Source organism: Klebsiella africana, from assembly GCF_020526085.1.
Lineage (GTDB): Bacteria > Pseudomonadota > Gammaproteobacteria > Enterobacterales > Enterobacteriaceae > Klebsiella > Klebsiella africana.
On record NZ_CP084874.1, the window covers coordinates 3,412,373 to 3,470,043 of the forward strand.

Annotated in this window: 45 protein-coding genes (1 of these 45 cut by a window edge); 21 read left to right on the forward strand and 24 right to left on the reverse strand. The window is 56.6% G+C overall.

Annotated elements, in window-relative coordinates; genetic code table 11:
• The 7 genes from LGL98_RS16575 to LGL98_RS16605 form a co-directional block, all read right to left on the reverse strand.
• Positions 1–520, reverse strand: the start of a protein-coding gene (locus LGL98_RS16575) for a ComEC family protein (protein WP_136032034.1). Its footprint begins 1,745 nt before the window's first position; 520 of the gene's 2,265 nt are visible here — the first part of the coding sequence; its start codon is at positions 518–520; its stop codon lies off the left edge, out of view.
• Between the two features lie 204 nt (positions 521–724).
• The gene (gene ihfB, locus LGL98_RS16580) at positions 725–1,012 is read right to left on the reverse strand and encodes an integration host factor subunit beta (RefSeq protein WP_002898165.1); all 288 of its coding nucleotides are present in this window, start codon (positions 1,010–1,012) and stop codon (positions 725–727) included.
• Between the two features lie 151 nt (positions 1,013–1,163).
• Positions 1,164–2,837, reverse strand: coding sequence for a 30S ribosomal protein S1 (gene rpsA / locus LGL98_RS16585; protein WP_002898162.1), 1,674 nt, complete (start codon positions 2,835–2,837; stop codon positions 1,164–1,166).
• Between the two features lie 133 nt (positions 2,838–2,970).
• A complete protein-coding gene (gene cmk, locus LGL98_RS16590) occupies positions 2,971–3,654 on the reverse strand; it encodes a (d)CMP kinase (protein WP_080897559.1) in 684 nt (227 codons plus the stop codon).
• 174 nt (positions 3,655–3,828) lie between these two features.
• A complete protein-coding gene (gene aroA, locus LGL98_RS16595) occupies positions 3,829–5,112 on the reverse strand; it encodes a 3-phosphoshikimate 1-carboxyvinyltransferase (RefSeq protein ID WP_087805786.1) in 1,284 nt (427 codons plus the stop codon).
• Between the two features lie 73 nt (positions 5,113–5,185).
• The gene (gene serC / locus LGL98_RS16600) at positions 5,186–6,274 is read right to left on the reverse strand and encodes a 3-phosphoserine/phosphohydroxythreonine transaminase (RefSeq protein ID WP_136032032.1); all 1,089 of its coding nucleotides are present in this window, start codon (positions 6,272–6,274) and stop codon (positions 5,186–5,188) included.
• 188 nt (positions 6,275–6,462) lie between these two features.
• Positions 6,463–7,155, reverse strand: a complete 693-nt coding sequence (locus LGL98_RS16605; protein ID WP_025712963.1) for a DUF421 domain-containing protein — start codon at positions 7,153–7,155, stop codon at positions 6,463–6,465.
• 116 nt (positions 7,156–7,271) lie between these two features.
• Here LGL98_RS16605 and ycaO point away from each other — a divergent pair, with 116 nt between their 5' ends.
• The 4 genes from ycaO (at position 7,272) to pflA (ending at position 13,541) form a co-directional block, all read left to right on the forward strand.
• Entirely contained in the window at positions 7,272–9,032 is a 1,761-nt protein-coding gene (gene ycaO / locus LGL98_RS16610) for a 30S ribosomal protein S12 methylthiotransferase accessory factor YcaO (RefSeq protein ID WP_136032029.1), read from the forward strand.
• Positions 9,033–9,417: 385 nt separating this feature from the next.
• Positions 9,418–10,275 (forward strand): formate transporter FocA, encoded by an 858-nt coding sequence (gene focA / locus LGL98_RS16615; protein WP_136029440.1) that lies wholly within the window; start codon positions 9,418–9,420, stop codon positions 10,273–10,275.
• Positions 10,276–10,326: 51 nt separating this feature from the next.
• On the forward strand, positions 10,327–12,609 hold the full coding sequence (gene pflB / locus LGL98_RS16620; protein ID WP_136029442.1) for a formate C-acetyltransferase: 2,283 nt from the start codon (positions 10,327–10,329) through the stop codon (positions 12,607–12,609).
• Positions 12,610–12,800: 191 nt separating this feature from the next.
• Positions 12,801–13,541 carry a pyruvate formate lyase 1-activating protein gene (gene pflA / locus LGL98_RS16625; RefSeq protein ID WP_002898145.1) on the forward strand — a complete coding sequence of 247 codons (741 nt, stop codon included), beginning with the start codon at positions 12,801–12,803 and terminating at the stop codon, positions 13,539–13,541.
• A gap of 165 nt (positions 13,542–13,706) precedes the next feature.
• Here pflA and LGL98_RS16630 read toward each other — a convergent pair whose 3' ends face one another.
• The 9 genes from LGL98_RS16630 to lrp form a co-directional block, all read right to left on the reverse strand.
• Positions 13,707–14,855 carry an MFS transporter gene (locus LGL98_RS16630; RefSeq protein ID WP_025712967.1) on the reverse strand — a complete coding sequence of 383 codons (1,149 nt, stop codon included), beginning with the start codon at positions 14,853–14,855 and terminating at the stop codon, positions 13,707–13,709.
• A gap of 275 nt (positions 14,856–15,130) precedes the next feature.
• Complete coding sequence (locus LGL98_RS16635) at positions 15,131–15,994, reverse strand: dimethyl sulfoxide reductase anchor subunit family protein (protein ID WP_136029445.1); 864 nt, start codon at positions 15,992–15,994, stop codon at positions 15,131–15,133.
• A 1-nt stretch (position 15,995) separates the two neighbouring features.
• Positions 15,996–16,613 carry a DMSO/selenate family reductase complex B subunit gene (locus LGL98_RS16640; RefSeq protein WP_025712969.1) on the reverse strand — a complete coding sequence of 206 codons (618 nt, stop codon included), beginning with the start codon at positions 16,611–16,613 and terminating at the stop codon, positions 15,996–15,998.
• A gap of 10 nt (positions 16,614–16,623) precedes the next feature.
• A complete protein-coding gene (dmsA, locus tag LGL98_RS16645; RefSeq protein WP_136029447.1) occupies positions 16,624–19,062 on the reverse strand; it encodes a dimethylsulfoxide reductase subunit A in 2,439 nt (812 codons plus the stop codon).
• 193 nt (positions 19,063–19,255) lie between these two features.
• Entirely contained in the window at positions 19,256–20,548 is a 1,293-nt protein-coding gene (gene serS, locus LGL98_RS16650) for a serine--tRNA ligase (RefSeq protein WP_136029449.1), read from the reverse strand.
• A gap of 91 nt (positions 20,549–20,639) precedes the next feature.
• Entirely contained in the window at positions 20,640–21,983 is a 1,344-nt protein-coding gene (gene rarA, locus LGL98_RS16655; RefSeq protein WP_136029451.1) for a replication-associated recombination protein RarA, read from the reverse strand.
• An 8-nt stretch (positions 21,984–21,991) separates the two neighbouring features.
• Complete coding sequence (gene lolA, locus LGL98_RS16660) at positions 21,992–22,603, reverse strand: outer membrane lipoprotein periplasmic chaperone LolA (protein WP_002898132.1); 612 nt, start codon at positions 22,601–22,603, stop codon at positions 21,992–21,994.
• 122 nt (positions 22,604–22,725) lie between these two features.
• Positions 22,726–27,033, reverse strand: a complete 4,308-nt coding sequence (gene ftsK, locus LGL98_RS16665; protein WP_226651761.1) for a DNA translocase FtsK — start codon at positions 27,031–27,033, stop codon at positions 22,726–22,728.
• A gap of 135 nt (positions 27,034–27,168) precedes the next feature.
• The gene (gene lrp / locus LGL98_RS16670; RefSeq protein ID WP_000228469.1) at positions 27,169–27,663 is read right to left on the reverse strand and encodes a leucine-responsive transcriptional regulator Lrp; all 495 of its coding nucleotides are present in this window, start codon (positions 27,661–27,663) and stop codon (positions 27,169–27,171) included.
• Positions 27,664–28,197: 534 nt separating this feature from the next.
• Here lrp and trxB point away from each other — a divergent pair.
• The 5 genes from trxB to infA all read left to right on the forward strand — a co-directional run bounded on the left by trxB (position 28,198) and on the right by infA (position 34,082).
• Positions 28,198–29,166, forward strand: a complete 969-nt coding sequence (gene trxB / locus LGL98_RS16675) for a thioredoxin-disulfide reductase (RefSeq protein ID WP_043522138.1) — start codon at positions 28,198–28,200, stop codon at positions 29,164–29,166.
• A 114-nt stretch (positions 29,167–29,280) separates the two neighbouring features.
• Positions 29,281–31,047 (forward strand): heme ABC transporter permease/ATP-binding protein CydD, encoded by a 1,767-nt coding sequence (gene cydD, locus LGL98_RS16680; protein ID WP_136029455.1) that lies wholly within the window; start codon positions 29,281–29,283, stop codon positions 31,045–31,047.
• Positions 31,048–32,769: a heme ABC transporter ATP-binding protein/permease CydC gene (gene cydC, locus LGL98_RS16685; RefSeq protein WP_136029457.1), complete on the forward strand. Its 1,722-nt coding sequence runs from the start codon at positions 31,048–31,050 to the stop codon at positions 32,767–32,769. It abuts the gene before it with no gap.
• A 39-nt stretch (positions 32,770–32,808) separates the two neighbouring features.
• The gene (aat, locus tag LGL98_RS16690) at positions 32,809–33,513 is read left to right on the forward strand and encodes a leucyl/phenylalanyl-tRNA--protein transferase (RefSeq protein WP_136029459.1); all 705 of its coding nucleotides are present in this window, start codon (positions 32,809–32,811) and stop codon (positions 33,511–33,513) included.
• 350 nt (positions 33,514–33,863) lie between these two features.
• Positions 33,864–34,082, forward strand: a complete 219-nt coding sequence (infA, locus tag LGL98_RS16695) for a translation initiation factor IF-1 (RefSeq protein WP_001040187.1) — start codon at positions 33,864–33,866, stop codon at positions 34,080–34,082.
• 116 nt (positions 34,083–34,198) lie between these two features.
• Here the strand turns inward: infA and clpA are convergent, their stop codons facing one another.
• Positions 34,199–36,478, reverse strand: a complete 2,280-nt coding sequence (gene clpA / locus LGL98_RS16700; RefSeq protein WP_136029461.1) for an ATP-dependent Clp protease ATP-binding subunit ClpA — start codon at positions 36,476–36,478, stop codon at positions 34,199–34,201.
• 30 nt (positions 36,479–36,508) lie between these two features.
• Positions 36,509–36,826: an ATP-dependent Clp protease adapter ClpS gene (gene clpS / locus LGL98_RS16705; RefSeq protein WP_025712978.1), complete on the reverse strand. Its 318-nt coding sequence runs from the start codon at positions 36,824–36,826 to the stop codon at positions 36,509–36,511.
• 325 nt (positions 36,827–37,151) lie between these two features.
• On the opposite strand from clpS, the gene cspD reads away from it, so the two are divergent.
• Positions 37,152–37,373, forward strand: a complete 222-nt coding sequence (cspD, locus tag LGL98_RS16710; protein WP_002896516.1) for a cold shock-like protein CspD — start codon at positions 37,152–37,154, stop codon at positions 37,371–37,373.
• A gap of 66 nt (positions 37,374–37,439) precedes the next feature.
• Here cspD and macB read toward each other — a convergent pair whose 3' ends face one another.
• From macB to LGL98_RS16725, 3 genes are all read right to left on the reverse strand, one after another.
• The gene (macB, locus tag LGL98_RS16715) at positions 37,440–39,380 is read right to left on the reverse strand and encodes a macrolide ABC transporter ATP-binding protein/permease MacB (RefSeq protein WP_136029463.1); all 1,941 of its coding nucleotides are present in this window, start codon (positions 39,378–39,380) and stop codon (positions 37,440–37,442) included.
• Complete coding sequence (gene macA / locus LGL98_RS16720; protein ID WP_136029465.1) at positions 39,377–40,492, reverse strand: macrolide transporter subunit MacA; 1,116 nt, start codon at positions 40,490–40,492, stop codon at positions 39,377–39,379. Before macA ends, macB begins: the two co-directional genes overlap by 4 nt.
• A 147-nt stretch (positions 40,493–40,639) precedes the next feature.
• Positions 40,640–42,298, reverse strand: coding sequence for an ATP-dependent endonuclease (locus LGL98_RS16725; protein WP_080897570.1), 1,659 nt, complete (start codon positions 42,296–42,298; stop codon positions 40,640–40,642).
• 419 nt (positions 42,299–42,717) lie between these two features.
• On the opposite strand from LGL98_RS16725, the gene aqpZ reads away from it, so the two are divergent.
• The 4 genes from aqpZ (at position 42,718) to hcr (ending at position 47,202) form a co-directional block, all read left to right on the forward strand.
• A complete protein-coding gene (gene aqpZ / locus LGL98_RS16730) occupies positions 42,718–43,413 on the forward strand; it encodes an aquaporin Z (protein WP_025712982.1) in 696 nt (231 codons plus the stop codon).
• A 114-nt stretch (positions 43,414–43,527) separates the two neighbouring features.
• Positions 43,528–44,427: a LysO family transporter gene (locus LGL98_RS16735; RefSeq protein ID WP_136029467.1), complete on the forward strand. Its 900-nt coding sequence runs from the start codon at positions 43,528–43,530 to the stop codon at positions 44,425–44,427.
• Positions 44,428–44,570: 143 nt separating this feature from the next.
• On the forward strand, positions 44,571–46,223 hold the full coding sequence (gene hcp, locus LGL98_RS16740; protein WP_136029469.1) for a hydroxylamine reductase: 1,653 nt from the start codon (positions 44,571–44,573) through the stop codon (positions 46,221–46,223).
• 10 nt (positions 46,224–46,233) lie between these two features.
• Entirely contained in the window at positions 46,234–47,202 is a 969-nt protein-coding gene (hcr, locus tag LGL98_RS16745; RefSeq protein ID WP_136029471.1) for an NADH oxidoreductase, read from the forward strand.
• Between the two features lie 206 nt (positions 47,203–47,408).
• On the opposite strand, the gene LGL98_RS16750 is transcribed toward hcr, so the two are convergent.
• Positions 47,409–47,843 carry a DoxX family protein gene (locus LGL98_RS16750; protein WP_136029473.1) on the reverse strand — a complete coding sequence of 145 codons (435 nt, stop codon included), beginning with the start codon at positions 47,841–47,843 and terminating at the stop codon, positions 47,409–47,411.
• Between the two features lie 151 nt (positions 47,844–47,994).
• On the opposite strand from LGL98_RS16750, the gene poxB reads away from it, so the two are divergent.
• From poxB to LGL98_RS16770, 4 genes are all read left to right on the forward strand, one after another.
• Positions 47,995–49,713, forward strand: coding sequence for a ubiquinone-dependent pyruvate dehydrogenase (gene poxB, locus LGL98_RS16755; protein ID WP_136029475.1), 1,719 nt, complete (start codon positions 47,995–47,997; stop codon positions 49,711–49,713).
• A gap of 38 nt (positions 49,714–49,751) precedes the next feature.
• Positions 49,752–50,753 (forward strand): low-specificity L-threonine aldolase, encoded by a 1,002-nt coding sequence (gene ltaE, locus LGL98_RS16760; protein WP_136029477.1) that lies wholly within the window; start codon positions 49,752–49,754, stop codon positions 50,751–50,753.
• A gap of 10 nt (positions 50,754–50,763) precedes the next feature.
• Positions 50,764–52,206, forward strand: coding sequence for an SDR family oxidoreductase (locus LGL98_RS16765; protein WP_136029479.1), 1,443 nt, complete (start codon positions 50,764–50,766; stop codon positions 52,204–52,206).
• Between the two features lie 87 nt (positions 52,207–52,293).
• Entirely contained in the window at positions 52,294–53,307 is a 1,014-nt protein-coding gene (locus LGL98_RS16770; RefSeq protein ID WP_023302132.1) for a 3-beta-hydroxysteroid dehydrogenase, read from the forward strand.
• Here LGL98_RS16770 and LGL98_RS16775 read toward each other — a convergent pair.
• Together LGL98_RS16775 and LGL98_RS16780 are read right to left on the reverse strand one after the other, a co-directional pair.
• Positions 53,304–54,134 carry an N-acetylmuramoyl-L-alanine amidase gene (locus LGL98_RS16775; RefSeq protein WP_136029481.1) on the reverse strand — a complete coding sequence of 277 codons (831 nt, stop codon included), beginning with the start codon at positions 54,132–54,134 and terminating at the stop codon, positions 53,304–53,306. The genes LGL98_RS16770 and LGL98_RS16775 overlap by 4 nt on opposite strands.
• Before the next feature lie 31 nt (positions 54,135–54,165).
• Positions 54,166–55,305, reverse strand: a complete 1,140-nt coding sequence (locus LGL98_RS16780) for a GGDEF domain-containing protein (protein WP_136029483.1) — start codon at positions 55,303–55,305, stop codon at positions 54,166–54,168.
• A 362-nt stretch (positions 55,306–55,667) separates the two neighbouring features.
• Between LGL98_RS16780 and yahO the strand changes: the two genes are divergently transcribed.
• The 3 genes from yahO (at position 55,668) to artP (ending at position 57,662) form a co-directional block, all read left to right on the forward strand.
• On the forward strand, positions 55,668–55,940 hold the full coding sequence (gene yahO / locus LGL98_RS16785; RefSeq protein WP_032420379.1) for a DUF1471 family periplasmic protein YahO: 273 nt from the start codon (positions 55,668–55,670) through the stop codon (positions 55,938–55,940).
• Positions 55,941–56,191: 251 nt separating this feature from the next.
• A complete protein-coding gene (locus tag LGL98_RS16790) occupies positions 56,192–56,707 on the forward strand; it encodes a lipoprotein (RefSeq protein WP_136029485.1) in 516 nt (171 codons plus the stop codon).
• 226 nt (positions 56,708–56,933) lie between these two features.
• Positions 56,934–57,662, forward strand: a complete 729-nt coding sequence (artP, locus tag LGL98_RS16795; protein ID WP_136029487.1) for an arginine ABC transporter ATP-binding protein ArtP — start codon at positions 56,934–56,936, stop codon at positions 57,660–57,662.
• The last annotated feature ends 9 nt before the right edge of the window (positions 57,663–57,671 follow it).

The following is a 57,671-nucleotide window of genomic DNA, read 5'->3' on the forward strand; positions in this document are numbered from 1 at the left end:
AGCGGGTATCCAGCGCGGAAGCGGCGACGATCCCTCCGCTCAGCGGCCGGTGCTGGGCCAGCGCATAGCGCTGGCTGTCAAAACCGCCGTCATTGAGCTGACCGTGCACCGGGCGCAGGCGCAGCGTCATCAGCCAGTGTTGTCCCGCGCAGGCTGGGCCGGGAGTGAGATCTCCGTACAGCGTCACGCCAACCGGAGGAAACAGATAGCGACCCGCCAGGCGCACAATCTGGCCTCGATGCAGGGTCTGACCATCCGTCTCGCTGAGGATCACTTCCGCCTGCCGGGTAGCACCGGTGAGGTGCTGGGTTGGCCACAGCGCCTGATGTGCGCTCAATACTCCCCAGATCATCAGCAGGAGCGTCATCGTCACCCAGGGGATAGCCGACCTACGCCAGCGGATCAACAGCAGCGCCAGAACACCCGCGCCTACCAGAATGCCCGGGCCCGGCAACGTAGGTAGCCAGAGCAGCGGCAGCATTGCGATGATGGCGCATCCGGCAAGCCATGGTAGACGCATAAACACCTCCCTGTGAGCGGGCAGTGTGACGTAAGGCGACGCTGACGTCCTGCCACACTATTCCGGTGTGCGTAGCGCTTTCCAGACAATCTTATCGGTTGCAGTCAGGCTCGCTTTTTTTTGCGAAGCAGGGCGTAAATGACGGGCACAAAAAAAGCACCCGAAGGTGCTTTTTGTCGTCAGACAGGTTGCACGTTGTGCAACTTATCCTTCATAAATATTGGCGCGGTCACGTAATTCTTTCCCGGGCTTAAAGTGCGGAACGTACTTACCTTCCAGTTCGACTTTATCACCAGTTTTCGGGTTACGTCCGGTGCGAGGTGCTCGATAGTGCAGAGAGAAGCTGCCGAAACCGCGGATTTCAATGCGCTCACCTTGAGCAAGCGTTGAGGCCATATGTTCCAGCATTTCTTTAACAGCATCTTCCACCGCTTTCGCCGGAATGTGAGATTGCTGGCTGGCAAGTCTTTCAATCAATTCTGACTTGGTCATTATTCCTCCGGTTTCCTTCAAGGCAAAAATTAGCTAACAGCTTAAACAAGGGCGGCCGTAGCCGCCCTTTGTGCTTGATTACAGGACGAATCCTGCAATCTGTCAAGTAAACTCGTCACTATTCAGGTTGTTATTACCTGAATGACAAAGATTACTCGCCTTTCGCTGCTTTGAACGCTTCAGCCATGGCGTTGTTGGAGAAGTTCGCGTCTTCCTGCTTGTTCACGGTAGCGATAGCGTCTTTTTCTTCCGCTTCGTCTTTCGCACGTACAGACAGGCTCACTACGCGGTTCTTACGATCCACGCCGGTGAATTTCGCTTCAACTTCGTCGCCAACGCTCAGAACCAGAGTTGCGTCTTCAACGCGGTCACGGGATGCTTCAGAAGCACGCAGGTAACCTTCTACGCCGTCAGCCAGTTCTACGGTTGCGCCTTTAGCGTCAACTGCAGTCACTTTACCAACAACGATAGCGCCTTTCTTGTTCAGAGCAACGTAGTTGTTGAACGGATCTTCCGCGAGCTGTTTAACGCCCAGGGAGATACGCTCACGCTCTGCGTCAACCTGCAGAACAACTGCTGCGATTTCGTCGCCTTTTTTGTATTCACGAACTGCTTCTTCGCCTGCAACGTTCCAGGAGATGTCAGACAGGTGAACCAGGCCGTCGATGCCGCCGTCCAGGCCGATGAAGATACCGAAGTCAGTGATAGACTTGATTTTACCTTCAACACGGTCGCCCTTGTTGTGGGTTTCCGCGAACTGCTGCCATGGGTTAGATTTGCACTGCTTCAGACCCAGGGAGATACGACGACGCTCTTCGTCGATATCCAGAACCATCACTTCCACTACATCGCCAACGTTAACAACTTTGGACGGGTGGATGTTTTTGTTGGTCCAATCCATTTCGGAAACGTGCACCAGGCCTTCAACGCCTTCTTCGATTTCAACGAAGCAGCCGTAGTCGGTCAGGTTGGTCACGCGACCGGTCAGTTTGGTACCTTCCGGATAACGTTTAGCGATAGCTACCCACGGATCTTCGCCCAGCTGTTTCAGGCCCAGGGATACACGGGTACGCTCGCGGTCGAACTTCAGCACTTTAACAGTGATTTCGTCGCCAACGTTTACGATTTCGCTCGGATGCTTAACGCGTTTCCAGGCCATATCGGTGATGTGCAGCAGGCCGTCAACGCCGCCCAGATCAACGAATGCACCGTAGTCAGTGAGGTTCTTAACGATACCTTTGACTTCCATGCCTTCCTGCAGGTTTTCCAGCAGCTGATCGCGCTCTGCGCTGTTTTCGGATTCGATAACGGCACGACGAGAAACAACAACGTTGTTACGCTTCTGGTCCAGCTTGATGACTTTGAACTCAAGCTCTTTGCCTTCCAGGTGCAGCGTGTCGCGCACCGGACGAACGTCTACCAGGGAACCCGGCAGGAACGCACGAATACCGTTCAGCTCAACAGTGAAGCCACCTTTAACTTTGCCGTTGATAACACCGGTAACAGTTTCAGCGTCTTCGTAAGCTTTTTCCAGCGTGATCCAAGCTTCGTGACGTTTAGCTTTCTCACGGGACAGCAGAGTTTCACCGAAGCCGTCTTCTACTGCATCCAGAGCAACGTCAACTTCGTCACCAACCTGGATTTCCAGCTCGCCCTGGGCGTTTTTGAACTGCTCAGCCGGAATGGCGGACTCAGATTTCAGACCGGCGTCAACCAGTACTACGTCTTTGTCGATAGCAACAACAACACCACGAACGATGGAACCCGGGCGGGTTTCGATTTCTTTTAAGGATTCTTCAAACAGTTGAGCAAAAGATTCAGTCATGTTTAATCTTCAGGTTAATATTAACGTCCACCTGGCTCCGTGCCGGATGGGGTTGTTTCACATACCCGCTGACCATCCATTGCCGCGGGGTACTGCTATAATTCGGAGGCTTTGGCGCGTTACCGGTTAAGGCTTACGCAACACCCAATTTTTCGCGCGCATATTGTAGCGCTTTTTCAATCACTTGCTCAATGTTTAGTTCGGTTGAATCGAGAACTAATGCATCGGCAGCCGGGACAAGCGGCGCCACGGCGCGATTTCGGTCGCGATCGTCACGCTCTTTTATCTCGGACAAAAGACGTTCAAAGTTAACATCAAAGCCCTTTTCCTGCAACTGCCGCATGCGGCGATGCGCCCGCTCATCGGCCGAGGCATCAAGGAAAATTTTCACCGGCGCGTCCGGGAAAACCACCGTTCCCATATCGCGACCGTCAGCGATGAGTCCCGGCAGTTCGCGGAAGGCGCGCTGGCGGCGCAGCAGCGCTTCGCGAACGCGCGGGAAAGCGGCCACTTTCGAGGCGGTATTGGCGACCTCCTGAGTGCGGATTTCACCGCTGACATCTTCCCCTTCCAGCACCACTTCCAGGGTACCGTCAGTAGAAATAAAGCGCACATCAAGATGGGCAGCCAGAGGCACCAGCGCCTCTTCAGACTCTACGTCAACATGATGATGCAGCGCCGCCAGCGCCAGAACGCGATAGATCGCGCCTGAATCTAACAGATGCCAGCCCAGCGCCTCCGCCATTGCCTTGCACAACGTACCTTTACCCGCACCGCCAGGCCCATCAATGGTGATTACCGGAATATTCGCCGTCATCTTTTTCTCCTTCAGCAAGGCGCATGGAATATAAACGCCGCGCATTATACGCATCAATACGCCGGAAAGTGAGCATTGCTTGTAAATTACGGACTACAGGAAATGAAAAGCAGAAGTTTTGCGCAATTATAGCGGGCTGACAGGACATCAGCCCGCGGGATGACAAAGTTTTACTCAGGCGAGGGTACTGATCCGCGCCAGCTGCTCAAAATAGTCAGGGAACGTTTTGGCCGTACATTTAGGATCAAGGATGGTCACCGGCGTATCAGACAGTGCCACCAGCGAGAAGCACATCGCCATCCGGTGGTCGTTATAGGTGCCAATTTCCGCATATTTCAGCGCCGCTGGCGGGGTGATGCGAATATAATCTTCGCCCTCTTCCACCTCGGCGCCTACTTTACGCAGCTCGGTCGCCATGGCGAACAGACGGTCCGTCTCCTTGACCCGCCAGTTGTAGATATTGCGCAGGGTAGTGGTCCCTTGCGCGAACAGCGCGGCGGTGGCGATGGTCATCGCCGCGTCCGGGATATGGTTCATATCCATATCGACAGCCTTGAGCTCGCCGTGGGTACAGGCGATGAAATCGTCGCCCCAGGTGACAGTAGCGCCCATTTTCTCCAGTACGTCGGCGAAACGAATGTCGCCCTGTACGCTGTTGCGGCCAATACCGGTAACTTTCACCGTACCGCCCTTAATAGCGCCAGCGGCGAGGAAATACGAGGCCGATGAGGCATCACCTTCCACCAGGTAATCTCCCGGCGACTGATACTGTTGATTGCCGCGCACCACAAAGCGCTGATAAGACTGATTGTCCACCTCAACGCCAAAGGTTTTCATCAGATGCAGCGTAATATCGATGTAGGGTTTCGATACCAGATCGCCCTTAATGGCGATGAGAGTATCCTGCGGCGCCAGCGGCGCGGTCATCAGCAGCGCGGTCAGGAACTGGCTGGAGACGCTGCCGTCAACCTCGACGTTGCCGCCCTGAAAACCGCCGCGCAGGCGCAGCGGTGGATAATTTTCCTGCTCCAGATAGTCGATCTGAGCGCCGCCCTGACGCAGGGCGTCCACCAGATGACCGATCGGGCGCTCTTTCATCCGCGGTTCGCCGGTCAGCACAATATCATTGCTGCCAAGGCACAGGGCCGCCGCCAGCGGGCGCATCGCGGTACCGGCGTTGCCGAGGAATAGTTCCAGCGCCGCAGCAGCGCGCAGCGGGCCGCCGTTGCCGGTCACTTCGCAACGGGTGCGGTCGGCAGACAGGGTGTATTGAACCCCCAGCGCACTCAGGGCATTCAGCATATGGCGCACATCGTCGCTGTCCAGCAGGTTGGTCAGCACCGTCGTGCCGCGGGCCAGAGCAGCCAGCAGCAGCGCGCGGTTGGAGACGCTTTTCGAACCTGGCAGGTTCACGGTGCCCTCTACGCGTGCGATGGGTTGTAACGTCAGGGATTCCATCAAACTTCACTCTCAAACAAACAGAATAAAAACCCCGCAGACAGGCCGCGGGGAGGAAGAAATAAACAGGCGATTAACCGTGGCGGCGTTCGAAGTCCAGCATAAAGTCAGTTAACGCCTTCACGCCGTCCAGCGGCATGGCGTTGTAGATGGAAGCACGCATGCCGCCCACCACGCGGTGGCCCTTCAGCGCGTGCAGCCCGGCGGCAAACGACTCTTCGAGGAACAGTTTGTCCAGCGCGCTGTCCGCCAGCTGGAACGGCACGTTCATGCGTGAGCGGTTGGCTTGCGCCACATCGTTACGGTAGAAGCCGCTGTTATCGATCACGCCATACAGCAGTTCGGCTTTCTGCTGGTTGATTTTATCCATCGCGGCAACGCCGCCCTGCTGTTTCAGCCACTTAAAGACCAGACCAGCCAGATACCAGGCGAAGGTCGGCGGCGTGTTAAACATCGAGTCATTCTCGCTTAACACGGTGTAGTCAAGAATTGACGGGCAGGCCACACTGGCTTTGCCCAGCAGATCTTCACGCACGATGACCAGCGTCAGCCCCGCCGGGCCGATATTCTTCTGTGCGCCGGCGTAGATAACGCCGAAACGGTTAACGTCAATTTCGCGGGACAGAATGGTGGAGGAGAAATCGGCGGTTACGATGACGTCGTCGCCGAAGTTCGGCGTCTCATCAATCGCGATACCGTCAATGGTTTCGTTCGGGCAGTAATGCAGATAGGCTGCCCCCGGGGTCAGCTGCCACTCGCTCATCGGCGTCACAGCGCGCTTGCCGTCGACGGTGATTTTCGCGTCGATAACGTTCGGCGTGCAGTATTTCTTCGCCTCTTTGACCGCGCTGGCCGCCCAGTAGCCGGCGTCCACATAGTCAGCGACCTTTTTATCGCCGAGGATGTTCAGCGGGATCCCGGCGAACTGGCCGCGGCCGCCGCCGTGGCAGAATAAAACTTTATAGTTGGAAGGGATGTTCAGCAGAGCGCGGAAGTCCTGTTCTGCCTCTTCTGCCACCTGGATAAACTCCTTACCACGGTGACTGATCTCCATGACCGACGTCCCCAGACCGTGCCAGTCGCACAGTTCCTGCTGCGCCAGTTTGAGTACTTCCGCCGGCAGCATTGCCGGGCCCGAACTGAAGTTATAGACCTGAGCCATTTCCCCTCACCACGTTGCTATGTTGTTTTGCCCGCGAACCGCCGCGGGCATAAGTTATTCCTGTGGCTATCGGTTTTATCATTCAGTGACACGGTCCGCAATGGCTAAAACTCGCCGACGGCAAAACGCGGCCGCCGTCACACAACAGAATCTATCGGCTTGACGTAATAAAACCGACATATTTGCTGTCAGGTAAGCCGTTTCGCCCGACTGGCCTTCGACCATTCTGCATTTGCACAGCGTGCACATATTCGCTTTTCACCCGCCTGCATCGCCATCACCATGCTGCAGCGTACGCAGGCATAGATCCCCTCTTGCGGAATGGTGGTATAGCGTGTGGTACAGTGCGCCGGAAGGATCGATAACCCAGCCCTCACCTCTTCATCGGGATAATAAAAGACGCTGATCTGGCCGTTGGTTTCGAGGATCGCCAGCCGCACCTGGCCAAGCTGCTCGACGCTATTGACCCGCAGCTCCATAAAAAACTCAAATTCGGTCATATTTTCCGCATGCAGCTTCTCCCAGGCCAGTTGCCCCTCTTCCACCACCACAATAGGTTTACCCTCCAGCAGGTCCTCGAGCTTTTCGCTGTGCCCCATCAGCCACATGATGCCGCGATACAGCAGCGCCAGCGTGATAAAGACCACCAGCACCGGCAGCAGCGGCACATCGTCATAAAACGCCACGTCCCCTGCCGCCGAGCCGAGAGTCAGAATAATCAGCACCTCAAACAGCGACATCTGCCGCACGCCGCGTCGTCCGGTAATTTTGAGGAATATAAAAACCAGAACGAAGGTATAGAGGCTGCGTAACGCCACCTCGGCGAGGAATTCCACCGGCACTTTATCGAGCGCCATCCGCTGCCAGTCAAAGGCTTTCATCAATCATCTCCCTGTGGGTCATAAGATGCCTCTAAGCATAGCCAGATGATGGAGATAGCACCTGTCAGATAAAAGCCGTATCATTGCGCGCTTTCCGTACGACAAAAGTGATCGCCATGACCCAAACGTTTATTCCCGGCAAAGATGCCGCCCTGGAAGATTCCATCGCTCGCTTCCAGCAGAAATTGCTCGACCTCGGATTTGATATCGAAGAGGCCTCGTGGCTGAACCCGGTGCCGCACGTGTGGTCCGTTCACATTCGCGATAAAGCGTGCGCGCTGTGCTTTACCAATGGTAAAGGCGCCACCAAAAAGGCAGCCCTGGCCTCCGCGCTGGGCGAATATTTCGAACGTCTGTCCACTAACTATTTTTTCGCTGACTTCTGGTTAGGCGACACCATCGCTAACGGCCCGTTTGTTCACTACCCGAACGAAAAGTGGTTCCCGCTGACTGAAGATGATGAAGTCCCGGAGGGTCTGCTGGATGCCCGCCTGCGCGCCTTCTACGATCCAGACGATCAACTGACAGCCAGCATGCTGGTGGATCTGCAGTCCGGGAACGATGAGCGCGGCGTGTGCGGCCTGCCCTTTACCCGTCAGTCCGACGGTGAAACGGTTTATATTCCGATGAATATTGTCGGTAACCTCTACGTCTCCAACGGCATGTCCGCAGGAAACACCCGTAACGAAGCGCGGGTACAGGGCCTGTCTGAGGTCTTTGAGCGTCACATTAAAAACCGCATCATCGCCGAAAGCATCAGCCTGCCGGAGATCCCGGCGGAAGTGATGGCGCGCTATCCAGGCGTCGTAGAGTCGATCGCTAAACTGGAAGCCGAAGGTTTCCCAATTTTTGCCTACGATGGCTCACTGGGTGGTAAATATCCGGTTATCTGCGTCGTGCTGTTTAACCCAGCTAACGGCACCTGCTTCGCCTCTTTTGGCGCCCACCCGGACTTCGGCGTGGCGCTGGAGCGTACGGTCACCGAACTGCTGCAGGGCCGCAGCCTGAAAGATCTCGACGTCTTTACGCCGCCGACCTTCGACGACGAAGAAGTCGCTGAACACGCTAACCTCGAAACCCACTTCATCGACTCCAGCGGCCTGATCTCCTGGGATATGTTCAAGCAGGATGCCGACTATCCGTTCGTTGACTGGAGCTTCTCCGGCACCACCGAAGAAGAGTTCGCCACCCTGATGGCCATCTTCAAGGCCGAAGATAAAGAAGTGTATATCGCCGACTACGAGCACCTGGGCGTTTACGCCTGCCGTATCATCGTCCCGGGGATGTCGGATATTTATCCTGCGGAAGATCTTTGGCTGGCGAACAACAGCATGGGCGCTCATCTGCGCGAGACCATTCTGTCCCTGCCGGGCAGCGAGTGGGAAAAAGAAGATTACCTGGCGCTGATCGAGCAGATGGATGATGAGGGTCTGGATGATTTCACCCGCGTTCGCGAACTGCTGGGTCTCGCTACCGGGAAAGACAACGGCTGGTACACCCTGCGCGTTGGCGAGCTGAAAGCGATGCTGGCGCTGGCCGGCGGCGATCTGGAACAGGCGCTGATCTGGACCGAGTGGACCATGGAATTCAACGCATCGGTCTTCAGTGCGGAACGAGCCAACTACTATCGCTGCCTGCAAACCCTGCTGCTGCTGAGCCAGGAAGAGGAGCGTCAGCCGCTGCAATACCTGAACGCGTTCATCCGTATGTACGGTGCCGACGCGGTCGAAGCCGCCAGCGCGGCGCTGAGCGGCGAAGCGCCATTCTATGGCCTTCAGGCTGTCGATAACGATCTGCAGGCCTTCCCGGCCCATCAGTCGCTGTTAAAGGCTTATGAAAAACTGCAGCGGGCTAAAGCGGCTTTCTGGGCAAAATAAGTCCACACAACATCATTGTTGTGGCCAAAAACGGAGCCCTTCGCGGCTCCGTTATTTTTTCCAGGCAAAGCAGCCCCGAAATTTTGTAGTTGCAAAGTTAATTAATGGTAAATATTGACTTTCTTTTATTTACCATTTGTTAATTTTAATTAAAATACTCCATTTTAATTAACTCAGAAATCCGGGCGAAAATGAAAATATTCAACATAACTTATAAATTTTAAAATTTATTTTTCCCTTTTAATTCATATCGTTAGTTCATATAAAAGCAAAAACCACACACTAAAAAGGCATATAGTTCCGGTGTGATATGATCTATATCAATTTCCCTTCTATAATGCTTTGTTAGTATCTCACCGCCAACTTATATAAAGAGAGAGTTAGTGTGAAAGCTGACAACCCTTTTGATCTTTTGCTCCCTGCCGCGATGGCGAAAGTCGCCGAAGAAGCAGGTGTCTATAAAGCAACGAAGCATCCGATGAAAACCTTTTATCTGGCGATCACCGCTGGCGTTTTCATCTCCATCGCTTTCGTATTCTATATCACCGCGACCACCGGCACTGCCGCGATGCCTTATGGGATTGCCAAGCTTATTGGTGGGGTCTGTTTTTCCCTGGGTCTGATTCTGTGTGTTATCTGCGGCGCTGACCTCTTTACCTCTACAGTGTTGATCGTGGTAGCGAAAGCCAGCGGTCGAATTACCTGGGGGCAACTGGCAAAAAACTGGCTCAACGTCTATTTTGGTAACCTGGTAGGCGCGCTGCTGTTTGTGCTGCTGATGTGGTTATCCGGCGAATATATGACCGCCAACGGCGGTTGGGGTCTAAACGTCCTGCAAACCGCTGACCACAAAATGCACCATACTTTTGTGGAAGCTGTGTGCCTCGGTATCCTCGCTAACCTGATGGTTTGTCTCGCCGTATGGATGAGCTATTCCGGTCGTAGTCTGATGGATAAAGCGATGATCATGGTCCTGCCGGTAGCAATGTTCGTTGCCAGCGGCTTTGAGCACAGCATCGCCAACATGTTTATGATCCCGATGGGTATCGTAATCCGCAATTTTGCGAGCCCGGAATTCTGGACCGCGGTCGGTTCAACTCCGGAAAGTTTCTCTCACCTGACCGTCATGAACTTCATCACTGATAACCTGATTCCGGTAACCATCGGGAACATTATCGGCGGGGGTCTGCTGGTCGGGTTGACATACTGGGTCATTTACCTGCGTGGCAACGACCATCACTAAGGGTTGTTTCAGGCAGTAAATAAAAAATCCACTTAAGAAGGTAGGTGTTACATGTCCGAGCTTAATGAAAAGTTAGCCACAGCCTGGGAAGGTTTTGCGAAAGGTGACTGGCAGAATGAAGTCAACGTCCGTGACTTTATTCAGAAAAACTACACCCCATACGAAGGTGACGAATCCTTCCTGGCTGGCGCGACTGAAGCGACCACCAAGCTGTGGGACACCGTAATGGAAGGGGTAAAACAGGAAAACCGCACTCACGCGCCTGTTGATTTCGACACAGCCCTCGCTTCCACTATCACCTCTCACGACGCAGGCTACATCGAGAAAGGTCTGGAAAAAATCGTTGGTCTGCAGACCGAAGCGCCGCTGAAACGTGCGATTATCCCGTTCGGTGGTATCAAAATGGTTGAAGGTTCCTGCAAAGCGTACAATCGCGAGCTGGACCCGATGCTGAAAAAAATCTTCACTGAATACCGTAAAACCCACAACCAGGGTGTTTTCGATGTCTATACCCCTGACATCCTGCGCTGCCGTAAATCCGGCGTGCTGACCGGTCTGCCGGATGCTTACGGCCGTGGTCGTATCATTGGTGACTACCGTCGCGTTGCGCTGTACGGTATCGACTTCCTGATGAAAGACAAATTCGCCCAGTTCAACTCTCTGCAGGCGAAACTGGAAAGCGGCGAAGATCTGGAAGCTACCATCCGTCTGCGCGAAGAAATTGCTGAGCAGCACCGCGCACTGGGTCAGATCAAAGAGATGGCAGCTAAATATGGCTACGACATCTCCGGCCCGGCGACCACCGCTCAGGAAGCAATCCAGTGGACCTATTTCGGTTACCTGGCTGCCGTTAAATCCCAGAACGGTGCAGCAATGTCCTTCGGTCGTACCTCCAGCTTCCTGGATATCTACATCGAACGTGACCTGCAGGCGGGCAAAATCACCGAGCAAGACGCGCAGGAAATGGTTGACCACCTGGTCATGAAACTGCGTATGGTTCGCTTCCTGCGTACCCCGGAATACGACGAACTGTTCTCCGGCGACCCGATTTGGGCAACCGAATCCATCGGTGGTATGGGCGTTGACGGCCGTACTCTGGTCACCAAAAACAGCTTCCGCTTCCTGAATACCCTGTACACCATGGGGCCGTCTCCGGAGCCGAACATCACCATCCTGTGGTCTGAAAAACTGCCGCTGAGCTTCAAGAAATTCGCCGCTAAAGTGTCCATCGATACCTCTTCTCTGCAGTATGAGAACGATGACCTGATGCGTCCGGACTTCAACAACGACGACTACGCTATCGCATGCTGCGTCAGCCCGATGGTTGTTGGTAAGCAAATGCAGTTCTTCGGTGCTCGCGCTAACCTCGCGAAAACCATGCTGTACGCTATCAACGGCGGCGTGGATGAAAAACTGAAAATGCAGGTGGGCCCGAAATCTGAGCCGATCAAAGGCGACGTCCTGAACTTCGACGAAGTGATGGAACGCATGGATCACTTCATGGACTGGCTGGCTAAACAGTATGTCACCGCCCTGAACATCATCCACTACATGCACGACAAGTACAGCTACGAAGCCTCTCTGATGGCGCTGCACGACCGTGACGTTATCCGCACCATGGCGTGTGGTATCGCCGGTCTGTCCGTTGCGGCTGACTCCCTGTCTGCTATCAAATATGCGAAAGTTAAACCGATTCGTGACGAAGACGGTCTGGCTATCGACTTCGAAATCGAAGGCGAATACCCGCAGTTTGGTAACAACGATGCGCGCGTCGATGACATGGCCGTTGACCTGGTTGAACGTTTCATGAAGAAAATTCAGAAACTGCACACCTACCGCAACGCTATCCCGACTCAGTCTGTTCTGACCATCACCTCTAACGTAGTGTATGGTAAGAAAACCGGTAACACCCCAGACGGTCGTCGCGCTGGTGCACCGTTCGGACCAGGTGCTAACCCGATGCACGGTCGTGACCAGAAAGGTGCTGTTGCCTCTCTGACCTCCGTAGCTAAACTGCCGTTTGCTTACGCGAAAGATGGTATCTCTTACACCTTCTCTATCGTACCGAACGCGCTGGGTAAAGATGACGAAGTTCGTAAGACCAACCTGGCGGGCCTGATGGATGGTTACTTCCATCACGAAGCGTCCATCGAAGGTGGTCAGCACCTGAACGTGAACGTCATGAACCGCGAAATGCTGCTCGACGCGATGGAAAACCCGGAAAAATATCCGCAGCTGACCATCCGCGTATCTGGCTACGCTGTACGTTTTAACTCCCTGACGAAAGAACAGCAGCAGGACGTTATTACCCGTACCTTCACTCAGACCATGTAATTCCCAGTCTGACTGAAAAAGCGTACAATAAAGGCCCCACATCAGTGGGGCCTTTTTAACAAGTGATCCCCGCCCCAGCCTGCTTTGCCAGTTATCTATACTTTGGGTACCTGTCAAAACAGACTCGACACAGCCGCTGAGCTGTGCACCAACACGGCCCCGGATGGGCCACATCTGGAGAAAACACCGCAATGTCAGTTATTGGTCGCATTCACTCCTTTGAATCCTGTGGCACCGTTGATGGCCCGGGCATCCGCTTTATTACCTTTTTCCAGGGCTGCCTGATGCGCTGCCTGTACTGCCATAACCGTGACACCTGGGATACCCATGGCGGCAAAGAAATCACCGTTGAAGAATTAATGAAAGAGGTGGTGACCTATCGTCACTTTATGAACGCGTCCGGCGGCGGCGTCACCGCGTCAGGCGGTGAAGCAATCCTGCAGGCGGAGTTTGTTCGCGACTGGTTCCGCGCCTGTAAAAAGGAAGGTATTCATACCTGTCTCGATACCAACGGCTTTGTCCGTCGCTACGATCCGGTTATCGACGAGCTGCTGGAGGTGACTGACCTGGTGATGCTGGATCTTAAGCAGATGAACGATGAAATCCACCAGAATCTGGTCGGCGTTTCTAACCACCGGACCCTTGAGTTTGCCCAGTACCTGGCGAAGAAGAATATCAATGTCTGGATCCGCTACGTTGTGGTTCCGGGCTGGTCTGATGATGATGACTCTGCACACCGCCTGGGCGAGTTTACCCGCGATATGGGCAACGTCGAAAAAATTGAGCTGCTGCCTTACCATGAGCTGGGTAAACACAAATGGGTGGCGATGGGCGAAGAGTACAAGCTTGACGGCGTCCATCCGCCGAAGAAAGAGACCATGGAGCGGGTAAAAGGCATTCTTGAGCAGTATGGTCACAAGGTGATGTACTAAGAGCCTCATCAGGGTCGGTGGTGCGCTTACGCCGGCCCGAAGCGACACTGGAAATCGTTCCAGCCCCGCCGTTGATCCTCATGAAAAGCGCAATGCCATCTCTCTGCAGTAGAAAGCATGCGATAGAAACAGCTGACGTGCAGCCTTCGCTACACGTCAGAATGGTTATGCGTGCGCCACCGGCGTCGGATGATGTCCGGCTTTGCGCAGCAGGGTCAGCAGGTAGATAAACGACACGCTGGCGATCATGATAAACAGCAGGTTGTCAGAGAAGTTCTGCATCAGCATCGCCGTCAGGGTCGGGCCCAACAGGCTGCCGATGGTATAGCTCATCAGCAGCGCCTGATTCATCGCCACCAGCTGATGGTGCTCCACTTTTTCACAGGCCCAGGCCATCGCCACCGGATACAGGGTGAAACCTGATGCCCCAAGTACAAACAGCGCTGGGGCCATTGCCGCCTGACTAAGCATCGCCAGACAACCGATGATCACCACAAAAACCTGCACCCGCAGCACCAGCAGGCGACCGTAGCGGTCTGCCAGGCGCCCTACCGGCCACTGGCCGAGGATCCCCGCACTTACCATCACCGCCATCCAGAAGCCGATGCCGGCGTCGCTAACGCCCTGATGATTCAGCCACAGCGGCATCAGGCCATACAGCGAACCGAGTACAATCCCTGAGATGATGCAGCCATTAACTCCGTGCCGCGCCTGGCGCAGCTTCAGCATTGGCCAGATACGTACCGTTTCATGTGGCTCTTCGGCCTGTCCCATAATGCGGGTAAACAGCAGCGGCAGGATCGCCGCCAGCGCCAGCCCGGTCACCCACGGCAGAACGCTCATTAAATCGGTGGGTAATTTACTGACCATCAGCTGGCCCAGTACGGTACCGACGTAATAGACCATCATGTACGCCGCCAGCAGACGACCGCGGCTGCGGGAAGTGCCGCTGCAAACCAGCGCGCTTTCCACCACCACCCAGATCATCGCGCAACCTACGCCGGCGATAAAACGCCAGCTCAGCCATGTCCAGAAGCCAACGGTGATCCCCAGCCCTACGCAGCCGACGGCGAAAATTAACGATGCGAGGTAATAACTGCGGTTAAACCCCAGGCGTTTGATCACCCAGCCAGCCAGCAACGTACCGGCCAGGTTGCCGGTAAAATAGGATGACCCCACCATGCCGACCTGCCAGGTTGGCATGTTTTCATGGGCGAGCCAGAGCGGGACGAGCGTATTCAGCACCGCTATCGCCAGGGTCAATAAAAGCAGGCCACAGAGCAGCATTTGCACTGGCCGGGTATAGATGGTCATGGGTAAAAAACCGTGAGGAATGTTCAGATCGCGAGCGCATCATGCCACTGCTAAAAACAATGTCAATCCATCTGAAATCAGGCCTGACGCGGTTTTGCCGGTCACGATAGAAGTTTTTTATCCAGAGGGGAGTTAAAGGTGGGGCAGCAAATAATACGCTATTGTTTTTCTTAATTTATTAATAAATCTCCGCGTTAATTTCAGTTGAAAAATTTCATCTATCGACAGCACGTTTTCATCATGCCGGTGATTTCGCACCGGCATGATGAAGGTGGTTAACTGGCGATAGCCATCCCCACGGTCATATGCAGACCATAGAATACGCCGCGGCCAATCATCTCGCCCGCCAGTACCAGAACAAAGGCCAGGCCGAGCAGCGAGACTGCCGGTTTGCGTCCGCGAATCTGCGGCACGCACCAGCAGGCCAGGGCCAGTGCCAGGAGCACCACGCGCCAGGCCATAAGCGCGCCGTAATCTGGCACCAGGCTGGACGCCTGCTGGATTGAGCTGCGAATGGTGGCAAGTTCACTTCCCTGCATCACGACCACCATAATACTGACCAGCAGCGCCAGCAAACTAACCACTGGCAGCAGGCGCAGCGCCCAACCGTCGACACCTGCGACGCGCAGCAGCAGGTAGCCCAGCAGTGGACCGCCGATAAACAGCGTCAGGAAGAAGCTCAGCGGCGTCCAGACGGTATACCAGGTCGGCACCGTGTCGATGGTGTTGTAGACCCGCACCATCATCCAGACGAAAATCACGCCCAGCACCATGGTCACCACCAGCCACAGGCTACGCAGACCGGCAGGCAACTTTTTGAGCACAGCCAGCAGCCAGCCAATTCCGCCGACGGCGAAGAAGATCGCCCCGCTGGCTATTTCATTACTCAGCGATGAGGCTCCCACGCGATTGAGCGAGTTAAAGGCCCGCAGCGGTGAACCGAGGTGCATCGTCGAGGCGATAAACCCGATCCCCATCAATACCCACAGGCCGAACATGCTGCCCACCACGCGCTGCGCCTGCTCACGGGGAAGCTTGCCTGCCATCAGCGCCAGCGCCAAAACAATAAAGCCGCCTACGACGCACTGGCCGAAGACCGTAAAGACCATCAGCGGCCATTCATGCCATCCGTTTCCCATCTCACACCTCCTTCGGGTTCGCCAGGTAACCGGTGGTATCGCCACACGGCCGGGCATTGGCGTTAGGTTTGATCACAATGCTCGGCCGGGTGAAGTGCGCCGATGGCAGCGGGGCCACCGCGGCCAGCTGGCCGTGCTTAGCGCGCAGTTCGGCAATCGGTCCGAAATCCAACGCCCGCAGTGGGCAGGACTCGACGCAGATCGGCTTTTTCCCCTCGGCGACGCGCTCATGACAGCCATCGCACTTGGTCATATGGCCTTTGTCGGCGTTGTACTGCGGCGCGCCGTACGGGCAGGCCATATGGCAGTAGCGGCAGCCAATACAAACATCTTCGTTGACCACCACAAACCCGTCTTCGCGCTTGTGCATTGCGCCACTCGGACAGACCTTGGTACAGGCCGGATCTTCGCAGTGGTTACAGGCGATAGAGAGGTAATAAGCAAACACGTTTTGCTGCCAGACACCGTTATCTTCCTGCCAGTCGCCGCCGGCATACTCATAGATGCGGCGGAAGCTGACCTCCGGAGTCAGGTTCTTATAGTCCTTACAGGCCAGTTCGCAGGTCTTGCAACCGGTGCAACGGGCGGAATCAATAAAAAATCCATACTGAGTTGTCATCGGTTACTCCTTACAGCTTCTCAACCTGGACGAGGTTGGTATGCGACGGGTTCCCCTTCGCCAGCGGCGACGGACGCTGGGTGGTCAGCACATTAATGCTGCCTGCCTGATCCACGCGTGAGGCATCCGGGTTATACCAGGCCCCTTCCCCCAGCGCGACAACGCCCGGCATCATGCGCGGCGTCACCTTCGCTTCGATATGTACTTCACCCCGATCGTTGAAGATGCGAATGCGATCGCCGTTGGCAATGCCGCGCTGGCGGGCATCGATCGGGTTAATCCACATCTCCTGACGACAGGCGGCCTTCAGCACATCAACGTTGCCGTAGGTGGAGTGAACGCGCGATTTATAGTGGAAGCCGGTTAACTGAAGCGGATATTTCGCCGTCAGCGGATCGTTGTAGTTTTCGAAACCCGGGGTGTAGATCGGCAACGGATCGATGACATCCCCTTCCGGCAGTTCCCAGGTGGCGGCGATGTTCGCCAACGCCTGCGAGTAAATTTCGATCTTGCCCGACGGTGTGGTCAGCGGATTAGCCTGTGGATCCTCACGGAAAGCTTTGTAGGCCACATGATGCCCTTGCGGATCGCGCTGCTTATAGATGCCCTGCTGGCGGAAGGTGTCGAAATCCGGTAGCTCGGGCATCGCCTTACGCGACTGCTCATACAGATAGCGCATCCATCCTTCCTGGGTTCGGCCTTCAGTAAATTTCTCCTCCACGCCCAGGCGCTTTGCCAGCTCGGTGGTCATCTCATAGATGGTTTTGCATTCGAAACGGGGTTTGATGGCCTGATCGGCAAAGATGACGTAGGACATGTTGCCGCAGGAGGCATCCAGCGCGAAATCCATCTGCTCGGAGGCGGTGCAGTCCGGCAGCAGAATATCGGCGTATTTCGCCGAGGAGGTCATATGACAGTCGATGACCACAATCATCTCGCACTTCTTGTCGTCCTGCAGGATCTCGTGGGTACGGTTGATCTCGGAGTGCTGGTTAATCAGGCAGTTACCCGCATAGTTCCAGATCATTTTGATCGGCACGTCGAGCTTATCTTTGCCACGCACCCCGTCGCGCAGCGCGGTCATTTCCGGGCCGCGCTCAATCGCATCGGTCCACATAAACATCGAGATACTGGTTTCAACCGGATTCTCCAGCGTCGGCATGCGCTCAAAAGGCAGACTGTAAGAGCCTTCACGTGCGCCGCTGTTGCCGCCGTTGATCCCGACGTTACCCGTCAAAATAGCGAGCATGGAGATGGCGCGGGTGGCGATTTCGCCGTTGGCATGACGCTGCGGTCCCCAGCCCTGGCTGATATAGGCCGGCTTCGCCGTCGCAATCTCACGAGCCAGTTTGACAATACGTTCACGCGGTATGCCGGTTATGGTCGAGGCCCACTCCGGCGTTTTAGCGATACCGTCGGCGCCCTGACCAAGGATGTAAGCTTTATAATGTCCATTAGCCGGCGCATCGGCAGGCAAGGTCTTCTCATCGTAACCGACGCAGTATTTATCAAGGAACGGCTGATCGACCAGATTCTCGGTGATCATCACCCACGCGAGACCCGAAACCAGCGCTGCATCGGTCCCCGGTCGAATCGGGATCCATTCATCTTCACGTCCGGCGCCGGTATCGGTATAGCGTGGGTCGATGATGATCATCCGGGCATTGGATTTCTGTCGCGCCTGCTCAAGATAATATGTCACCCCGCCGCCGCTCATCCGCGTTTCGCCGGGGTTATTGCCGAACAGCACCACCAACTGACTATTTTCAATATCCGATGGGCTATTGCCGTCCGCCCATCCGCCGTAGGTGTAATTCAGGCCGGCAGCAATCTGCGCCGAAGAGTAATCGCCATAGTGGTTCAGATAGCCGCCGCAGCAGTTCATCAGACGGGCAATCAGCGTTTTCCCCGGCGGCCAGGAGCGGGTCAGCGTCCCGCCGAGCGTACCGGTGCCGTAGTTCAGATAAATGGATTCGTTGCCATAATCTTTAATCAGCCGCTGCGTAGTGCTGGCGATGATATCGAAGGCCTCTTCCCAGCTGATTTGCTCGAATTTCCCTTCACCACGTTTACCCACGCGCTTCATCGGATACTTCAGGCGGTCCGGGTTATAGACACGGCGGCGCATTGAACGCCCGCGCAGGCAGGCGCGAACCTGGTGCAAACCGTCATAGTTATCATCGCCGGTATTATCGGTTTCGACATATTTAATCGCGCCATCCACCACGTGCATGCGCAGCGGGCAGCGGCTACCGCAGTTGACGGTGCAGGCGCTCCAGACCACCTTCTCACTGGCGGGCGCCAGCGTATCAGCGGCATGCGCAATACGCGTGAAGGGTAAGGTCAATGCGTTGCTGGCCAGCGCCAGGCCGCCTATCGCCGTGGTTTTCATTAAACCACGTCGACTAACTTCGGCAGCCAGTAAAGCATCGGGGGCTTTGATTTTCATAGATACTCGCTTTGGTTGCTCACAATAAGCTGACATCGTTATATAATTTTATATATATCGGATTTTATTAGCTTTTTATGCTGTATTAATCCAAAGGGAGTATCACCGGATTCACTGAATGGATTATTGCCCGGTATCAATAAGGATATAAAAAAAGCGCCCGCAGGCGCTTTTAAGGAAAGAGCAGAAAAGATTAACCGATATACTCGAGACCGCGCATATACGGGCGCAGGACTTCCGGGATCTCGATACGGCCATCGGCCTGCTGATAGTTTTCCATCAGCGCCACCAGAGTACGACCTACCGCCAAACCAGAACCATTCAGGGTATGAACGAGACGGGTCTTCTTGTCGGACTTACTGCGGCAGCGAGCCTGCATACGCCGCGCCTGGAAATCCCAGACGTTGGAGCAGGAGGAGATCTCACGATACGTGTTTTGCGCCGGAACCCATACTTCGAGGTCATAGGTTTTGCAGGCGCTGAAACCCATATCGCCAGTGCACAGCGCGACCTTACGGTACGGCAGGCCCAGCAGCTGCAGCACTTTCTCAGCATGACCGGTCATCTCTTCCAGCGCGGCCATAGAATCTTCCGGACGGACGATCTGCACCATTTCAACTTTGTCGAACTGGTGCATACGGATCAGACCGCGGGTGTCGCGGCCATAGGAACCGGCTTCAGAGCGGAAGCACGGCGTGTGGGCGGTCATTTTGATCGGCAGGTCGTCTTCGTCAATAATTTCATCACGCACCAGGTTGGTCAGCGGCACTTCCGCCGTCGGGATCAGCGCGTAGTTACTGCTGTCAGCTTCTTCTTCCAGCGGACGAGTATGGAACAGGTCGCCGGCGAATTTCGGCAGCTGGCCGGTGCCATACAGGGTGTCCTGGTTTACCAGGTACGGGACATAGTTTTCGCTGTAGCCATGCTGTTCGGTGTGCAGATCCAGCATGAACTGCGCCAGGGCGCGGTGCAGACGGGCCAGCTGGCCTTTCATCACCACAAAACGCGAGCCGGTCAGCTTAACGGCGGCGGCAAAATCCAGTCCCCCGTGCATTTCACCCAGCGTCACATGATCGCGCACGTCAAAATCGAACTGGCGCGGCGTGCCCCAGCGGCTGACTTCAACGTTGTCGTTTTCGTCACGGCCAACCGGCACATCGTCATGAGGAATATTCGGGATCGCCAGCGCGATATCGCGAATTTCCGCCAGCAGCGTTTCCAGCTCGGACTTTGCAGCATCCAGCTGTTCGCCGAGTTTGTTCACTTCCAGGCGTAATGGCTCGATGTCTTCCCCGCGCGCTTTCGCCTGGCCAATGGATTTCGATCGGGAGTTGCGCTCCGCCTGCAGGTTTTCCGTTTGCACCTGCAGAACTTTACGACGCTCTTCAAGCGCGCGAAGTTTATCTACATCCAGCTTAAAGCCCCGGCGTGCCAGTTTTTCTGCGACTGCGTCTGGCTCGGTACGCAGCAGATTGGGATCGAGCATGCTTATCCTGTGCTTATCGAATTAAAAAAAGAAAAGTGGCCGCAGACTACGACCACGGAAATAGTGTAATAACCTTACCGCAACGCCTCAATTAGCGGTAGCGTTTTATCGGGCTATTTTGATCCTGTTCAGCGAGCCAGGCGAGCTTTTCGCCAATTTTGCCCTCAAGCCCCCGGTTTGTCGGGTGATAATAGCGCGTTTGCGCCATTTCCTGCGGGAAGTACTGCTCGCCGGCGGCGTAGGCGTTGGGTTCGTCATGAGCGTAACGATACTCCTGTCCGTAACCCATCTCTTTCATCAGCTTCGTCGGCGCATTGCGCAGGTGCACCGGAACGTCATAGTCAGGACGCTCCCGCGCGTCGGCCAGCGCCGCTTTAAAGGCGGTATAGACGGCGTTGCTTTTCGGCGCGCAGGCCAGATAGACAATGGCCTGGGCAATCGCCCGTTCGCCTTCCGCCGGCCCGACGCGGGTAAAGCAGTCCCACGCCGAAATGGCGACCTGCATCGCCCGTGGGTCGGCGTTGCCGACATCTTCCGAGGCAATCGCCAGGCAGCGGCGGGCAACGTACAGCGGATCGCCCCCGGCAGTGATGATCCGCGCGTACCAGTAGAGCGCCGCATCCGGCGCGCTGCCGCGCACCGACTTATGCAGGGCGGAAATCAAATCGTAAAACCGGTCGCCTTTATTATCAAAGCGCGCGCTGCGCTCGCCAGCAATCTCGGTCAGCAGTTCCGCCTTCAGCACCCGCTTGCCCGAGTCATCGCTCTCGGCCATATCGGCCATCATTTCCAGGGTATTCAGCGCCCGTCTCGCGTCGCCGTTTACCAGCTCAGCAATGGCCTTGCGGGTTTCATCCGGCAGAACGATATCCTGGCCGCCATAGCCGCGAGTTTTATCGTTCATCGCCTGGTCAAGCACCCGCTCGATATCGTCGGTGGTCAGCGATTTCAGTAAGTAGACGCGGGCGCGGGAGAGCAGCGCCGAGTTAAGCTCAAAGGACGGGTTTTCGGTGGTCGCACCGATAAAAGTGATGGTGCCGTCTTCAATATGCGGTAGAAAGGCATCCTGCTGGCTTTTATTGAAGCGATGCACTTCGTCTACAAACAGAATGGTCCGCCGGCCGGCATTGCGATTCTGCCGCGCGCGCTCGATAGCCTCGCGAATCTCTTTCACCCCGGAGGTTACCGCCGAGATCCGTTCGACATCGGCACTGGCGTAGCGGGCAATCACTTCCGCGAGGGTAGTCTTGCCGGTGCCCGGCGGCCCCCATAGAATCATGGAATGCAGGTGCCCGGCCTCAATGGCCCGCGGCAGGGGTTTACCCGGCGCCAGCAGGTGCTGCTGGCCAATATACTGCGCTAAATTTTCTGGCCGCATGCGAGCGGCCAGGGGTTGAAACGCGTTGTCGGAAAAATCGAGCGACAGATTGCTCACTTTCGCCTCTACTTACGTTGATCGTCCACCGTCACCCCTTTCGGCGGCGTAAAGGTGAACTTAGCTGCGTCGACGGCGCCGTTCTGCTGCGACTTCAGCTGATAACTGCTACGCTGGTCATCCTGCTCGACGGCGCTGAACTGATGGATGGTGCCGTCCCGACCGACGTTGATCGTGAACTGCTTCAGGTTACCGCTGCCGCTTTTCGGCGTCAGCACAAAATCATCGCCGTTTTGTTTGATATTGTACTGCTGCCAGTCGCTGGACTGGTTGCGGGCAATCAGCATAAACGGCGTGTTGCTGGTAGCATCTTTCAGCCAGGTCGCCGTAGCCTGCTCAACGAACGGGTTGTAGAACCACAGCGTTTTGCCGTCCGAGACAAGAACGCTTTCATCTGGCTGGGTCATATGCCAGTTAAACAGGTTCGGACGTTTTACCCACAGGTCGCCCTGACCGTCCTGCACGGCGTTACCGCTGCCGTCGGTCACTTTCTGCGTGAAGCTGGCATGGAAGCTGCTTACTTTATCAAGACGGCTTTTTAAGTCACTGGCCGCATCTGCCCAGACCTGGCTGACGACCATACCAGACAGTAATGCACAGGTGATTGCGAGTTTTTTCATTGTTCTTCCTTAATGTGCGTCACTCCCGACGCGGGAGCCTCTTCTGTCCCTAATGTAGGACCGCCGACGGCGGCGGAACAGAAGAATTGGCTGATTTTGCGCTTATTTACCCAACTTTGCACTTATTCAAAGGGGGGCGGCGCCAGCACTTCGCGGTTACCGTTGTGGCCCTGTTCGCTGACGATCCCCTGCGCTTCCATCTGTTCGATAATGCGCGCGGCACGGTTATAGCCGATGCGGAACTGACGCTGCACGCCGGAAATCGACGCTTTGCGCTTCTCGGTCACAAAACTGACCGCCTGATCGAACAGCGGATCCAGCTCTTCACCGCCGTCGAAGCCACCGCCGCCGCCTTCGCTTTCGCTGTCGGAGGTAATGCCATCGACGTACTGCGGACGGCCGCGGGCTTTCCAGTCCTGAACCACAGCGTGGACTTCCTGGTCGCGCACAAACGCCCCGTGGACGCGCACCGGCGTGGTGGAGTTCGGTCCGGAGTAAAGCATATCCCCCATACCCAACAGCGATTCCGCGCCGCCCTGATCGAGAATGGTACGCGAGTCAATTTTACTTGATACGGTAAAGGCGATACGCGTCGGGATGTTGGCCTTAATCAGACCGGTAATGACATCTACCGATGGACGCTGCGTCGCCAGCACCAGATGGATCCCCGCGGCACGCGCTTTTTGCGCCAGGCGGGCAATCAGCTCTTCCACCTTCTTACCGACAGTCATCATCAGGTCGGCGAATTCGTCCACCAGCACCACAATGTACGGCAGCTTTTCCAGTACCGGGTGCACGGCGTCCATACTGTCGCCAGGCTTCCAGTACGGATCCGGGATCGGACGACCCATGCGCGCGGCTTCGGCGATCTTCTCGTTATAGCCCGCCAGGTTACGCACGCCCAGCGCCGACATCAGCTTGTAGCGGCGCTCCATTTCATTGACGCTCCAGCGCAGCGCATTGGCGGCGTCTTTCATGTCGGTGACCACTTCCGTCAGCAGATGCGGAATACCTTCATAGACCGACAGCTCGAGCATTTTCGGGTCAATCATGATGAAACGCACATCTTCCGGCTGCGCCTTATAGAGCATGCTGAGGATCATGGCGTTCACACCGACTGACTTACCGGAACCGGTGGTACCGGCCACCAGCAGATGCGGCATTTTCGCCAGATCGGCTACTACCGGGTCGCCAGCGATGTCTTTACCCAGCACCACGGTGAGCGGTGATGGGTTATCACGGAACTTGGCGTTGTCGAGCACTTCACGCAGGTAGACGGTCTGGCGTTTTTTATTCGGCAGCTCAAGCCCGACATACGGTTTGCCCGGGATCACCTCCACGACGCGCACCGCAACCGTGGACAGTGAACGCGCCAGATCCCGTGACAGGTTAGAGATACGCGCGGCCTTAACGCCAGGCGCGAGATTCAGTTCGAAACGGGTAATCACCGGCCCCGGCGAGTAGTTGACGACATCTGCTTTAATGCGGAAATCGGCCAGACGCGCCTCCACCAGGCGCGCCATCTGCTCAAGAGCAAAGGTATCCACCGGTTCGACTTCGCTCGGCGGTGGGGTTAACAGATCCAGAGACGGCAATGGCGTAGTCGGTCTTTGCAGCGGACGGCTATCGCCATTACGCATCAGCAGTGGGTGGATCAGGCTCTCCTGCGGCGCAGGTGCGGCAGGCTGATGCCCCTGCGGAACAACCTGTTGCTGCGGCACGGGCTGCGGCGCAGTCTGGTAAGGCTGTGGCGGCACTGGCTGATGGTGTACCGGCTGGTGCTGCGCAGGTTGATAACCCTGCTGCGGAGCGGCGGCAGGTTGTTGATGATGATGCTGGGCCGGTTGCGGTGGCTGGACCTCCGGCATCGGCGTAAACAACGGCTCACTCGGTCCGTCATTGACCAGCGTTTTCATCGGCGAGAATTCATAATCCGCCGGCGAAAACGGGTTGGCCCCAGGCGGCTGCTCAGTAGCGTAGCGCTGCTGCTGGGTAGCGGCAAACTGACGCGCCAGCTCCGCTTCCGCCGCGTTGTTGGCATCATCGTCATCAGTTGCGTTATCGTCTTCCCAGCGATGGCCATAGCGCTGCTGCTGGGTGGCGGCGAACTGGCGAGCCAGTTCATCCTGCTCCATAGCATCTGCTTCTTCATCCGAGAGCAGCTCATCATCGTAATGCGGGTCACGCTCCGCCTGACGCGCACGCTGTTCGGCTTCCCGCTGCGACGGTAGCTTGATGCCGTAGGAGGCCAGCTCACGACGCGTCGGGACACGAACGCGGTTTGGACGCGGTAGTTTTGGCCCAATGCCTTCTTTCACCTGAACCCGCGGTCCGCTGGACGCCGGGCTAAATAATGGCGCAGACGCAGCGGACGCGGCTGTCGCCGCTGTGGCTGCCGCTGCGCCACCGCTGGCTGCGGTTGCCTGATGCACTCCTGCTGCTACCGCAGAAACCACGGTTGACTCCACCGGCGGTTTGGACGGAGCGGCAGGCGACGTTAATGGTTTGGTGGCGATCGGACTTTCCGGCTCCGGGATAGGCTGATACCAGGAAGCCAGCAGCTCGCGTTCACGTGCCCGCTTCTCTTCCACTTCCTCGAAGTAATAGAGCGGCGGACGTTTCACTTCCTCCTGCACAACCTCGGGCTCTGGTTCCGCTACAGGTACCGGCGCGGGTTCAGGCTGATACGTCTGCAGCGCGGGCTGACCGGCATGCGGATCGTAAGCTGGCTGCTGGTATGGCGCAGGTTCAGGCTGATACGTCTGCGGCGCGGGCTGACCGGCATGCGGATCGTAAGCTGGCTGCTGGTATGGCGCAGGTTCAGGCTGATACGTCTGCGGCACTGGCTGGCCGGCATGCGGATCGTAACCAGGCTGCTGGAATGGCGCGGATTCAGGCTGATACGCCTGCGGCGCGGGCTGCCCGGCATACGGATCGTAAGCCGGCTGCTGGACTGGCACAGGTTCAGGCTGATACGCCTGCGGCGCGGGCTGCCCGGCATACGGATCGTAAGCCGGCTGCTGGACTGGCACAGGTTCAGGCTGATACGCCTGCGGCACGGGCTGCCCGGCATACGGATCGTAAGCCGGTTGCTGGAATGGCGCAGGTTCAGGCTGATACGCCTGCGGCGCGGGCTGCCCGGCATACGGATCGTAAGCTGGCTGCTGGACTGGCGCAGGCTGAGGCTGATACGCCTGTGTTAAAGGTTGTCCGGTAAGTGGGTCGTAAGTCTGCGGCGCAGGTTGACCAACTGGAGGCTGCTGGTAAGCAGCCTGCTGGAACGGGACGGGATCTGGCTGGTACGCCGGCTGCGGCGGATAGCTAGCTTCCGGCTGGTAAACCGGCGCTGCGCCCTGATGGCCCGCAGGTGACTCCGCCCACGCCTGCGGCGCGGCAGTCGCTGCCGCCGCTGCGCCCACCGGCTCAGCGATACTATGACCGTTCAGCAACGGATCGTAAGGGTCGAAATCGCCCGGACGCGTAGCGCTGGCGCCGGAGAACAACACATCATCCTCTGCGGGACGCGCGGCGCTGGCACCGGAAAACAGTACATCATCGGCGGCTACAGGCGCCCCGCTGGTGCTGTATTGCACCGCCTCTTCCCCATCATCCATTCGTTTGCCGGAGAAAAGCGCAGCATCGGTTTTACGCCCCATAGGGTTGGTAAATTTCTCGGCCAGACGCTTACGTCGTGCCAGGGCGCTGCGTAAAATACGGGCGCGACGCGACTCCTGGGGGGTTGCCGCCTCTTCGTCGTCGTACTCTTCCTCGTCGTCTTCGTATTCGCCTTCATCGACCCAGGTATCATCCCGACGAGTACGGTTGCTGGCAAAGGTGAGGACGGACAGGATGCCGCCGCCCAGTTTTTCCGCAATGCTGACCCACGACCAGCCGGTGAACAGCGTCAGGCCGGCCGCCCAGATGCACAACAGGGCGATGGTGCCGCCGCTGCTGTGCAGCAGGGGTTGCAGCGTGGTGCTCAGCAGGCTGCCGATCACCCCGCCGGAGGCGAAGTACCAGATATCATCAGCGTTAATCGCCGCCAGACCACAGGAGGTCAGGATCAGGGCTAACGCTCCGATGAGACGCAGGGAAACGGCGAAATAATCAATATATTCGTCGTTTTCCTGGTGTCGCCAGGCAAACCAGCACCCGCCGATAATGATCACCGGGATGGTGTAGGCCATGACGCCAAAGATGAAAAAGAGCGTATCGGCCAGCCATGCGCCGGGAGCACCGCCTAAATTATGAATAGGCTCATGCCATGCCGTCTGCGACCAACTGGGGTCCGAGGGGTTAAAGCTCAGTAGTGCCGCCATCAGCCAGATGGCGAAGAGGGAGCAAAGGATGAGCATCGCCTCAAGGAGTCGGCGCCCGCTGCTGAGTTTGGTTAGTTTGACTTCTTTGTCTTCGGTGTATTCCTGGCTCAAGAAAGGCTCTCCAGGTATCAGGCTGTTTCCTGCCTGCTGCTAAAACGGACAACAGCGCCGGGTCTCCCCGGCACTGTTGCTGTATGGATTAACAGGAGTGTAATCAAACTACGTCGATTTTGCACCTGTTCCGTGTTAGCGCGTCTTAATCACCAGACGATTACTTTGCTTGACTTCTTCCATCACCACATAGGTACGGGTGTCGTTAACGCCCGGCAGGCGCAGCAAGGTCTCACCCAGTAATTTACGATACGCTGACATATCCGGTACGCGGGTTTTCAACAGATAGTCGAAATCACCGGAAACCAGATGACACTCTTGAATTTCTTCAAGTTTTTGCACTGCGGCGTTAAATTGCTCAAACACATCCGGTGCGCCACGATTCAGAGTAATCTCAACAAATACCAGAAGTGATGCGTCCAGATAATGCGGGTTGAGCAGCGCCGTATAGCCCTGAATAAAACCCTGTCTTTCAAGACGACGCACACGCTCAAGGCAAGGCGTCGGAGAAAGTCCCACCCGTTTAGAAAGCTCGACGTTAGAAATTCGCCCATCTTTTTGCAATTCATTCAGGATGTTACGATCAATGCGGTCGAGATCTTTGCCAGGGCGCTTCTTGCTATCTACCATTATTATTGTCTCTCTGTATTCCTTCCCTACTCCTGTTCCGGCTCTGTGCCTTCACTGCCAGAGCCCATCCTGTTATTACCCGCGTACGACATTGGGTAACCCAGGGGTACGTGAGAAGCCCGTTGCCTGACGGCAGTCACCGACATCACGCATGGCGTCTGTCCACACCATGCGTAGATTTCGTTAACCCGGATAAAAATGGCATTTGCGTGCATGAAAATTCGCCGCACGCTAAATACTGCTTTTCTTCTTCCTTGAATGTTTTCGCAAAAGCACAGGGGATTGTCAAAGCAAAACATCGATTTTTAGTACAAGATGCCAGATATTCATCATCCACCCTGGTTGATTCTCATTTTTTCATCTTATAATTGTCCCGTCGACAGTAGAAATAGTTATATTCCTTGACGGGAAAATCACCAATTCATCGGTCGCTTCTATTGCACACATCGTTAACAAAATCGCTGTGCTCTTTTTTTACGACAACAAATTCCCTACAATCCCAGCCCAATGTATGCCAATTATTATGGGGATCTCATGGGCACAGCCAAACACAGTAAACTGCTTATCCTTGGTTCTGGACCTGCGGGATACACCGCGGCGGTCTATGCCGCACGCGCCAACCTGCAGCCGGTGCTGATCACCGGGATGGAAAAAGGCGGTCAGCTGACCACCACGACGGAAGTGGAAAACTGGCCAGGCGATCCGAACGATCTCACCGGTCCGCTGTTGATGGAGCGCATGCACGAGCATGCCGCGAAATTTGAAACCGAGATCATTTTCGACCATATCAGCCGCGTCGATTTGCAAAACCGCCCGTTCCGTCTGACAGGCGACAGCGGCGAGTACACCTGTGACGCCCTGATCATCGCCACTGGCGCTTCCGCCCGTTACCTGGGTCTGCCTTCCGAAGAAGCCTTTAAAGGCCGCGGCGTTTCCGCTTGCGCCACCTGTGACGGATTCTTCTATCGCAACCAGAAAGTAGCAGTCATCGGCGGCGGCAACACCGCAGTTGAAGAGGCTCTGTATCTGTCGAATATCGCCTCTGAGGTGCATCTGATCCACCGCCGCGATTCGTTCCGTGCGGAAAAAATCCTCATCAAGCGTCTGATGGATAAAGTCGAAAGCGGTAACATCGTGCTGCATACTGACCGCACCCTTGAAGAGGTGACCGGCGACCAGATGGGCGTCAGCGGGCTGCGTCTGCGCGATACCAAAAACAGCGACAACGTCGAGTCCCTGGAAGTAGCCGGTCTGTTCGTCGCCATTGGTCACAGCCCGAACACTGCCATCTTTGAGGGTCAGCTGGAGCTGGAGAACGGCTACATCAAAGTGCAGTCCGGTATCCATGGCAATGCGACCCAGACCAGCATCCCTGGCGTATTCGCCGCTGGCGATGTCATGGACCATATCTATCGCCAGGCGATCACCTCTGCGGGCACCGGCTGCATGGCAGCGCTAGACGCCGAACGGTATCTCGACGGTTTGGCTGACGCTTGCAAATAATCTTTACAAGTCAGTAACAAAGGTAAAGAAGGCGACGAAAAGTCGCCTTTATTTTTGCTGCGATGTAACATTGCCGTGCCCAATACTCCCATAACAACACCTGCAAAGCGCGCAATGAATAAAACCCGTCAACAAGAGTTAACCCGCTGGTTAAAACAGCAAAGTATTATCTCCCGTCGCTGGTTGATGATTTCCCGCCTGCTTGGCGTGGCGAGCGGTCTGCTGATCGTGGCGCAGGCCTGGTTCCTGGCGCGGATCCTGCACCGAATGGTGATGGAAAATATTCCGGCAACCGCCCTGCTGCTGCCGCTCACGCTGTTGGTGCTGATCTTTGTGCTGCGTGCCTGGGTGGTCTGGCTGCGTGAACGGGTCGGCTTTCAGGCCGGACAGCATATCCGCTATGAGATTCGCCGCCAGGTTCTTGACCGCCTCCAGCAGGCAGGCCCGGCGTGGATCCAGGGCAAACCGGCCGGCAGTTGGGCAACGCTTATTCTTGAGCAAATCGACGACATGCACGATTATTATGCCCGCTACCTGCCCCAGATGACGCTGGCGGCCTGCGTGCCGCTGCTGATCGTTATCACTATTTTCCCGATTAACTGGGCCGCCGCGCTGATCCTTCTCGGCACTGCGCCGCTGATCCCGCTTTTCATGGCCCTGGTTGGGATGGGCGCCGCCGATGCCAACCGGCGTAACTTCCAGGCGCTGGCCCGCCTCAGCGGCCACTTCCTCGACCGCCTGCGCGGCATGGAAACCTTGCGTATTTTTCATCGCGGACAGGCAGAAACTGATAATATCCGCGACGCCTCGCAGGATTTTCGCCAACGCACCATGGAAGTCCTGCGTCTGGCCTTCCTCTCCTCCGGAGTTCTGGAGTTTTTCACCTCCCTCTCCATTGCGCTGGTGGCGGTGTATTTTGGCTTTTCTTATCTTGGCGAGCTGAACTTCGGCCACTATGGCGCGGGCGTCACGCTGATGGCAGGATTCCTGACGCTGATCCTCGCCCCGGAATTTTTCCAGCCGTTACGTGACCTGGGTACCTTCTACCATGCCAAAGCCCAGGCCGTGGGTGCCGCAGACAGCCTGAAAACGTTTATGGAAACGCCGCTGACCCAGGTGGAGCGCGGCGAGAAAACCTTAAATGATAACGATCTGATTGGCGTGGAAGCGCGCGATCTGGTGATCAAATCTCCGGAAGGTAAAGTCCTGGCCGGGCCGCTTAATTTTTCACTGCCCGCCGGCGCTCGTGTGGTGCTGGTCGGCCAGAGCGGATCCGGGAAAAGCTCTTTACTAAATACACTGCTCGGCTTTTTGCCCTATGAGGGTTCGCTGAAGGTTAACGGCGCAGAGCTGCGCGAGCTGGACGCCGAACGTTGGCGCCGCCTGCTGAGCTGGGTGGGGCAGAATCCCCAGCTACCCGCCGCCACGCTGCGGGAAAATGTATTGCTGGCATGGCCCGAAGCTAGCGAAGCACAGCTTCGGCTGGCGCTGGACAAGGCCTGGGTCAGCGAATTCATCTCTCTGCTGCCGCAGGGGATCCATACCGCCGTAGGCGATCAGGCGGGTCGCCTGTCGGTTGGCCAGGCGCAGCGTATCGCTGTCGCCCGTGCACTATTAGTGCCCTGCCGCCTGCTGCTGCTGGATGAACCTGCCGCCAGCCTTGACGCCCATAGCGAACAGCGAGTCATGCAGGCCCTGACCCACGCTTCCACCCAACAAACCACGCTGCTGGTCACCCACCAACTCGAGGGGCTGGCTGATTGGGATGCCATCTGGGTGATGCAGGACGGACAGATTATCGAACAAGGCGACTACGCCACGCTGGCTCGTGCAGGTGGTGTCTTCTCGGCGCTGCTGGCCCATCGTCAGGAGGAGATTTAAATGCGCGCACTTTTACCCTATCTGGCGCTCTATAAACGCCATAAATGGATGCTACTGCTCGGCGTCGTGCTGGCCATTGTGACCCTGCTGGCCAGCATCGGCTTGCTGACGCTCTCCGGCTGGTTCCTCTCCGCCTCAGCGGTGGTGGGCGTCGCGGGGATCTACAGTTTTAACTATATGCTGCCTGCCGCGGGCGTTCGCGGCGCGGCGATTATCCGTACCGCCGGGCGCTACTTTGAGCGTCTGGTTAGCCACGACGCTACCTTTCGCGTGCTGCAGCACCTGCGCGTTTTCACCTTCAGCAAACTGCTCCCTCTCTCTCCGGCGGGGCTGGCGCGCTTTCGCCAGGGTGAACTGCTCAACCGCGTGGTAGCCGACGTCGATACCCTGGATCATCTCTACCTGCGGGTTATTTCGCCGCTGGTCGGCGCCCTGGTGGTGATTGTGGTGGTGACCTGCGGATTAAGCCTGCTCGACATCACCCTCGCGCTGACGCTGGGCGGCATCATGCTGGTGACCCTGCTGGTTATGCCGCCGCTGTTCTATCGCGCCGGTAAACCGGCCGGCGAAAGTATGACCCAGCTGCGCGGCCAGTATCGGCAACAGCTTACCGCCTGGCTGCAGGGCCAGGCGGAGCTGATGGTGTTTAACGCCAGCGATCGCTATCGCGCGCAAATGGAAAAGACCGAGCTCAGCTGGCAGGACGCGCAGCGTCGCCAGGCCGAGCTGACCGCGCTTTCGCAGGCTCTGATGCTGTTGATCGGCGGTATCGCCGTGGTGGCCATGCTCTGGCTGGCCTCAGACGGCGTCGGCGGAAACAGTCAGCCAGGGGCACTGATCGCCCTGTTCGTATTCTGCGCGCTGGCGGCTTTCGAAGCCCTGGCGCCCGTCACCGGCGCTTTCCAGCATTTAGGCCAGGTGATCGCCTCCGCGCGGCGGATCTCGCAGATCACCGACCAGCAGCCGGAAGTTACCTTTGTCGAGAGTGAAGCCAGTGCGCCAGAGCAGGTGGCCCTAACGCTTCGGGAGGTCTCCTTCCGCTATCCTCAGCAGCCCACCCCTGCCCTGGAGAATATTTCCCTGCAGATTGCCGCCGGAGAGCATATCGCCATTCTTGGCCGGACCGGTTGCGGAAAGTCGACGCTGTTGCAGTTGCTTACCCGCGCCTGGGACCCGGCGCAGGGAGAGATCTTACTCAACGACCAGCCGCTGTCTGGACTCAGCGAAACCACCCTGCGTCAGTCAATGAGCGTAGTCCCGCAGCGCGTGCACCTGTTTAGCGCCACCCTGCGCGATAACCTGCTGCTGGCGGCACCTGGCGCTGATGACGCGACGCTCTGCGCGACGCTCGAGAAAGTGGGGCTGGAAAAGCTGCTGGAAGATAGCGGACTGAACAGCTGGTTGGGCGAAGGCGGACGCCAGCTCTCCGGCGGCGAACTGCGCCGGCTGGCCATTGCCCGCGCGCTGCTCCACGATGCGCCGCTGATGCTGCTCGATGAACCGACAGAAGGTCTGGATGCGGCCACCGAAAGCCAGATCCTGCATCTGCTGGCGGATGTCATGCGCGACAAAACCGTGCTGATGGTCACCCATCGCCTGCGGGGCCTGGCGCGTTTTAATCAGATAATAGTCATGGACAACGGCCAGATTATTGAGCAAGGTAGTCACGCGGAGCTGCTCGCTAAACAGGGCCGGTACTTCCAGTTTAAACAGCGTCTGTAGGCTATTATCTAATTTTTGCTGATGCGTATTGAGGTTAAAATGCGTCTGGTTCAGCTCTCCCGGCACTCTATCGCCTTCCCCTCTCCGGAAGGCGCCCTGCGAGAACCTAACGGCCTGCTGGCGCTCGGCGGCGATCTGAGCCCCGCGCGGCTGCTGATGGCCTATCAGCGTGGTATTTTCCCCTGGTTTTCCCCTGGCGACCCGATCCTCTGGTGGTCGCCTGACCCCCGGGCGGTACTCTGGCCGGAGCGGTTCCATCTCAGCCGCAGCATGAAACGCTTTCATCAGCGTTCGCCCTACCGGGTCACGCTCAATCACGCCTTTGGCGAGGTGATTGAGGGCTGCGCCAGCGATCGTGACGAAGGTACCTGGATAACCAGCAGTATCGTTCGCGCCTATCACCAGCTGCATGAGCTGGGCCATGCCCACTCCATTGAAGTCTGGCAGGAGAATACGCTGGTGGGGGGAATGTACGGCGTGGCGCAGGGGGCGCTGTTTTGCGGCGAATCGATGTTTAGCCGGGCGGAAAATGCCTCTAAAACTGCGCTGCTGGTATTCTGCCAGGACTTTGTGCAGAGCGGCGGTAAATTAATAGACTGTCAGGTGCTGAACAACCATACCGCTTCATTAGGCGCAGTGGATATTCCTCGCCGTGATTATCTGGACTATCTGTCGGTATTACGTGGTTACCGCCTGCCCGAGCGATTTTGGGTGCCGCGGGTGCTATTTCCCGGCGTGCAATAAAATGTTTTCAGCACATTTTGCGTCAGGATGGTATAATTGCGCGGTAGAGTAGCTTCTGCCTGTTGCCCCGCCGCCGTTTGGGAATAATAAGAGTCAGATAACGCCCATCGTTCTGTCACTCCCCTTTACGTTTGCGCCTGTCACGCGGCATGGCCGTGTGTGTCCCGGGCAATGCGCCAAAACTACTTCGGCGATTCATACCCGTCATATTTCCGTTGCCGGTGTGCTGATTATGCGCCTTGCGGCAAGGTGAATGATTCAGGGTAGACACGTAAAACTTTACTTACATGATGAACTTCGGCATTATCTTGCCGGTTCAAAACTACGGTAGTGATACCCCAGAGGACTAGATGGCCAAAGAAGACAATATTGAAATGCAGGGCACCGTACTTGAAACGTTGCCTAACACTATGTTCCGCGTAGAACTGGAAAACGGTCACGTGGTAACCGCGCATATCTCCGGTAAAATGCGTAAAAACTACATCCGCATTCTGACGGGCGACAAAGTGACTGTTGAGCTGACCCCGTACGACCTGAGCAAAGGCCGCATTGTCTTCCGTAGTCGCTGATTGTTTTCGCCCCTAAGGCGTCAGATGCTGAAGGCCGGGATATTCCCGGTCTTTTCATTTCTGCCGTCAGCAAAAAAAAACCGGCCTCAGGCCGGTTTTTTGTGTTGAAGCGATCCTTAGTGAGCGGCTTCCGGTTTATGCTTAGGCGCGCTCTGGAAGTCGTAGGTCAGCGTGTTTTTCGCGCTGTCCAGGGCGACCGTCACCTGACCACCATCGACCAAAGAGCCAAACAGCAGCTCGTTCGCCAGCGGTTTTTTCAGGTTGTCCTGAATGACGCGCCCCATTGGCCTTGCCCCCATCGCCCGATCGTAGCCTTTCGCCGCCAGCCAGTCCCGCGCTTCCTGACTGACTTCCAGGGAGACGCCTTTCTGGTCCAGCTGGACCTGCAGCTCGACGATAAACTTGTCGACAACCTGATGGATCACCGTGGTAGACAAATGATCGAACCAGATAATGTTGTCGAGGCGGTTACGGAACTCCGGCGTAAAGATCTTTTTGATCTCATCCATAGCATCCGGACTGTTATCCTGCTGAATAAGGCCAATCGATTTACGCTCAGTTTCCCGCACCCCGGCGTTGGTGGTCATCACCAGCACCACGTTGCGGAAGTCCGCTTTACGCCCGTTGTTATCGGTCAGCGTCCCGTTATCCATCACCTGCAGCAGCAGGTTGAACACATCCGGATGCGCTTTTTCGATCTCATCAAGCAGCAGCACCGCGTGCGGATGTTTAATCACCGCATCGGTCAGCAGCCCGCCCTGATCGAAGCCAACATAGCCCGGAGGCGCCCCGATTAAACGGCTGACGGTATGACGTTCCATATATTCGGACATGTCAAAACGCAGCAGCTCAATACCCAGCGCCTTCGCCAGCTGCACGGTGACTTCGGTTTTCCCGACCCCGGTAGGCCCGGCGAACAGGAATGACCCAACCGGCTTGTGCTCGTGGCCCAGGCCGGCGCGCGCCATTTTGATGGCTTCGGTCAGCGCCTCAATGGCTTTATCCTGACCGAAGACCAGCATTTTCAGACGGTCGCCCAGGTTTTTCAGCGTGTCGCGATCGCTGCGGGAGACGCTCTTCTCAGGGATCCGCGCAATGCGCGCCACCACTGATTCGATATCCGCCACGTTAACCGTTTTCTTACGCTTGCTGACCGGCATTAAGCGCGCCCGCGCGCCCGCTTCGTCAATGACATCAATTGCCTTATCCGGCAGATGACGATCGTTAATGTATTTCACCGCCAGCTCAACCGCCGCACGCACCGCCTTAGCGGTATAACGCACGTCATGGTGCGCTTCGTACTTCGGCTTCAGGCCGTTGATAATCTGCACCGTCTCTTCCACCGACGGTTCGGTAATATCGATCTTCTGGAAACGACGCGCCAGCGCACGATCTTTCTCAAAGATGTTGCTGAACTCCTGGTAAGTGGTGGAGCCGATCACCCGGATCTTGCCGCTGGAAAGCAGCGGTTTGATCAGGTTAGCCGCATCGACCTGGCCGCCAGACGCCGCCCCCGCACCGATGATGGTGTGGATTTCATCAATGAACAGGATGCTGTTGGTATCCTGCTCCAGCTGTTTGAGCAACGCCTTGAAGCGTTTTTCAAAATCGCCACGATATTTGGTGCCTGCCAGCAGTGAGCCAATGTCAAGCGAGTAGATGGTGCAGTCGGCCATTACTTCCGGCACATCGCCCTGCACAATACGCCAGGCAAGGCCTTCGGCGATCGCGGTTTTACCGACGCCGGATTCGCCCACCAGCAGCGGGTTATTTTTACGCCGACGGCACAAAACCTGAATGGCGCGCTCCAGCTCTTTTTCACGGCCGATCAGGGGATCAATGCCGCCAACGCGAGCAAGCTGATTGAGGTTGGTGGTGAAGTTTTCCATACGTTCCTCCCCGCCGGCTTGCTCTTCATTGCCAGGCTGGCTTCCGCTATTGTCGGAAGACTGGCTCGGCTCGTCTTTGCGTGTACCATGAGAAATGAAGTTCACCACATCAAGTCGGCTCACTTCATGTTTACGCAGCAGGTAGGCGGCCTGCGACTCCTGCTCGCTGAAAATCGCCACCAGCACGTTAGCGCCGGTGACTTCGCTGCGGCCAGACGATTGCACGTGGAAGACAGCGCGCTGCAGCACACGCTGGAAGCTCAGCGTCGGCTGGGTGTCGCGCTCTTCTTCCGTTGCCGGCAGGACGGGTGTGGTTTGTTCGATGAAGGCTTCAAGTTCCTGACGCAATGCTACCAGGTCCACTGAACACGCTTCCAGGGCCTCACGGGCCGAGGGGTTGCTTAGCAGAGCCAGCAGCAAGTGCTCGACAGTCATAAACTCATGACGGTGCTCGCGCGCTCTGGCGAAAGCCATATTTAAACTGAGTTCCAGTTCTTGATTGAGCATAGGCACCTCCCCCAATTTTCATGCCTGTATTCAGGCTTTTTCCAGCGTACACAGCAATGGATGCTCGTTCTCCCTCGCGTACTGATTCACCATAGCGACTTTGGTCTCCGCCACTTCCGCGGTAAATACGCCACAAATCGCCTTACCTTCATAGTGAACCGTGAGCATCAGTTGCGTTGCACGTTCAACATCATAAGAAAAGAATTTTTGTAACACGTCAATAACAAACTCCATTGGAGTGTAGTCATCATTGACCAATATCACTTTATACATAGATGGCGGTTTAATCGCATCACGAACTTCGTCGTCAACCAGTTGCTCGAAGTCCAGCCAATCTCTCTTACTCATCGTCAGTGTTCATCATCGGTTGCTGTTGCCAACAGGCGGAGGCCTGTCGATGACCAGAGGTTATGCTCATCACAAATCTACAATAGATCATAGATAACTATCATCTATCGCTTCTATCCGCGACGGCTGTCACATTCCCCGGCAATAGCGTTAACTGCTTCAAATTTTGACGCATTTTTCGCCGTTCCCCCTCCTCAATCGCTTGACGCGTTTTCGTATTTCTCTAAATTGTAGTAGCGAGAGTTGGCGAGCAATTGAACAACTCGTCACTCCACCACCGGTTCATTCCATCTTACTAATAAAGATTTACGAAGGATGTCGAAGTATGGAAATGGGTACTGTTAAGTGGTTCAACAATGCCAAAGGGTTCGGTTTTATCTGCCCTGAGGGCGGCGGCGAAGACATTTTCGCCCATTACTCCACCATCCAGATGGATGGTTACAGAACGCTAAAAGCCGGACAAGCCGTTCGGTTTGATGTTCACCAGGGGCCAAAAGGCAACCACGCCAGCGTGATCGTCCCTGTGGAAGCGGAAACGGCTGCATAACTCTTTTGCTTCATTGTGTACATCCTGCTAATAAAATGCCAGTCCTTCTGACTGGCATTTTTATTTCTATTCCCGCGCCAGGGCATCCACCGGATCGAGCCGCGCCGCGTTGCGTGCGGGCAACCAACCAAACAGCACGCCGGTCAGCGTCGAACAGATAAACGCCGTCACCAGCGCCAGCGGAGAAAAACCGATCTCCCAGCCGGGCAGGACCAACTGCAGAATAAACGCGATCATCAGCGACAACGTCACCCCCAGCGCGCCACCGACCAGACAAACCAGCACCGCTTCGATGAGAAACTGCTGTAGCACATCGCTGGCCCGAGCCCCTACCGCCATGCGGATGCCGATCTCCCGCGTTCGCTCTGTCACCGACACCAGCATAATATTCATTACACCAATACCGCCAACCACCAGAGCAATCACCGCCACCAATGTCAGGAACAGCTGTAAGGTATGTGTGGTCCTTTCTGCGGTTTTCAAGATGCTATCCATATTCCATGTGAATACATCTTTTTTACCATGCCGCAGCTCCAGCAGACGTAGCAGCTGCTTCTCTGCGGTTTCGCTGTCATAGCCTTCATTAACGCGCACCGTAATGGAGTTCAGCCACGACTGGCCCATCACTCTTCCCGCCATCGTGGTGTATGGCAACCAGACGCGGAGAATTTTACTGCTGCCGAACATTGACTGTTTTTCATCTGCGACGCCAATCACCGTGGCGGGCATATTGCCGACCAGGATCACCTCTCCCACCACTTTCGCTTTATTGGGAAACAGCTGTCGGCGGGTATTGCTGTCGAGCACCACCACCTGCGCCCGACTGTTGAGCTGCAGTTCATTAAAGGTATTACCTTCGCTGAAGGTCATGCCGTAAACATTAAAGTACTGCGGGCCGACCCCTTCCGCGCTGGCGGCAACGTCAATATTGTTGGCGCGCAGGCGCAGGCTTTTTGAAACTGCCGGCGTGGCGGAACGCACCCAGGGCTGCTTCTGGATCGCCAGCAAATCGTCATACTTCAGCGCCTGCTGGTAGCGCGGGTCGTCGTCGCCAAAATCCTTTCCGGGGTAGACATCGATGGTATTGGTGCCTATCGCGCGAATATCCGCCAGCACCATCTGCTTAGCCGCATCGCCGACCACCACGATCGATACCACCGAGGCAATACCAATAATAATGCCGAGCATGGTCAGCAGGGTACGCATCTTATTCGCCGCCATCGCTCGCCAGGCCATCACCAACGCTTCGCGAAAGCCGCTGGTAAACTGACGCCACGCCGAAGGCTCTGCCTGCGGACGGGCGCGCAGTCCGCCGCCCTGGCGGCTGGCGGGCGGGTTGCGGACAATCTCGCCGTCGCGGATCTCGACGATCCGCTCCGCCTGAGCGGCGACCTGCGGATCGTGGGTCACAATGATGACCGTGTGCCCTTGCGCTTTCAGCTGGTGCAGGATCGCCATCACTTCTTCGCCGGAATGGCTGTCCAGCGCGCCGGTCGGTTCATCAGCGAGGATCACCTCCCCGCCATTCATCAGGGCGCGGGCGATACTGACCCGCTGCTGCTGGCCGCCGGACAGCTGCGACGGCTGATAGTCGGCGCGGTCGCCCAGTCCCAGCCGCCCCAGTAGCTCATGAGCGCGCTCCATCCGCGCGCGCCGTTCACTGCCGGCATACACCGCCGGCACTTCGACGTTCTGCGCGGCGGTAAGGTGCGACAGCAGGTGGTAGCGTTGAAAAATAAAGCCAAAGTGTTCCCGCCGCAGACGGGCCAGCGCATCGCCATCCAGTTGCGCGATATCGGTTCCCGCCACCCGGTAGATGCCGCTGGTGGGTTTGTCGAGGCAGCCAAGGATATTCATCAGCGTCGATTTTCCCGAGCCGGAGGCGCCCACGATCGCCACCATCTCCCCCGCATGGATGCTGAGGGTGATCCCCTTCAGGACCTCAACGCTGCCGTCGCCGGAAGGATAGCTGCGACGTATATCACGCAGCTCGAGCAACGCCGTCATTTTGCCGCCCCGCTCGCGCTCTCGCCGATGATCACCTCATCCCCCTCTTCCAGGCCCTGCACCACCGCGACGTCGGTATCATTGCGGGCGCCAATGATAACCTCACGCTCTTTTACCTCGCCGGTGCGCAACAGCCGGACGTGATAGCGGTTATCCCCAACCGCATCGCCCAGGGCGCTCAGCGGAATAGTGATCACGTTTTTCACCTCGGCCAGCTGAATATGTACCTGCGCGGTCATGTCGAGGCGCAGGATGCCCTGCGGGTTCGGTACCTCGAAGCGGGCATAATAGAAGATGGCATCATTCACTTTTTCCGGCGTCGGCAGAATGTCTTTCAACTTACCTTCATAACGAGTTAGCGGGTCGCCCAGTACAGTAAACCACGCTTTTTGTCCCGGCCTGAGGTGGATGACATCCGCTTCAGATACCTGCGCCTTAACCAGCATGGTGCTGAGATCCGCCAGCGTCAAAATGTTCGGCGCCTGCTGCGCCGCGATCACCGTCTGTCCCTGCAGGGTGGTAATTTGCGTCACTTCACCCGCCATCGGCGCCAGGATCCGCGTGTAGTCGAGGTTGGTCTTCGCCGTATCGAGGGTTGCCTGGTTACGCTTAATTTGCGCCTCAATCGTACCGATTTGCGCCTGTTTCACCGCCAGGTCGGTCGCCGCGGTATCAAGGTCCTGTCGCGACACCAGCTGGCGCTGCGCCAGCTGTTGCTGACGGGCCAAAGTCACCTGCGCCAGTTTACTCTCTGCGCGTGCCTGGTTGAGCTGGGCCCGCAGTTCCATTAGCGTGGCTTCAACCTCTTTAATCTGGTTTTGCGCCTGCTCAGGATCGATTACCCCGAGCAACTGGTCCTTTTTGACCTTATCGCCAATATTGACGTGTAGCGTTTTCAGCTGTCCGCTGACCTGGGCCCCCACGTCAACTTTGCGCAGGGCATCCAGCTTGCCGGTGGCCAGCACGCTCTGCTGGAGGTCGCCTTTACGCACCACCAGCGTCTGATAGTGCGGCAGTGGCGCGTTGAGAATGCGCCATCCCCAAACGGCCAACGCCAGTACAACGATTGCCAGCAGCCACCAGACGGTCCTGCGTTTTCCCTTCACTTTCATAATCCGATTCCTGCTGTTTCTCCTGCCGCTCCAGGCGGTGATTCTATCGAACCCCGCAGGCAACAGAACACCCATTTTTAGCGTTGCTTACGTTTTGTTGAGCTGCCGGAGAGCATCATGCCGCCGGAATAGCCGACGGCGATGAGATTAATCGGCGCGACCGCGTGCCAGCCACAGCACCCGCGAGAACATTTTTTTCAGCAACGTAGGCACGGCGTCCACGCCGCGACGACCCGCTTCCATCGCCACCTCTATCGCCAGATCGGGCTTAGATGAACGATGAATGGCCTTGGTGATCACCCGCCGCATATTCATCGGGACATTGGCCGGGATCTGCGCCACCCGGTGATAAACGTCATCAAATCCCTGGCGGTACATAAAATGCTCCATATCCAGCGCCGGCAAGCTGGTCAGATGGTCGCGCTCCAGCTCCCGATCGTTGTTAAGCAGACCGCGTACCGTCGCGGCATATTTTTTCCCCGCTTCATCACCATCCACCAGCACGTGCCACTGGATCCCCATCCGTCGGGCAAATTTGATTAACGGTTTCAGGCCGGACTGAGCAAATTCAATCACCTTCACCCCCTCGGCATCAAAATGATGACCACACTGGCGGGCCAGCTCGTTGATAACCCAGGTCTCTGTCTCTCCCTCCACCAGCAGCCAGCAGCGGGCGAAGAGTGATGAGGCGCGGTTGAAGCGAATATGAAAGGCGATACGCCGACTGTCTTCGGCATTCATTCCGCCGGGCCCCAGCCGCCACGCCGATACCCGCGCAGATTCGCGCACCAGCCGGCAAACCTGCTCCACCGGCGTCAGGGACAACAGCTCTCCGGAGTTGGTGGTGGTCACGCGCTGTAACGGCAACAAATTCAGCAGGTGCCAGGCGACAGAGAGCATGATCGGATGCAGACGGGTTTCCGGATCTTCAATCAGCAGCAACGGCCGTGCATCGCGATCGAGGCGTACCGTTCCTTTGGCCTGCAGTAGGGTGGCAAACAGCCCCAGCAGGATCACCCGATGGCTTCTCCCGCCGGGCTTATCAATCATCCGGTTGATAATATCCAGATACCGCCAGCTGCGCTGTTCATCATGAGAGCGCCGCCGCATCAGGCGATGTCGCGTCTGAGCGCTACTTTGCTCAGCAAAGTAATGCTCCAGCAGTTGCACCATGGCCGACAGCCCCTGGCGGATCTGACCGTCCGACAGGTTTTGCGGATGACTCACCAGTTCGCGGGACAGAAAGTCCAGCTGACGGGCAGTGATCTCTATCTGCGGCGAATGCGGTACCGTTCCGTTATGAATGCGCCGCATAAAGCGCGCGTCGCGCAGGCGCAACACCGGCATCAATCGCACCAGGTGTCGGGCCAGCTCGTCAATATCTTCCAGCGCCAGCGCTTCACCTTCACCATCGATAAAACTGCGCAGGGTCAACACGCTGTCGTCCCCGGCGAGCTCGCCCTCGAGGCGGTAGAACACCCGGTGATACCCGTCATCGCAAGGCACCCAGCAGCGCTGAAGCGGACGAAAGCGCCGCACCCGATGACGCCCCGGCTCCGTTTCGCGGAAGGTCAGGATAATGTGCAAATGGTGTTCGCGTCCCTGGATGTCACCGGGCGGAAACCAGAAGTCATCGCGAACAAAGTGATAAAGATCGAACTCAGGGGACAAAAGCAGGGTCAGCGCATCGAGCAGACTGGACTTCCCCCACGCGTTCTCCCCGATCAGGACGTTATTTTGCTCCAGCATCAACGACAAACGATTGATACCGCGAAAACCGACGATTTCTACGCGCTCAAGAAGCATATCCCCTCCGCTACACCACCACTCTCCTTCAGTAATCAACAGTATAGCGAGGGCGACGGCAAGATGACACTCCGCTTAATCGCCTCTGGGCATCATATTCAGTAAGTAAAATATATTCATAAAATTGTTCAATTATCCCCTATTAACGGCTATTGATTATTCATCAAACAAAATAGTTTTATTTTAGACGTTCTGTTCTACACTATTGGTAATCTCGCACGGATAAAGGAATGGAAATCCCGGCAAACGGAATCTCTTCACCTTGCCCTAAATCAAATAATATCAATATATTTAACTGGCTGTGGGATGGCGATTATCTCTAAAATAACGCCGCTTTATTTTTGTCGTCGTCCCTTATCACGATAAATAAAGACCGGCACGGTCCGCTCGTGCGCGTATACATTTAAATTGAGGTGGTTATGTTCAGAAAATTAGCAGCCGAATGTTTCGGTACCTTCTGGCTTGTATTTGGTGGCTGCGGTAGCGCCGTGCTGGCCGCAGCATTCCCCGAGCTGGGTATCGGTTTTGCCGGCGTGGCGCTGGCCTTTGGTTTAACGGTACTTACTATGGCGTTCGCTGTAGGCCATATTTCCGGGGGCCATTTCAACCCGGCGGTAACGTTAGGCCTGTGGGCCGGCGGTCGTTTCCCGGCAAAAGAGGTGATTGGCTATATTATTGCCCAGGTCGTCGGCGGGATTATTGCCGCCGCGGTCCTGTATGTGGTGGCCAGTGGTAAAGCAGGCTTTGATGCCGCCGCCAGCGGCTTTGCTTCCAACGGCTATGGCGAACACTCTCCGGGTGGCTTCTCTATGCTGTCGGCTATCGTTATTGAAATCGTCCTGACCTGCGGCTTCCTGCTGGTTATCCATGGCGCGACCGATAAACACGCGCCGGCGGGCTTTGCGCCGATCGCTATCGGCCTGGCGCTGACCCTCATCCACTTAATCAGCATTCCAGTCACCAATACCTCCGTCAACCCGGCGCGCAGCACTGCGGTGGCCATTTTCCAGGGTGGCTGGGCGTTGCAGCAGCTATGGCTGTTCTGGGTCATGCCTATCATTGGCGGGATCCTCGGCGGCGTACTGTATCGCACTCTGTTGGAAAAACGCGATTAACCCTTTCAAAGCCCGGTTCGCCGGGCTTTTTCTTTCTGGTGACTGCTTTACTCGGCCCGGTGATTTGGGTAGTGTCATGGGCGCTATTCTCATCATGCAAGGGCTGCGTCGTTCATGTTCTCGGGACTGTTCATCATTCTGTTGCCGCTGGTCGTCGGCTATTTACTGCCTCTTCGTCACCCCTCCGCGCTAAAACTAATTAACCGGATGCTCAGCTGGATTGTCTATGTCATCCTCTTTTTTATGGGCATCAGCCTGGCGTTTCTCGACAATCTGGCCAGCAATCTGTTAGCGATACTGCATTACGCCGCGGTCAGCGTGGTCATCATTTTACTGTGTAATATCGCCGCCCTGCTGTGGCTGGAAAGAAAAATGCCCTGGCGTAGTCAGCATCGTCAGGAGAAATTACCCTCGCGCCTGGCCATGGCCCTGGAATCACTCCAGCTATGCGGTGTGGTCGTGCTCGGTTTTATGCTTGGCCTGACCGGCCTGCCTTTTTTACAGCACGCGACCGAAGCCAGCGAATATACGCTGATTTTTCTCCTGTTCCTCGTCGGTATCCAATTACGCAATAATGGAATGAGTCTGCGACAAATAGTCCTTAACCGGCGGGGAATGATTGTTGCGGTGGTGGTCACGGCCAGTTCATTACTCGGCGGTATCCTCAATGCCTTCATTCTGGGTTTGCCGTTGAAAACCGGTCTGGCAATGGCCAGCGGTTTCGGCTGGTATTCGCTCTCCGGTATTTTACTCACCGAATCCTTTGGCCCAGTCATCGGCAGCGCGGCGTTCTTTAACGATCTCTGTCGCGAGCTGTTGGCCATCATGCTAATTCCGGGCCTTATTCGGCGCAGCCGCTCCACGGCGCTGGGGCTGTGTGGCGCCACCTCGATGGACTTCACCTTACCGGTACTCCAGCGTTCCGGCGGGGTCGAGATCGTCCCTGCCGCCATCGTACATGGTTTTTTGCTTAGCCTGCTGGTCCCGATTCTGATCGCCTTTTTTACCGCCTGAGCACGCGCTGGCGGCAGCCTTTCTGCCGCCAAATTTGCGCTAAATCAATCTCCCTTTAAGTTGTATGAGAAATACCTTTTCAGCTTGTGCCACGCGGCATAACCTTAAACATGTATATTAAATATAACTTTAAAGGTGTGACCATGTTTTGTGTGCAATGTGAACAAACCATTCGTACTCCAGCCGGCAACGGCTGCTCTTACGCGCAGGGGATGTGCGGTAAAACAGCGGAAACCTCCGATCTGCAGGATCTCCTGATTGCATCACTGCAAGGCCTGTCCGCCTGGGCACTCAAAGCGCGTGAATATGGCATTATCGATCATCAGGTGGACAGCTTTGCCCCCCGCGCCTTCTTCTCCACTCTGACCAACGTTAACTTCGATTCCCCACGCATCGTCGGCTACGCTCGCCAGGCGATTGCTCTGCGTGAGGCGGTGAAAGCGCAATGCCTGACGATCGATGCCAGCGCCGCCGTCGACAGCCCGGTGGCCGACCTGCAGCTGGTCAGCGACGATCTGGGCGACCTGCAGCGTCAGGCGGCGGACTATACCCCGAATAAAGACAAAGCCGCCATCGGCGAGAATATCCTTGGCCTGCGTCTGCTGTGCCTGTACGGCCTGAAAGGCGCAGCGGCCTATATGGAGCACGCCCACGTACTCGGCCAGTACGACAACGCTATTTATGCCCAGTACCATAAAATCATGGCATGGCTGGGAACCTGGCCTACGGATATGAATGCGCTGCTCGAATGTTCGATGGAAATCGGCCAGATGAACTTCAAAGTAATGAGCATCCTCGACGCCGGTGAAACCACCAAATACGGCCACCCGACGCCGACTCAGGTCAACGTTAAAGCCACCGAAGGGAAGTGCATCCTGATCTCCGGTCACGATCTGAAGGATCTGTATAACCTGCTGGAGCAGACGGAAGGCACTGGCGTCAACGTCTATACCCACGGCGAAATGCTGCCGGCTCACGGCTATCCGGAGCTGCGTAAATTCAAACATCTGGTCGGCAACTACGGTAGCGGCTGGCAGAATCAGCAGGTGGAGTTCGCTCGCTTCCCGGGTCCCATCGTGATGACCTCGAACTGCATCATCGACCCCACCGTCGGCGCCTACGACGACCGCATCTGGACCCGCAGCATCGTCGGCTGGCCGGGCGTGAATCATCTGGAAGGTGAAGACTTCTCCCCGGTTATCACCCAGGCGCAGCAGATGGCGGGCTTCCCATACAGCGAAATCCCGCATCTGATCACCGTCGGCTTTGGCCGTCAGACCCTGCTCGGCGCGGCGGATACGCTGATCGATCTGGTCAGCCGTGAAAAACTGCGCCATATCTTCCTCGTCGGCGGCTGCGACGGCGCCCGCGGGGAGCGTAACTACTTCACCGATTTCGCCACCAGCGTGCCGGATGACTGCCTGATCCTGACCCTGGCCTGTGGTAAATATCGCTTCAACAAGCTGGACTTCGGCGATATCGAAGGGCTGCCGCGCCTGGTCGACGCCGGCCAGTGTAATGACGCTTACTCGGCGATTATTCTGGCAGTGACGCTGGCGGAAAAACTGGGCTGTGGCGTTAACGATCTGCCGCTGTCGCTGGTGCTTTCCTGGTTCGAACAGAAAGCGATCGTCATCCTGCTGACGTTGCTGTCGCTGGGGGTAAAAAACATCGTCACCGGCCCGACCGCGCCTGGCTTCTTCACCCCGGATCTGCTGGCTATCCTCAATGAGAAGTTTGGTCTGCGTTCCGTCACCACCGTTGAACAAGATATGCAGCAGCTGCTAAGCGCATAAGGAGTCCCTGATGACCATGCCAACCTCCCAGTGCCCGTGGCGGATGCAGGTTCACCACATTCACCAGGAAACCCCGGACGTGTGGACCCTTTCGCTGCTGTGCCACGATTACTATCCGTACCGTGCTGGCCAGTACGCTCTGGTCAGCGTGCGTAACTCGGCGGAAACGCTGCGCGCTTATACCCTCTCTTCGACGCCGGGGGTCAGCGAATACATTACGCTGACCGTTCGTCGCATTGACGAGGGCGCGGGTTCGCAGTGGTTGACCCGCGAGGTCAAACGCGGCGATTACCTTTGGCTGTCCGACGCGATGGGCGAGTTTACCTGCGACGATAAAGCGGAAGATAAATTCCTGCTGCTGGCCGCCGGCTGCGGGGTGACGCCAATCATGTCAATGCGCCGCTGGCTGGCGACGTACCGCCCGCAGGCGGACGTGCAGGTGATCTATAACGTTCGTTCGCCGGAGGATGTCATTTTCGCTGAAGAGTGGCGCAAATATCCGGTCACCCTGGTAGCGGAGCACCATGCCGCCCATGGCTTTGTTGCCGGACGCCTCACCCGCGAGCTGTTGCAAAGCGTGCCGGATTTAACCAGCCGCACCGTGATGACCTGCGGCCCGGCACCTTATATGGAAATGGTCGAACAGGAAGTTACAGCGCTTGGCGTGACGCGTTTCTTTAAAGAGAAGTTCTTTACCCCGGTGGCGGAAGCCGCTACTGACGGATTGAAATTCACCAAACTGCAGCCGGCGAAAACGTTCTACGCGCCGGTTGGCACCACGTTGCTGGAAGCGCTGGAGAGCAATAAGGTGCCGGTGACCGTCGCCTGCCGCGCCGGCGTCTGCGGCTGCTGCAAAACCAAAGTGGTTTCCGGGAAATACAACGTCACCAGCACCATGACGTTGACCGACGCCGAAATCGCCGACGGCTATGTGCTGGCCTGCTCCTGTCACCCGCAAAGCGATCTGGTTCTTGCCTGAGGTCAAAATCCCCGGTGGCGCTACCGCTTCCCGGGGCTATTGCGTTGTGCGATTTGGTAGCCCGGAGCAGGCGCAATGCGCCGCCTCCGGGAAAATCCCTGGCGACAATAAACGCTCAGGCGACATGAGATAAACGTTTTCTCAGACTGAAAAGTTGCAAACCGACAACAGTATCGACTTTACGCCGTAGGACGAATGAGGCATTTTTACCGCCAAACCGACTGACCGGCCAGCGAATAACGCCCGGCGCCGAGCAACGCAATCGCCAGCGCGCCAACAAAGAAATAGACCAGATTTTCGATCGCCCATGCGCCCACCGCATCAAGCGCAAACGTCTTGTCCAGCCCAACCATCAGCCAGGCCACTACCATGGTGAAGGCCAGCACGAGCGCCGCCGGACGGGTCAGGGCGCCGAGCATTAACAAACAGGGGGCGACCACTTCCCCCACCAGCACGCCGTAGGCAATAAACCCCGGTAGCCCTTTCGCGACCAGCATCCCACTGATGGCGTCCACACCGTCGATTAGCTTGTGCAGACCGTGGAACAGCATTAAGCCGCCGACGGCAAGTCGTAACAAGAGTTTACCGGCATCATCATGCGACAGCCTGCCATTCACTGCGTTTAACAATCCTTTAACCATTTGATATACATCCTGTTTTGTATCCTGTGTACTCCCAGAGTATGCGCAGTCGACGGTGAATAAAACCAGTAAAAAATAAGGGGTAATCGGTTACATTGCGGTCAGTTTCATCTAAGCTTGAAGGCGTTATCAAAAAAAGGAGATGGAGATCATGAAACAGACCGTGGCGGCATACATTGCCAAAACGCTGGAACAAGCCGGCGTGAAACGTATCTGGGGCGTTACCGGAGATTCCCTCAATGGATTGAGCGATAGCCTGAACCGCATGGGCACCATCGACTGGATGCCCACCCGGCACGAAGAGGTCGCCGCTTTCGCCGCTGGCGCGGAAGCGCAGCTGACCGGCGAGCTGGCGGTCTGCGCCGGCTCCTGCGGACCGGGCAACTTGCACCTGATTAACGGTCTGTTTGACTGTCATCGCAACCATGTCCCGGTGCTGGCCATCGCCGCCCACATCCCATCCAGCGAAATCGGCAGCGGCTATTTTCAGGAAACCCATCCTCAGGAGCTGTTCCGCGAGTGCAGCCATTACTGCGAACTGGTCTCCACGCCGGAGCAGATCCCGCAGGTACTGGCGGTAGCGATGCGCAAAGCGGTGATTAACCGCGGCGTGTCAGTGGTGGTGCTGCCCGGCGACGTGGCGCTGAAAGCAGCCCCGGAGAGCGCCAGCAGCCACTGGTATCATGCGCCGCTGCCGACGGTCACCCCGGCGGAAGAAGAGTTGCGCAAGCTGGCGCAGCTTATTCGCTACTCCAGCAATATCGCGCTCATGTGCGGCAGCGGTTGCGCCGGTGCCCACCAGGAGCTGGTGGAGTTCGCGGCGAAAATTAAAGCCCCTATCGTCCACGCCCTGCGCGGCAAAGAGCACGTGGAGTATGATAACCCGTACGATGTCGGCATGACCGGGCTGATTGGCTTCTCCTCTGGCTTCCACACCATGATGAACGCCGATACCCTGATCCTGCTGGGTACCCAATTCCCCTATCGCGCCTTCTACCCAACCGACGCCAAAATTATTCAGATCGACATTAACCCCGGCAGCATTGGCGCACACAGTAAGGTCGATATGGCGCTGGTGGGCGATATTAAATCGACGCTAAAAGCGCTGCTGCCGCTGCTGGAAGAGAAAACCGATCGCCACTTCCTCGATAAGGCGCTGGAGCACTATCGCGACGCGCGAAAAGGGCTCGACGATCTGGCGAAACCCAGCGATAAGGCAATCCACCCGCAATATCTGGCGCAGCAGATCAGCCATTTTGCCGATGAAGATGCCATTTTCACTTGCGATGTCGGCACTCCCACCGTCTGGGCGGCACGCTATCTCAAGATGAACGGCAAACGCCGCCTGCTGGGCTCGTTCAACCACGGCTCAATGGCCAATGCCATGCCGCAGGCCATCGGCGCCCAGGCCACCGCCCCGGAGCGGCAGGTGGTGGCCATGTGCGGCGACGGCGGCTTCAGCATGCTGATGGGCGATTTTCTGTCGCTGGCGCAGATGAAGCTGCCGGTGAAAATTGTCATCTTTAACAACAGCGTGCTGGGCTTCGTGGCGATGGAGATGAAGGCCGGGGGCTATCTCACCGACGGTACAGAGCTGCACGACACTAACTTCGCCCGCATCGCCGAAGCCTGTGGTATCAAAGGTATTCGCGTTGAAAAAGCCTCCGAGGTGGACGAAGCGCTGCAGACCGCCTTCCGCACCGAGGGTCCGGTACTGGTCGACGTCGTTGTCGCCAAAGAGGAGCTGGCGATCCCGCCGCAGATCAAGCTGGAACAGGCCAAAGGGTTTAGCCTGTATATGCTGCGGGCGATCATCAGCGGGCGCGGCGATGAAGTCATCGAACTGGCGAAAACCAACTGGCTCAGGTAAAACAGAAGCAATACGTTGAACCAGACCAAGGAAAAGCCGTGATCGATTTACGCAGTGATACCGTTACCCGTCCCGGGCGCGCCATGCTGGAGGCCATGATGGCCGCCCCGGTTGGGGACGATGTGTATGGCGACGACCCTACCGTCAATGAACTGCAGCGCTATGCCGCCGACCTGGCCGGCAAAGAAGCGGCGCTATTTCTGCCCACCGGCACCCAGGCCAACCTCGTTGGCCTGCTCAGCCACTGCCAGCGCGGCGAAGAGTATATCGTCGGCCAGGGGGCGCATAACTATCTGTACGAAGCCGGCGGCGCGGCGGTACTCGGCAGTATTCAGCCACAGCCGATTGACGCCGCAGCCGATGGTTCGCTGCCGCTGGATAAAGTGGCGGCGAAAATCAAACCCGACGATATCCATTTTGCCCCCACCCGCCTGCTGAGCCTGGAAAACACCCATAACGGTAAGGTGCTGCCGCGCGACTATCTGCAGGAAGCCTGGGCTTTTACCCGCCAGCGCGACCTGGCGCTGCACGTCGACGGCGCGCGCATCTTTAACGCCGTGGTGGCCTACGGCTGCGAACTGCGTGATATTGCCCAATACTGCGACTCCTTCACCATCTGCCTGTCAAAGGGGCTTGGCGCTCCGGTAGGATCGCTGCTGCTCGGCAGCGAGGCGTACATTCGCCGCGCCGTTCGCTGGCGGAAAATGGTCGGCGGCGGGATGCGCCAGGCGGGCATCCTGGCCGCCGCCGGGCTGTACGCGCTGAAAAATAACGTGCAGCGCCTGCAGGAGGATCATGATAACGCCGCGTGGATGGCGCATCAGCTGCGCGCCATCGGCGCAGACGTCACCCGTCACGATACCAACATGCTGTTTGTGCGCGTCGGTGATGAGCAGGCCCGGGCGTTCGGCGAGTTTATGCAGACTCGCGGCGTGCTGATCAACGCCTCGCCTGTTGTCCGTCTGGTCACGCATCTGGATGTTAACCGTCAGCAGTTGAGCGAGGTGGTCGCCCACTGGCAGGCTTTTTTACAACGCTAAGGAGTCAGGCGTGTCGCAATCTGTTCTGGTGCTCGGCGCCAGCGGCTATATTGGCCAGCATTTAGTGCGCGCATTAAGCGCGCGGGGCTATCCGGTGCTGGCGGCGGCACGCCATATCGACCGACTGCAAAAACTCGCTTTGCCCGGCGTCGTCTGCCGGTCAGTCGATCTTAATCAGCCGCAGACTCTGCCTGCGCTGCTCAGCGGTATCGATACCGCCTACTATCTGGTGCACGGCATGGGCGAAGGCGGCGATTTTATCGCCCATGAGCGGCGGGTGGCGACGTATGTGCGCGATGCCCTGCGTCAGTCATCAGTGCGCCAGGTGATATTTCTCAGTTCGCTGCAGGCCCCGGCGCAGGAGCAGTCCGACCATCTGCGCGCTCGTCAGATTACCGGCGATCTCCTGCGCGAGTCGGGCGTGCCGGTAACCGAGCTGCGGGCCGGGATTATCGTCGGCGCCGGCTCCGCCGCCTTCGAGGTGATGCGCGACATGGTTTATAACCTGCCGGTGCTGACCCCTCCGCGCTGGGTTCGTTCGCGTACCACCCCTGTCGCACTGGAAAACCTGCTCGTTGACCTCGTTGAGCTGCTGAATCACCCGTCCGACACGCACCGCGTCTTCGAAGCCGCCGGTCCGGAGGTATTAAGCTATCAGCAGCAGTTCATTCGCTTTATGGCCGTCAGCGGCAAACATCGCCCTCTCATTCCCATTCCCCTGCCGACGCGCTGGATCTCGGTCTGGTTCCTCAATGTCATCACCTCGGTGCCGCCGACCATCGCTAAAGCGTTAATTCAGGGGCTGAAGCACGATCTGATCGCCGACGACCGGGCTTTGCGGGCGCTGATCCCGCAAACGCTGATCCCCTTCGATCAGGCGGTTCGTCGCACGCTGAAAGAAGAAGAGCAGTTGGTGAACTCCAGCGACTGGGGCTACGACGCCCAGGCTTTCGCCCGCTGGCGACCGGAGTACGGTTACTTTCCGAAACAGGCGGGTTGCACCGTCACCACCCAGGCAAGCCGCAAAGCGCTATGGCAGGTCGTAAACCAAATCGGCGGTAAAGAGGGATATTTTTTCGGCAATCTGTTGTGGAAAACCCGCGGGGCGATGGACCTGCTGGTTGGCCACCGTCTGGCCAAAGGGCGGCCGCCGCGCGACTATCTGCAGACCGGCGATACGGTCGACAGCTGGAAGGTGATTATTGTAGAGGAGGAAAAACAGCTCACCCTCTTATTCGGCATGAAAGCGCCGGGGCTGGGCCGGTTAAGCTTTACCATTAACGATAAAGACAACGGTCGTGAACTGGATGTGCGCGCCTGGTGGCACCCGCACGGTATGCCGGGCCTGATCTACTGGCTGCTGATGATCCCGGCGCACCTGTTTATTTTCCGCGGTATGGCGCAGCGCATTACCCGGCTGGCCGAACAAATCACAGGCAGAGACCAAGGATAAGCATTATTCTTTCATGATTCTCATTGCATAGTCGGGAGAATCACGGAAAAATGCGCACGAAATTCTTTTCTGGGGCAGTAGAGCGATATGAAGGTACTGGTTACCGGTGCGACCAGCGGATTAGGCCGCAACGCAGTGGAATATCTGCGCAATAAGGGCATCAGCGTGCGAGCAACCGGGCGCAACGAAGCGATGGGTAAGCTTCTGAGCAAGATGGGGGCAGAATTCATCCCGGCCGATTTAACCGAGCTGGTCTCTTCGCAGGCTAAAGTGATGCTCGCCGGTATCGACACCCTGTGGCACTGCTCGAGCTTTACCTCACCCTGGGGCACTCAGCAGGCGTTCGATCTCGCTAACGTCCGCGCCACCCGCCGCCTCGGCGAATGGTCGGTGGCATGGGGTGTACGGAATTTCATCCATATCTCCTCGCCATCGCTCTATTTTGATTATCACCATCATCGTGATATCCAGGAAGATTTTCGCCCGCACCGCTTCGCCAACGAGTTCGCCCGCAGCAAGGCGGCGAGCGAAGAGGTCATCAATCTGCTGGCGCAGGCCAACCCGCATACTCGTTTTACCATTTTGCGTCCGCAAAGCCTGTTCGGGCCGCACGACAAAGTGTTTATTCCCCGACTGGCGCAAATGATGCAGCACTATGGCAGCGTCCTGTTACCGCGAGGCGGCAGCGCGCTGGTCGACATGACCTATTATGAAAATGCGGTACATGCGATGTGGCTGGCAAGCCAGCCGGCCTGCGACCATCTCCCCTCCGCCCGCGCGTGGAATATCAGCAACGGCGAACCGAGAACGCTGCGCAGTATCGTACAGAAACTGATCGACGAGCTGGGCATCAAGTGCCGGATCCGCTCTGTTCCCTACCCGATGCTGGATATCATCGCCCGCAGCATGGAGCGTTTTGGCGATAAAACCGCCAAAGAGCCCGCATTCACCCACTACGGCGTCTCCAAGCTTAACTTTGATTTTACGCTTGATATCACCCGCGCGCAGGACGAGCTGGGTTATCAGCCGGTGGTGACGCTGGACGACGGTATTGTGCGCACCGCCGCCTGGCTGCGTGACCACGGTAAACTTCACCGCTAACCCTGACCATATTTTTCTAACAACGCCTCGGCTATCGCCTCGGTTTGCGCATCCGCTACGCCATCCCAGCGCTGCGGACGGAAGTGCATCTGGAAGGCGATAATCACCCGCTTCTTCTGCGCGGGGGTCATCTCCGGCGTCACCTGATAGCCGTAGCGCGACAGCAAATCCAGCACCACCTCGGGGTCAACGGGATCGTTGGGCTGTCGGCCGTTCAGATAAAAGGCCACCCGCTGCTCGTCAGGCCAGGCGCCGATCCCCTGCTGCGCCAGCTGTTGCCAGGAGAATAATGGCCCCGGATCGTCTTTGCGCTGCGGCGCGATGTCCGCATGGGCGACCACATTCTGCGGCGCAATATGGTAGCGGGCGATAATATCGCGCGCCAGCGGGATCAGGGCCGCTATCTGTTCCGGATGAAAGGGGGTAAAGCTTTTGACGCCCGCCGTCTTCTGCCAGCCGCGGTTCTCCAGCTCAATGCCAATGGAGGTATCATTGATGCGCGTACTGCCGCGCCAGTAGCTTACCCCGGCGTGCCAGGCTAAATCCTCTTCCGGCACCAGTTGCCAGATCCGCGGTTTATGCTGATAACGCGGGGGCTGTTCGGGAATTAAATAGTGGGAGCTGACCTCTTTATCGGTCAACGTGGCCAGCGAGACATCAAAGTTGTCAGCCGTATAATGGATCACTAATACCTTTATTCGCGGATACGCAGCCTGCGCCGGATGACGAGTGTCCAGCTGGTATCCATCGCGATCGATAATTCCCTTTTCCCCGGCACAGCCGGTTAGCAGCAGCGCCAGCAGGGCGATCTGCGCAATCCGTTTCATCCCCTCACCCTCGCCCGGCAATTGCACCGGGTTAATAAGACCATTGATTACGTCCTTTATTTTTAGCCTGATACAGCGCACTGTCCGCCCGGGCGATCAGCGTCTCCATAGGAACAGTGCCATCTGAAACGACGATCCCCATACTGACAGTCACCACCGCAGCCACCTCAGAGGCCTCATGGGGGAGCGCTGCCTCGTGAATTTTATGCTGAATGCGCTCCGCAATCGCAGTGGCGTGAGCCAGAGGAACCCTTGGCAACACCACCACAAACTCCTCGCCGCCGTAGCGAGCCACCATATCATCTTCGGATCGTACCGCCATTTTTAATACCCTCGCGACCGCGGATAAACAGTCGTCACCAGCCTGATGACCGTAATGGTCGTTATAACGCTTAAAGTAATCGACATCGATCATCATTAGCGCTAACGGTACATTCTGCTGCCACAGTTGCCCAAGAAAGGCATCCAGCGCCCGACGGTTAGCCGTTCCGGTGAGAGCATCCTGGTTGGCGATACTTTCCAGCCGCTGAATAAGCTGCATATTCTCCTGGTGGGTATCCCAGGCTTCATCATACCAGCGCTGCAAAATGCGCCGGCCATACAACAAAATCGCGGTAAAAATGGCCCACAAGGTTAAAAAGCGAACGTCAACATCATAGTGAATCTGCACCCCCGCCAGCAAAGCGGTTACCCATAGCGGTAGCATAAAAGCGATAATACCGGGCCAGTGGTGATACAGCGCAGTGAGGCCAGTGGTCAATAAAATCACCAGCAGCGGCCAGGCGAAGGGCAATGTCCAGAAAAAGATAAAACAGTAATTACTCAGGGACCAGCACAGACTGAGCGCCAGCAGTAGTCCGGTAATAATATTCAGCGTATAACGCCCCTGCGCCAGCCGCGGCGTGACGGCAATAATCGCTAAAATAGTCGAAATAATAATAACCGCAATGAGCGACATTTCGATATACGGAATAATCGCCCGGTGCGTCAGTAACTTCTGGTCAAAATAAGTAAAGATAAAATTACGGAAGAAAATCATTAACGCAAAAGCGATATTGACAAAAGCCAGCCAAGGCATGCTCATGGAGAGCGCATGGCGCTGAACATTATCTCTGGTGGCCCACAACGCGGCTCGCTGCTCTCGCGCCTGCTCTTGCTTATTTTTTAACATCTTATCTCCCTGGCGATCCGCATGACCATCGGTGCAGATCCTCTCTTACTCTATGATAAACCATGTTGTCGGGATTGTCTGTTAGACCCCATCGTCCCTTCTCCCCCGGACGCTTAAGCTGATTTTCAGCAAACGTCAGTAGAAAATGGTCTGTACCTTGCCGGATGAGCAAATGGCCAAGAAAAGCAAGCGTTATCAGCGCGAACTGTGTCATTTTTTCTTTAAAAAAGAGTTAACTAACCGTCATAAAATTGCAGTATTTCGCTTGAAAAAAAAGCGGCGTTAGTACAATCTGAAACCGCTCATTGGTGAGTTAAAACAAGAGCATGATGATAGCAAAATAAACAATGGAGTTTAAAAATATGAAATATGCAGCTTTAGTGGCAGGTGCAGCATTGTTTTTAACGGCGAATGCCTTCTCCGCCGAGATTTTAACGAAAGAAGCTTTTAATAAGGTCCATAGCCAATATACCAAAATCGGCACCATTTCTTCTACCGGCCAGACGGCGCCGAGCGATGCCCGTGAAGAGCTGATTAAAAAGGCCGATGAAAAAGGTGCGGACGTTGTCGTGCTCTCTTCCGGTAATACGGATAAAAAACTGCACGTCTCTGCTAACATCTATAAGAAGAAATAATTAACCTTCTCTCTCAAGAGACATTACCCTATTTTCCGGGATAATGTCTCTTGTTCGCCGGAAAAGTGAGTTTATTTTTATACGTCATGCGTTTTCCTGCCTAATACGTCTCCCTCACTCCCGCACACATTTCCAGCACGAAGCCTGTTGCGACATCAAGGTCTTAGCTCTTTGCGTCAAGTACAATCCGCACGCTATACGCTATGCTTTAACGGAAACTGAAAACGTAGTTCGCTTATAAGGAAATCATCATGCGCTACAAACTTCTTGCAGTACTTCTCCCTTGCGCGCTGGCGCTCAGCGCCTGTACGACCGTGACCCCGGCCTATAAAGATAATGGTACCCGCAGCGGCCCCTGCGTTGAAGGCGGCCCTGACGACGTAGCGCAAAAATTCTACGACACCCAGATCCAGAACCGCACTCAGGATCCGGCGGCGCTGCGCCCCTATCTGAGCGACGGTCTGGCGCAGTTACTCAATGGCGCTCGCCAGGATCCCGCCAACAGCAAATTACTGCAGGCTAATCCGTTCTCCAGCAGCAGCACCCCGGCAGACAGCGCCGTGGTCGCCAGCGCCTCAACCATTCCTAACCGCGACGCGCGGAATATTCCGCTGCGCGTCGAACTGAAACAGGGCACCCAGAGCTGGAAAGACGAAGTGCTGATGATTCAGGAAGGCCAGTGCTGGGCCGTCGATGACGTTCGCTATCTCGGCAACAACAGCCATGCGCCAGCCGGCACGTTGCGACAGAGTCTGGAAAAACGTTAATTCCGGAGTTGAAGCCACGCCGCTGAAACGATAACCCCGGTAAAATGTCGGTATTCGCCCCGGGAATGCCGACATTCGCGCCCCCCTCACCCACCAGGCCATATTTTGTGCTAAGTTTAAAGCTAAACGTGGTTTAGATTTAACTTTTAACGCATAAATATTGCATAACTATTCTGCCAAAGGTACTATTTGCGGCCTCAATAGCTATTCGTATCAGACTGCCCAGATGAGTATTAAACTAAACGGCATTAATTGCTTCTACGGCGCACACCAGGCGCTGTTCGACATCACGCTGGATTGCCCGCAGGGGGAAACGCTGGTGCTGCTCGGCCCCAGCGGTGCCGGGAAGAGCTCGCTGCTGCGCGTACTCAACCTGCTGGAGATGCCACGTTCCGGTTCGTTAACCATTGCCGGTAACCATTTCGACTTCAGCAAAGCGCCGTCCGATAAAGCGATTCGCGAACTGCGGCAGAACGTCGGCATGGTCTTTCAGCAGTACAACCTGTGGCCGCACCTGACGGTACAGCAGAACCTGATCGAAGCGCCCTGTCGCGTACTGGGATTAAGCAAGGATCAGGCGCTGGCCCGTGCAGAAAAGCTGCTGGAGCGTCTGCGTCTGAAGCCTTACAGTGATCGTTACCCACTGCATTTATCCGGCGGTCAGCAGCAGCGCGTGGCGATCGCCCGTGCGCTAATGATGGAGCCCCAGGTCCTGCTGTTCGATGAACCCACTGCAGCACTCGACCCGGAAATCACGGCCCAGATCGTTAGCATCATCCGCGAGCTGGCTGAAACCGGCATCACCCAGGTTATCGTCACCCATGAAGTTGAAGTGGCGCGCAAGACGGCCAGCCGGGTGGTGTATATGGAAAATGGCCATATCGTCGAGCAAGGGGATGCCTCCTGCTTCACGCATCCGCAAACCGACGCGTTTAAAAACTATCTTTCACATTGATGTTTTTCG

Excerpts from the sequence above, each read along its gene's own strand:
- ihfB (WP_002898165.1), bottom strand. The coding sequence starts at position 1,012 with ATGACCAAGTCAGAATTGATTGAAAGACTTGCCAGCCAGCAATCTCAC.
- rpsA (WP_002898162.1), bottom strand. The coding sequence starts at position 2,837 with ATGACTGAATCTTTTGCTCAACTGTTTGAAGAATCCTTAAAAGAAATC.
- cmk (WP_080897559.1), bottom strand. The coding sequence starts at position 3,654 with ATGACGGCGAATATTCCGGTAATCACCATTGATGGGCCTGGCGGTGCG.
- aroA (WP_087805786.1), bottom strand. The coding sequence starts at position 5,112 with ATGGAATCCCTGACGTTACAACCCATCGCACGCGTAGAGGGCACCGTG.
- serC (WP_136032032.1), bottom strand. The coding sequence starts at position 6,274 with ATGGCTCAGGTCTATAACTTCAGTTCGGGCCCGGCAATGCTGCCGGCG.
- LGL98_RS16605 (WP_025712963.1), bottom strand. The coding sequence starts at position 7,155 with ATGAAAGCCTTTGACTGGCAGCGGATGGCGCTCGATAAAGTGCCGGTG.
- ycaO (WP_136032029.1), top strand. The coding sequence starts at position 7,272 with ATGACCCAAACGTTTATTCCCGGCAAAGATGCCGCCCTGGAAGATTCC.
- pflB (WP_136029442.1), top strand. The coding sequence starts at position 10,327 with ATGTCCGAGCTTAATGAAAAGTTAGCCACAGCCTGGGAAGGTTTTGCG.
- pflA (WP_002898145.1), top strand. The coding sequence starts at position 12,801 with ATGTCAGTTATTGGTCGCATTCACTCCTTTGAATCCTGTGGCACCGTT.
- LGL98_RS16630 (WP_025712967.1), bottom strand. The coding sequence starts at position 14,855 with ATGACCATCTATACCCGGCCAGTGCAAATGCTGCTCTGTGGCCTGCTT.
- LGL98_RS16635 (WP_136029445.1), bottom strand. The coding sequence starts at position 15,994 with ATGGGAAACGGATGGCATGAATGGCCGCTGATGGTCTTTACGGTCTTC.
- LGL98_RS16640 (WP_025712969.1), bottom strand. The coding sequence starts at position 16,613 with ATGACAACTCAGTATGGATTTTTTATTGATTCCGCCCGTTGCACCGGT.
- dmsA (WP_136029447.1), bottom strand. The coding sequence starts at position 19,062 with ATGAAAATCAAAGCCCCCGATGCTTTACTGGCTGCCGAAGTTAGTCGA.
- serS (WP_136029449.1), bottom strand. The coding sequence starts at position 20,548 with ATGCTCGATCCCAATCTGCTGCGTACCGAGCCAGACGCAGTCGCAGAA.
- lolA (WP_002898132.1), bottom strand. The coding sequence starts at position 22,603 with ATGAAAAAACTCGCAATCACCTGTGCATTACTGTCTGGTATGGTCGTC.
- lrp (WP_000228469.1), bottom strand. The coding sequence starts at position 27,663 with ATGGTAGATAGCAAGAAGCGCCCTGGCAAAGATCTCGACCGCATTGAT.
- trxB (WP_043522138.1), top strand. The coding sequence starts at position 28,198 with ATGGGCACAGCCAAACACAGTAAACTGCTTATCCTTGGTTCTGGACCT.
- cydD (WP_136029455.1), top strand. The coding sequence starts at position 29,281 with ATGAATAAAACCCGTCAACAAGAGTTAACCCGCTGGTTAAAACAGCAA.
- cydC (WP_136029457.1), top strand. The coding sequence starts at position 31,048 with ATGCGCGCACTTTTACCCTATCTGGCGCTCTATAAACGCCATAAATGG.
- aat (WP_136029459.1), top strand. The coding sequence starts at position 32,809 with ATGCGTCTGGTTCAGCTCTCCCGGCACTCTATCGCCTTCCCCTCTCCG.
- infA (WP_001040187.1), top strand. The coding sequence starts at position 33,864 with ATGGCCAAAGAAGACAATATTGAAATGCAGGGCACCGTACTTGAAACG.
- clpA (WP_136029461.1), bottom strand. The coding sequence starts at position 36,478 with ATGCTCAATCAAGAACTGGAACTCAGTTTAAATATGGCTTTCGCCAGA.
- clpS (WP_025712978.1), bottom strand. The coding sequence starts at position 36,826 with ATGAGTAAGAGAGATTGGCTGGACTTCGAGCAACTGGTTGACGACGAA.
- cspD (WP_002896516.1), top strand. The coding sequence starts at position 37,152 with ATGGAAATGGGTACTGTTAAGTGGTTCAACAATGCCAAAGGGTTCGGT.
- macB (WP_136029463.1), bottom strand. The coding sequence starts at position 39,380 with ATGACGGCGTTGCTCGAGCTGCGTGATATACGTCGCAGCTATCCTTCC.
- macA (WP_136029465.1), bottom strand. The coding sequence starts at position 40,492 with ATGAAAGTGAAGGGAAAACGCAGGACCGTCTGGTGGCTGCTGGCAATC.
- LGL98_RS16725 (WP_080897570.1), bottom strand. The coding sequence starts at position 42,298 with ATGCTTCTTGAGCGCGTAGAAATCGTCGGTTTTCGCGGTATCAATCGT.
- aqpZ (WP_025712982.1), top strand. The coding sequence starts at position 42,718 with ATGTTCAGAAAATTAGCAGCCGAATGTTTCGGTACCTTCTGGCTTGTA.
- LGL98_RS16735 (WP_136029467.1), top strand. The coding sequence starts at position 43,528 with ATGTTCTCGGGACTGTTCATCATTCTGTTGCCGCTGGTCGTCGGCTAT.
- hcp (WP_136029469.1), top strand. The coding sequence starts at position 44,571 with ATGTTTTGTGTGCAATGTGAACAAACCATTCGTACTCCAGCCGGCAAC.
- hcr (WP_136029471.1), top strand. The coding sequence starts at position 46,234 with ATGACCATGCCAACCTCCCAGTGCCCGTGGCGGATGCAGGTTCACCAC.
- LGL98_RS16750 (WP_136029473.1), bottom strand. The coding sequence starts at position 47,843 with ATGGTTAAAGGATTGTTAAACGCAGTGAATGGCAGGCTGTCGCATGAT.
- poxB (WP_136029475.1), top strand. The coding sequence starts at position 47,995 with ATGAAACAGACCGTGGCGGCATACATTGCCAAAACGCTGGAACAAGCC.
- LGL98_RS16770 (WP_023302132.1), top strand. The coding sequence starts at position 52,294 with ATGAAGGTACTGGTTACCGGTGCGACCAGCGGATTAGGCCGCAACGCA.
- LGL98_RS16775 (WP_136029481.1), bottom strand. The coding sequence starts at position 54,134 with ATGAAACGGATTGCGCAGATCGCCCTGCTGGCGCTGCTGCTAACCGGC.
- LGL98_RS16780 (WP_136029483.1), bottom strand. The coding sequence starts at position 55,305 with ATGTTAAAAAATAAGCAAGAGCAGGCGCGAGAGCAGCGAGCCGCGTTG.
- yahO (WP_032420379.1), top strand. The coding sequence starts at position 55,668 with ATGAAATATGCAGCTTTAGTGGCAGGTGCAGCATTGTTTTTAACGGCG.
- LGL98_RS16790 (WP_136029485.1), top strand. The coding sequence starts at position 56,192 with ATGCGCTACAAACTTCTTGCAGTACTTCTCCCTTGCGCGCTGGCGCTC.
- artP (WP_136029487.1), top strand. The coding sequence starts at position 56,934 with ATGAGTATTAAACTAAACGGCATTAATTGCTTCTACGGCGCACACCAG.